General features: G+C 63.4%; 52 protein-coding genes and 1 tRNA gene (2 of these 53 only partly in view). 29 read left to right on the forward strand and 24 right to left on the reverse strand.

What is annotated here, in order from left to right:
• From pyrE to rpoZ, 3 genes are all read right to left on the reverse strand, one after another.
• Window positions 1–425: the 5' portion of an orotate phosphoribosyltransferase gene (gene pyrE, locus ABID26_RS02420; RefSeq protein WP_292301650.1), read on the reverse strand. The gene continues 154 nt to the left of window position 1, outside the view; only the first 425 of its 579 coding nucleotides appear in the window; its start codon is at window positions 423–425; the stop codon falls past the left edge of the window.
• Between the two features lie 68 nt (window positions 426–493).
• Complete coding sequence (locus ABID26_RS02425) at window positions 494–2722, reverse strand: RelA/SpoT family protein (RefSeq protein ID WP_126101223.1); 2229 nt, start codon at window positions 2720–2722, stop codon at window positions 494–496.
• Between the two features lie 171 nt (window positions 2723–2893).
• Window positions 2894–3295, reverse strand: coding sequence for a DNA-directed RNA polymerase subunit omega (gene rpoZ / locus ABID26_RS02430; RefSeq protein WP_040972027.1), 402 nt, complete (start codon window positions 3293–3295; stop codon window positions 2894–2896).
• A 301-nt stretch (window positions 3296–3596) separates the two neighbouring features.
• Here rpoZ and ABID26_RS02435 point away from each other — a divergent pair, with 301 nt between their 5' ends.
• Together ABID26_RS02435 and ABID26_RS02440 are read left to right on the forward strand one after the other, a co-directional pair.
• Window positions 3597–4178, forward strand: a complete 582-nt coding sequence (locus ABID26_RS02435) for a LabA-like NYN domain-containing protein (protein ID WP_126101224.1) — start codon at window positions 3597–3599, stop codon at window positions 4176–4178.
• Window positions 4175–4846 (forward strand): uracil-DNA glycosylase, encoded by a 672-nt coding sequence (locus ABID26_RS02440; protein WP_435528538.1) that lies wholly within the window; start codon window positions 4175–4177, stop codon window positions 4844–4846. The genes ABID26_RS02435 and ABID26_RS02440 overlap by 4 nt, the downstream gene beginning before the upstream one ends.
• A gap of 19 nt (window positions 4847–4865) precedes the next feature.
• On the opposite strand, the gene ABID26_RS02445 is transcribed toward ABID26_RS02440, so the two are convergent.
• A complete protein-coding gene (locus ABID26_RS02445) occupies window positions 4866–5339 on the reverse strand; it encodes an Lrp/AsnC family transcriptional regulator (RefSeq protein ID WP_126101226.1) in 474 nt (157 codons plus the stop codon).
• Window positions 5340–5489: 150 nt separating this feature from the next.
• Between ABID26_RS02445 and ABID26_RS02450 the strand changes: the two genes are divergently transcribed.
• Window positions 5490–6395 carry a DMT family transporter gene (locus ABID26_RS02450; protein WP_354413655.1) on the forward strand — a complete coding sequence of 302 codons (906 nt, stop codon included), beginning with the start codon at window positions 5490–5492 and terminating at the stop codon, window positions 6393–6395.
• Between the two features lie 44 nt (window positions 6396–6439).
• Here the strand turns inward: ABID26_RS02450 and ABID26_RS02455 are convergent, their stop codons facing one another.
• Genes ABID26_RS02455 through dapA form a run of 3 tightly spaced genes read right to left on the reverse strand, consistent with a single transcriptional unit; the run spans window position 6440 to window position 8604 of the window.
• Window positions 6440–7174, reverse strand: coding sequence for a glycoside hydrolase family 25 protein (locus ABID26_RS02455; RefSeq protein ID WP_245460037.1), 735 nt, complete (start codon window positions 7172–7174; stop codon window positions 6440–6442).
• Between the two features lie 43 nt (window positions 7175–7217).
• Window positions 7218–7697, reverse strand: coding sequence for an SsrA-binding protein SmpB (gene smpB / locus ABID26_RS02460; RefSeq protein ID WP_041002108.1), 480 nt, complete (start codon window positions 7695–7697; stop codon window positions 7218–7220).
• A gap of 25 nt (window positions 7698–7722) precedes the next feature.
• Entirely contained in the window at window positions 7723–8604 is an 882-nt protein-coding gene (gene dapA / locus ABID26_RS02465; protein ID WP_292301659.1) for a 4-hydroxy-tetrahydrodipicolinate synthase, read from the reverse strand.
• 301 nt (window positions 8605–8905) lie between these two features.
• Here dapA and ABID26_RS02470 point away from each other — a divergent pair, with 301 nt between their 5' ends.
• Window positions 8906–10948, forward strand: coding sequence for a lytic transglycosylase domain-containing protein (locus ABID26_RS02470; protein ID WP_292301661.1), 2043 nt, complete (start codon window positions 8906–8908; stop codon window positions 10946–10948).
• A 324-nt stretch (window positions 10949–11272) separates the two neighbouring features.
• Window positions 11273–12166 carry an alpha/beta fold hydrolase gene (locus ABID26_RS02475; protein WP_292301663.1) on the forward strand — a complete coding sequence of 298 codons (894 nt, stop codon included), beginning with the start codon at window positions 11273–11275 and terminating at the stop codon, window positions 12164–12166.
• A 256-nt stretch (window positions 12167–12422) separates the two neighbouring features.
• On the opposite strand, the gene ABID26_RS02480 is transcribed toward ABID26_RS02475, so the two are convergent.
• Together ABID26_RS02480 and ABID26_RS02485 are read right to left on the reverse strand one after the other, a co-directional pair.
• Window positions 12423–13496: a tyrosine-type recombinase/integrase gene (locus ABID26_RS02480; protein WP_292345072.1), complete on the reverse strand. Its 1074-nt coding sequence runs from the start codon at window positions 13494–13496 to the stop codon at window positions 12423–12425.
• Between the two features lie 243 nt (window positions 13497–13739).
• Window positions 13740–14933, reverse strand: a complete 1194-nt coding sequence (locus ABID26_RS02485) for a porin (protein WP_292345071.1) — start codon at window positions 14931–14933, stop codon at window positions 13740–13742.
• Between the two features lie 451 nt (window positions 14934–15384).
• Here ABID26_RS02485 and ABID26_RS02490 point away from each other — a divergent pair.
• The 3 genes from ABID26_RS02490 to ABID26_RS02500 all read left to right on the forward strand — a co-directional run bounded on the left by ABID26_RS02490 (window position 15385) and on the right by ABID26_RS02500 (window position 17233).
• A tRNA-Ser gene (locus tag ABID26_RS02490) sits at window positions 15385–15475 on the forward strand.
• A gap of 174 nt (window positions 15476–15649) precedes the next feature.
• The gene (locus ABID26_RS02495; protein ID WP_354413662.1) at window positions 15650–15838 is read left to right on the forward strand and encodes a GIY-YIG nuclease family protein; all 189 of its coding nucleotides are present in this window, start codon (window positions 15650–15652) and stop codon (window positions 15836–15838) included.
• A 216-nt stretch (window positions 15839–16054) separates the two neighbouring features.
• Window positions 16055–17233, forward strand: a complete 1179-nt coding sequence (locus ABID26_RS02500; RefSeq protein WP_292345070.1) for a porin — start codon at window positions 16055–16057, stop codon at window positions 17231–17233.
• 144 nt (window positions 17234–17377) lie between these two features.
• Here ABID26_RS02500 and ABID26_RS02505 read toward each other — a convergent pair whose 3' ends face one another.
• Window positions 17378–19060 carry a tetratricopeptide repeat-containing sulfotransferase family protein gene (locus ABID26_RS02505; protein WP_292345069.1) on the reverse strand — a complete coding sequence of 561 codons (1683 nt, stop codon included), beginning with the start codon at window positions 19058–19060 and terminating at the stop codon, window positions 17378–17380.
• Window positions 19061–19174: 114 nt separating this feature from the next.
• Between ABID26_RS02505 and ABID26_RS02510 the strand changes: the two genes are divergently transcribed.
• Window positions 19175–20290 (forward strand): pyridoxal phosphate-dependent aminotransferase, encoded by a 1116-nt coding sequence (locus tag ABID26_RS02510; RefSeq protein WP_292345068.1) that lies wholly within the window; start codon window positions 19175–19177, stop codon window positions 20288–20290.
• Window positions 20291–20498: 208 nt separating this feature from the next.
• Here ABID26_RS02510 and ABID26_RS02515 read toward each other — a convergent pair whose 3' ends face one another.
• Window positions 20499–20984, reverse strand: coding sequence for a MarR family winged helix-turn-helix transcriptional regulator (locus ABID26_RS02515; protein WP_292345067.1), 486 nt, complete (start codon window positions 20982–20984; stop codon window positions 20499–20501).
• 150 nt (window positions 20985–21134) lie between these two features.
• Here ABID26_RS02515 and ABID26_RS02520 point away from each other — a divergent pair, with 150 nt between their 5' ends.
• From ABID26_RS02520 to ABID26_RS02530, 3 genes are all read left to right on the forward strand, one after another.
• Window positions 21135–21416: an acylphosphatase gene (locus ABID26_RS02520; RefSeq protein WP_292345082.1), complete on the forward strand. Its 282-nt coding sequence runs from the start codon at window positions 21135–21137 to the stop codon at window positions 21414–21416.
• A 220-nt stretch (window positions 21417–21636) separates the two neighbouring features.
• Window positions 21637–22281: a TetR/AcrR family transcriptional regulator gene (locus tag ABID26_RS02525; protein ID WP_292343194.1), complete on the forward strand. Its 645-nt coding sequence runs from the start codon at window positions 21637–21639 to the stop codon at window positions 22279–22281.
• A 67-nt stretch (window positions 22282–22348) separates the two neighbouring features.
• A complete protein-coding gene (locus ABID26_RS02530) occupies window positions 22349–23512 on the forward strand; it encodes an isovaleryl-CoA dehydrogenase (protein ID WP_292343196.1) in 1164 nt (387 codons plus the stop codon).
• On the opposite strand, the gene ABID26_RS02535 is transcribed toward ABID26_RS02530, so the two are convergent.
• The gene (locus tag ABID26_RS02535; RefSeq protein ID WP_126101238.1) at window positions 23509–23877 is read right to left on the reverse strand and encodes a type II toxin-antitoxin system HicB family antitoxin; all 369 of its coding nucleotides are present in this window, start codon (window positions 23875–23877) and stop codon (window positions 23509–23511) included. The genes ABID26_RS02530 and ABID26_RS02535 overlap by 4 nt on opposite strands.
• A complete protein-coding gene (locus ABID26_RS02540; protein WP_126101239.1) occupies window positions 23874–24128 on the reverse strand; it encodes a type II toxin-antitoxin system HicA family toxin in 255 nt (84 codons plus the stop codon). Before ABID26_RS02540 ends, ABID26_RS02535 begins: the two co-directional genes overlap by 4 nt.
• Before the next feature lie 113 nt (window positions 24129–24241).
• Between ABID26_RS02540 and ABID26_RS02545 the strand changes: the two genes are divergently transcribed.
• From ABID26_RS02545 to ABID26_RS02560, 4 genes are all read left to right on the forward strand, one after another.
• Window positions 24242–25849, forward strand: a complete 1608-nt coding sequence (locus tag ABID26_RS02545; protein ID WP_292371569.1) for a carboxyl transferase domain-containing protein — start codon at window positions 24242–24244, stop codon at window positions 25847–25849.
• Between the two features lie 2 nt (window positions 25850–25851).
• Window positions 25852–26382: an O-acetyl-ADP-ribose deacetylase gene (locus ABID26_RS02550; protein WP_354413668.1), complete on the forward strand. Its 531-nt coding sequence runs from the start codon at window positions 25852–25854 to the stop codon at window positions 26380–26382.
• A 173-nt stretch (window positions 26383–26555) separates the two neighbouring features.
• Window positions 26556–26879, forward strand: a complete 324-nt coding sequence (locus ABID26_RS02555) for a hypothetical protein (RefSeq protein WP_435528539.1) — start codon at window positions 26556–26558, stop codon at window positions 26877–26879.
• 49 nt (window positions 26880–26928) lie between these two features.
• Window positions 26929–28890: an acetyl/propionyl/methylcrotonyl-CoA carboxylase subunit alpha gene (locus ABID26_RS02560; RefSeq protein ID WP_354413670.1), complete on the forward strand. Its 1962-nt coding sequence runs from the start codon at window positions 26929–26931 to the stop codon at window positions 28888–28890.
• Between the two features lie 154 nt (window positions 28891–29044).
• Here the strand turns inward: ABID26_RS02560 and ABID26_RS02565 are convergent, their stop codons facing one another.
• The gene (locus ABID26_RS02565; RefSeq protein WP_292371577.1) at window positions 29045–30166 is read right to left on the reverse strand and encodes an ABC transporter substrate-binding protein; all 1122 of its coding nucleotides are present in this window, start codon (window positions 30164–30166) and stop codon (window positions 29045–29047) included.
• Window positions 30167–30599: 433 nt separating this feature from the next.
• On the reverse strand, window positions 30600–30866 hold the full coding sequence (locus tag ABID26_RS02570; RefSeq protein ID WP_059189077.1) for an SEL1-like repeat protein: 267 nt from the start codon (window positions 30864–30866) through the stop codon (window positions 30600–30602).
• 438 nt (window positions 30867–31304) lie between these two features.
• Here ABID26_RS02570 and ABID26_RS02575 point away from each other — a divergent pair, with 438 nt between their 5' ends.
• The 6 genes from ABID26_RS02575 to ABID26_RS02600 all read left to right on the forward strand — a co-directional run bounded on the left by ABID26_RS02575 (window position 31305) and on the right by ABID26_RS02600 (window position 35548).
• Entirely contained in the window at window positions 31305–31646 is a 342-nt protein-coding gene (locus ABID26_RS02575) for a DUF2147 domain-containing protein (RefSeq protein WP_292301689.1), read from the forward strand.
• 206 nt (window positions 31647–31852) lie between these two features.
• A complete protein-coding gene (locus ABID26_RS02580) occupies window positions 31853–32005 on the forward strand; it encodes a hypothetical protein (protein WP_189350201.1) in 153 nt (50 codons plus the stop codon).
• 32 nt (window positions 32006–32037) lie between these two features.
• Window positions 32038–32232 (forward strand): hypothetical protein, encoded by a 195-nt coding sequence (locus ABID26_RS02585; protein ID WP_126101246.1) that lies wholly within the window; start codon window positions 32038–32040, stop codon window positions 32230–32232.
• Between the two features lie 127 nt (window positions 32233–32359).
• Entirely contained in the window at window positions 32360–33820 is a 1461-nt protein-coding gene (locus ABID26_RS02590; RefSeq protein WP_292301691.1) for an AMP nucleosidase, read from the forward strand.
• Between the two features lie 227 nt (window positions 33821–34047).
• Complete coding sequence (locus tag ABID26_RS02595; protein WP_292301714.1) at window positions 34048–35058, forward strand: endonuclease/exonuclease/phosphatase family protein; 1011 nt, start codon at window positions 34048–34050, stop codon at window positions 35056–35058.
• A gap of 67 nt (window positions 35059–35125) precedes the next feature.
• Window positions 35126–35548 (forward strand): hypothetical protein, encoded by a 423-nt coding sequence (locus ABID26_RS02600; RefSeq protein WP_292339265.1) that lies wholly within the window; start codon window positions 35126–35128, stop codon window positions 35546–35548.
• 31 nt (window positions 35549–35579) lie between these two features.
• On the opposite strand, the gene ABID26_RS02605 is transcribed toward ABID26_RS02600, so the two are convergent.
• A complete protein-coding gene (locus ABID26_RS02605; protein ID WP_292301695.1) occupies window positions 35580–36173 on the reverse strand; it encodes a DUF922 domain-containing Zn-dependent protease in 594 nt (197 codons plus the stop codon).
• Window positions 36174–36271: 98 nt separating this feature from the next.
• The gene (locus ABID26_RS02610; protein WP_292301697.1) at window positions 36272–37951 is read right to left on the reverse strand and encodes an electron transfer flavoprotein-ubiquinone oxidoreductase; all 1680 of its coding nucleotides are present in this window, start codon (window positions 37949–37951) and stop codon (window positions 36272–36274) included.
• A 252-nt stretch (window positions 37952–38203) separates the two neighbouring features.
• Between ABID26_RS02610 and ABID26_RS02615 the strand changes: the two genes are divergently transcribed.
• The 3 genes from ABID26_RS02615 (at window position 38204) to ABID26_RS02625 (ending at window position 41072) form a co-directional block, all read left to right on the forward strand.
• A complete protein-coding gene (locus ABID26_RS02615) occupies window positions 38204–38842 on the forward strand; it encodes a hypothetical protein (RefSeq protein ID WP_292301699.1) in 639 nt (212 codons plus the stop codon).
• A 253-nt stretch (window positions 38843–39095) separates the two neighbouring features.
• Window positions 39096–40025 carry a uracil-DNA glycosylase gene (locus tag ABID26_RS02620; protein ID WP_292301701.1) on the forward strand — a complete coding sequence of 310 codons (930 nt, stop codon included), beginning with the start codon at window positions 39096–39098 and terminating at the stop codon, window positions 40023–40025.
• A gap of 234 nt (window positions 40026–40259) precedes the next feature.
• Window positions 40260–41072, forward strand: a complete 813-nt coding sequence (locus ABID26_RS02625; protein ID WP_292301703.1) for a helix-turn-helix domain-containing protein — start codon at window positions 40260–40262, stop codon at window positions 41070–41072.
• 2 nt (window positions 41073–41074) lie between these two features.
• On the opposite strand, the gene ABID26_RS02630 is transcribed toward ABID26_RS02625, so the two are convergent.
• Window positions 41075–42022, reverse strand: a complete 948-nt coding sequence (locus tag ABID26_RS02630) for a DMT family transporter (protein ID WP_292301706.1) — start codon at window positions 42020–42022, stop codon at window positions 41075–41077.
• Between the two features lie 152 nt (window positions 42023–42174).
• On the opposite strand from ABID26_RS02630, the gene pepN reads away from it, so the two are divergent.
• From pepN to ABID26_RS02650, 4 genes are all read left to right on the forward strand, one after another.
• On the forward strand, window positions 42175–44820 hold the full coding sequence (gene pepN / locus ABID26_RS02635; RefSeq protein WP_292301708.1) for an aminopeptidase N: 2646 nt from the start codon (window positions 42175–42177) through the stop codon (window positions 44818–44820).
• A gap of 297 nt (window positions 44821–45117) precedes the next feature.
• Window positions 45118–47436: a PAS domain-containing sensor histidine kinase gene (locus ABID26_RS02640; protein WP_292298164.1), complete on the forward strand. Its 2319-nt coding sequence runs from the start codon at window positions 45118–45120 to the stop codon at window positions 47434–47436.
• 81 nt (window positions 47437–47517) lie between these two features.
• Window positions 47518–47778, forward strand: a complete 261-nt coding sequence (locus ABID26_RS02645) for a type II toxin-antitoxin system prevent-host-death family antitoxin (protein WP_292298163.1) — start codon at window positions 47518–47520, stop codon at window positions 47776–47778.
• Entirely contained in the window at window positions 47775–48212 is a 438-nt protein-coding gene (locus tag ABID26_RS02650) for a type II toxin-antitoxin system PemK/MazF family toxin (protein ID WP_292298162.1), read from the forward strand. Before ABID26_RS02645 ends, ABID26_RS02650 begins: the two co-directional genes overlap by 4 nt.
• Window positions 48213–48231: 19 nt before the next feature.
• Here the strand turns inward: ABID26_RS02650 and ABID26_RS02655 are convergent, their stop codons facing one another.
• From ABID26_RS02655 to ABID26_RS02680, 6 genes are all read right to left on the reverse strand, one after another.
• Window positions 48232–51192, reverse strand: coding sequence for a bifunctional [glutamine synthetase] adenylyltransferase/[glutamine synthetase]-adenylyl-L-tyrosine phosphorylase (locus ABID26_RS02655; protein WP_435528540.1), 2961 nt, complete (start codon window positions 51190–51192; stop codon window positions 48232–48234).
• Between the two features lie 11 nt (window positions 51193–51203).
• Window positions 51204–52673 carry a sensor histidine kinase gene (locus ABID26_RS02660; protein ID WP_292339275.1) on the reverse strand — a complete coding sequence of 490 codons (1470 nt, stop codon included), beginning with the start codon at window positions 52671–52673 and terminating at the stop codon, window positions 51204–51206.
• Between the two features lie 8 nt (window positions 52674–52681).
• Window positions 52682–53356, reverse strand: a complete 675-nt coding sequence (locus ABID26_RS02665) for a response regulator transcription factor (protein WP_292298159.1) — start codon at window positions 53354–53356, stop codon at window positions 52682–52684.
• Window positions 53357–53655: 299 nt separating this feature from the next.
• Window positions 53656–55200 (reverse strand): Do family serine endopeptidase, encoded by a 1545-nt coding sequence (locus ABID26_RS02670; RefSeq protein WP_354413680.1) that lies wholly within the window; start codon window positions 55198–55200, stop codon window positions 53656–53658.
• A gap of 347 nt (window positions 55201–55547) precedes the next feature.
• Window positions 55548–56012 carry a cytochrome c-type biogenesis protein gene (locus ABID26_RS02675; protein ID WP_354413682.1) on the reverse strand — a complete coding sequence of 155 codons (465 nt, stop codon included), beginning with the start codon at window positions 56010–56012 and terminating at the stop codon, window positions 55548–55550.
• Window positions 56009–56128 carry the 3' portion of a heme lyase CcmF/NrfE family subunit gene (locus ABID26_RS02680; RefSeq protein WP_354413684.1) on the reverse strand. Its footprint extends 1872 nt past the window's final position, so 120 of the gene's 1992 nt are visible here — the last part of the coding sequence; its start codon lies beyond the right edge, outside the window — the gene reads right to left on this strand; the stop codon is at window positions 56009–56011. The genes ABID26_RS02675 and ABID26_RS02680 overlap by 4 nt, the downstream gene beginning before the upstream one ends.

A 56128-nucleotide genomic window follows, 5' to 3' on the forward strand; every position in this document is an offset into this window, starting at 1 on the left:
GCCGCAACCACTTCGGCACCGAGCTCGCGCAGACAATCGATGGTCTCGCGGATCGACAGACCTGTTGTGACGATATCCTCGACGATGACGACGCGCGATCCCTTGGCGATCTCGAAGCGGCGGAGCCTGAACTCGCCGCCTTCCCGCTCGACCCAGATCGCCGGAATGCCGAGATGGCGCGAGGTCTCGTAGGCCGGGATCAGGCCGCCGATCGCCGGGCCGACGACGTAATCGATCCTGCCCGGCACACCTTTTCGGACCTTCTCGGCCAGCGCCTTGCACAGGCGCTCGGTCTTGTCGGCATGCATGAAGACGCGCGCCTTCTGCAGGAAAATCGGACTGCGCAGACCCGACGTCAGGATGAAATGACCTTCGAGAACCGCGCCGGCCTCGCGGAAAATGCCCAGCACTTCGTCAGTGTTCATTGTTCGCTCCATGCCCTCGGCGAATGGTGAATGGTAGTGGGAGCACCTTCTATTTCACTATTCACTATTCATCCATTCACGCGCCGCGCGTCGCTGACGCTCGAATTGTCCTTGAGCTGCGACAGCAGCCGATTGAGATGCTTGAGATCCCAGACTTCGAGATCGATCAGCATCTCGGTGAAATCGGGCGCGGTGCGCACCATCGACAGCGTGTGGATGTTGGCGTCGTTGGACGCGACGACCTGCGCTATGTCGGCGAGCGATCCGGGCGCATTGATGGCGGTGACCGAGATGCGGGCCGGGAAGCGCTCCTTGGTGCTCTCGTCGATGTCCCAGCGCACGTCGATCCAGCGCTCGGGCTGGTCGTCGAAGGCCTGCAGCGCCGGCGACTGGATTGGATAGATGGTGATGCCGGTCCCCGGCTGGATGATGCCGACGATGCGGTCGCCGGGCACCGCCCCTTCCGGCGCGAAGCGCACCGGCAGGTCGCCGCGCACGCCGCGGATGGGCACGGCGCCGTCGCGCTGCTGGTCCTTGCCCTTGCGCGCGGCGCGGCCAGGCATCTGGAACAGCATGCCGGCGGCGTTGCGGATCTTCGACCAGCCCTCCTCGCGCTGCTTGGGCGCCGCGACGGTGACGCGCTCGTCCTTATAGTCGGGGAACACCGCCTTCATGACGTCGGCGGATGCAAGCTCGCCGCGCCCGACGGAGGCCAGCACATCCTCGATGTCCTTGCGCGCCAGCCGGTGCAGCACCGGCTTCAGGCTCTCCTTGGCAAAGCTCTTGCCGGCGCGCTCGAAGGCGCGCTCCAGGATGCGGGCGCCGAGCCCCGAATATTGCTTACGGATGGCGTTCTTGGTGGCGCGGCGGATGGCGGCGCGCGCCTTGCCGGTGACGACGACCGATTCCCAGGCGGCGGGCGGCACCTGCGCCTTCGAGCGGATGATCTCGACCTCGTCGCCGTTCTTCAACTCCGTCATCAGCGGCATGATGCGGCCATTGACCTTGGCGCCGACGCAGGTGTCGCCGACATCGGTGTGGACGGCATAGGCGAAGTCGATTGGGGTGGCGCCGCGCGGCAATGCAATCAGCATGCCCTTGGGCGTGAAGCAGAACACCTGGTCCTGGAACAGCTCCAGCTTGGTGTTTTCGAGGAAATCCTCGGGGTTGTCGCCTTCGGCCAGCTGCTCGATGGTGCGGCGCAGCCAGGCATAAGCGTTGGTCTCCTTGGAGATCGCGTGCGCGGCGCCGTTCGCCTTGCCGCCCGTGTCCTTGTAGATCGAATGCGCGGCGACGCCGTATTCGGCGATCTTGTTCATCTCGCGGGTGCGGATCTGCAGTTCGACGCGCTGGCGTGACGGGCCGACGATGGTGGTGTGGATCGAGCGGTAGTCGTTCTGCTTCGGCGTCGAGATGTAGTCCTTGAAGCGGCCGGGCACCATCGACCAGGCGGTGTGGATGGCGCCGAGCGCGCGATAGCAATCCTCGACCGTATCGACGACGACGCGGAAGCCGAAGATGTCGGAGAGCTGCTCGAAGGAAAGCGCCTTGGCTTCCATCTTGCGAAACACCGACCACGGCTTCTTCTGCCGGCTTTTGACGCTGGCCTTGATCGCATGCTTTTCGAACAGGCCCGACAGCGCCTTCTCGATCTCGTCCAGCACGCCCTTGTTGCGCTCGAAGATTTCGGCGAGCCGCGCGGTGACCGCGCGATAGGCTTCCGGATTGATGTAGCGGAAGGCGATCTCTTCCAGTTCCTCGCGCATGCCTTGCATGCCCATGCGCCCGGCGAGCGGCGCATAGATGTCCATCGTCTCCTCGGCAATGCGCAGTCGCTTGGACTCGGGCATATGGTCGAGCGTGCGCATGTTGTGCAGGCGGTCGGCGAGCTTCACCAGTAGAACGCGAATGTCCTCGGAGATCGCCAGCAGCAGCTTGCGCAGGTTCTCGGCCTGCTCGGCCTTCTTGGAGACGAGGTCGAGCTTCTTCAGCTTGGTCAGGCCTTCGACCAGCTTGCCCATTTCGGGGCCGAACAGCTCGTCGATCTCGGCCCGGGTCGCGGTCGTGTCCTCGATCGTGTCGTGCAAAAGGGCGACGGCGATCGTCGCCTCGTCCATGTGCATTTCGGTGAGGATGGCGGCGACTTCCAGCGGATGCGAGAAATAGGGATCGCCCGAGGCACGCTTCTGATGGCCATGCTTCTGCATGGCGTAGACATAGGCCTTGTTGAGCAGCGCCTCGTTTACGTCTGGCTTGTAGCGCTGCACGCGCTCGACAAGCTCATACTGACGCATCATGGGCGGGATCTCGCGGTGCTGAAATGATTGATGCGCCGCACCGGCGTGCGACGCATCCCATAGATAGCCACGAAACTGACGATACGGAAGTGCCGGATGCTTGATCCAGGCGGCCTCCGGAGCTTTTCAGAATCCGCTCAACTATCGGCTGAGCGGAATTATCAAAAGCTCTTAGTAGTCGTCGCTCTTTTCCGGCGGCACCAGACCCTCGATGCCGGCGAGCAGGTCTTCCTCGCTCATCCTGTCGAAGGCGATGTTCTCTTCGGCATCGTCGGTGTCGGCAGCAGCGGTGGCGGCGCCGGTCTGGTCGGCAATCGCCTCGCCGTCGGCCTCCGGCTCGTCCACCTCGACATGCTTCTGCAGCGAATGGATCAGGTCTTCCTTGAGGTCGTCGGGCGACAGCGTCTCCTCGGCGATCTCGCGCAGCGCGATGACCGGGTTCTTGTCGTTGTCGCGAGGAACGGTGATCTGCGCGCCCTGGCTGATCTGGCGGGCACGGTGGCCGGCCAGCAGCACGAGCTCGAAACGGTTATCGACCTTGTCGATGCAATCTTCAACGGTTACGCGGGCCATGGACTGCCCCTTTCATGCGTGGATTTGATGGAAAACTGGCGGGCTCCATAACAAGGACGCCGCCGAAATACAAGCATTATGGCGGCAGCGACCAGCCACGACCCGCTTGCCCGGCTCAACAACCGGACATCGTCCCGCCGTTCACATAGTGCCGATCACAATTGCTTGCAATCCGCGTTCGCGCCCTTGGATATCCATAAATCTGGCGTTATCTCGAATGGGACGGCAAAGAGGGACCATTATCGGCCTGCCCGTCACGCGCATTTAGACGACAGCAATTTTCGAAAAGGGATGTTTTTCAATGTTCGATCCCCGTGAAAAGATCGCTCTTTTCATCGACGGCGCCAATCTCTACGCCACGTCGCGGGCGCTGGGCTTCGACATCGACTACCGCAAGCTTCTCGCGAGCTTCCAGAAGCGCGGCTATCTGCTCCGGGCTTACTACTACACCGCGCTGGTCGAGGATCAGGAATATTCCTCGATCCGGCCGCTGATCGACTGGCTGGACTATAACGGCTTCAAGGTGGTGACGAAGCCCGCCAAGGAGTTCACCGACTCGACCGGCCGGCGCAAGATAAAGGGCAATATGGACATCGAGCTCACCGTCGATGCGCTGGAGCTCGCCGACGTCGTCGACCACTATGTCATCTTCTCGGGCGACGGCGACTTCCGCACTTTGGTCGAGGCGCTGCAGCGACGCGGCCGCAAGGTATCGATCATCTCGACCATGGCCTCGCAGCCGCCGATGATCTCCGACGATTTGCGCCGCCAGGCCGACCATTTCATCGACCTGATGACATTGAAGAACGAGGTCGGCCGCGACCCGTCGGAACGCCCGGCTCGCCGGCCTGAGCCGGCTGAAGCCGACGAGGACGACTATTGAGAGCGGCGGCCTTGAGCGCCGCGGCTTCCCCCGAACCCGATCGCGATTGCCCGCTCTGCCCGCGGTTGCACGACTTCATCGCCGCCTGGCGCGAGCGCGAGCCGCGCTGGTTCAACGCGCCGGTGCCGACCTTCATGCCGCCGGAGGGCGAGGACTCGGTCAAGCTTCTCATCGTCGGCCTGGCGCCCGGCCTGCGCGGCGCCAACCGAACGGGGCGTCCGTTCACCGGCGACTATGCCGGCGACCTGCTCTACGGCACGCTGATCGCGCAAGGCCTGGCGCGGGGGGAATTCAAGGCAAGGCCGGATGACGGGTTGCAACTGGTCGGCACCGCGATCACCAATGCCGTGCGCTGCGTGCCGCCGGAGAACAAACCGGTCGGCGCCGAGATCGCCACCTGCCGCACCTTCCTCAAGCCGACCATCGCGCGCTTCCCCAATTTGCGCGCCATCCTGACGCTGGGCTCGATCGCGCATCAGTCGACGGTGCGGGCGCTGGGCGGGCGCGTCGCCGCCCTTCCGTTCCGCCATGGCGGGCGCCAGGAGGCCGGCGGCATCACGCTTTTTTCCAGCTATCACTGCTCGCGCTACAACACCAACACCGGCGTGCTGACGGAAGACATGTTCGTCAACGTGTTCAGGGAGATCGCGGCGTTCCTGCAAGGCTGACAAGACGGCCGGCCGGGTTTCATACCGGCAACAGCGCGTCGGGTTTTACGTCGCCGATCGAGGCATAGGTGTGTGTCTCCTTTACCCCCGGCAGCGGCAGGATGACCCGCTTCAGAAAATCCTGATAGGCGGCCATTTCCGAAATACGAGCCTTCACCAGATAGTCGAAGCCGCCGACGACCATGTGGCATTCCAGAACTTCGGGCGCCTTGCTCACGGCCTCGGCGAAGCGATCGAAAATATGAGGTGCCGTGTGATCGAGCCGCACCTCGATGAAAACAAGGGTGCCGCGGCCGATCTTTCGCGGATCGAGCACGGCCCTGACCGCGGTGATGAAGCCCTCCCGAAACAAACGCTTCACTCGCTGACTGGCGCCCGTCGGCGAGAGGCCGACTCGGGCAGCGAGATCGAGAGTCGTGCGGCGTCCGTCCTCCTGCAGCAGCCGAAGCAGGCTGCGGTCGATATTGTCGAGATCGCCTTCTTCAGAATTCACGCCAAGGATGCCTTTCCCCAGTGAATCTCACTTAGATACTGCGAAAGTAACGTATTTCATCGCTGTTTTCTAAGCAATAGCCTGTGCTTCACCAAGCTAGGCCGAGGCGGTTTCTGCTTCGTGCGGAGAGAGCGACAGGCAGATACGAAGATGGCATGGGACCGCAATACGAGGCTGGCCATCATCGCGGGCCTGGGTATGATCGGCATCTACGCCGTGCAATTCGTCGCCGCCCGCTTCAGTCTCAGGGACCATCTGACGTCAACCGATCTGGCAACCCTGCGTTTTGTCGGTGCCGGCATGATCCTGCTGCCGATCGCCTGTCGAAGCGGCATGGCGGCGATGCAGGCGTTGGGTTGCAAGCGCGCCCTGGCGCTTGCGGCACTGGCCGGATTGCCATACCCGATCATCATCAACTGGGGGCTGACCTATGCGCCTGCAGCGCATGGCGCGGCGCTCTGTCCGGCGTCGATTGTCTTCTTCTCGTTCTTGCTGTCGCAAATCGCGGCCACCGAGAAGGCCTCGCGCCAACGAACCATCGGCGTCGTCGTGATCATTGCTGGCCTGATGCTGTTCATTTCGCCAGCGCATGCAGGCATCGGCGTGGCGGACGTATTCTTCGGCGATCTCTTGTTCATCGGATCGGGTGCGATGTTTGCCAGCTACGCCGTGCTCGTGCGGCGATGGCGCGTCGATCCGGTGACGGCGACGGCAAGCGTCGTGCTTCTGTCATGCCTGCCGCTGCCGCTTGTCTACCTACTTGCGCCGACTGGCCTTCATGCAGCGTCGGCCACCGAAATCGCTATTCAGATCGTCATCCAAGGATTTCTGGCAGGTGCGGCTGCCATGTTTCTCTACACCTTTATCGTCCGGCAATTGGGATCGCAGACAGCATCGCTGTTCATGCCTTGCGTGCCGATCGTGACTGTCATCGTTGGGGCGGCGGTGCTCGGCGAAACGCCGACACGCGTCCAACTCACCGCCATCGCGATCATGGCAGCCGGCATGGCATTGTCAGCTTTGGCCAAACCCATGGCCAAAGCCGCCCTGCCGTGAGGCGCCGCGAGCGGCAAGCGATTGGGACAAATCCGTCCAGGCGATCACGGCGTTCCCGAAGAGGCAGACTGAGGCGCCGGGGCAAACAATTCGCTAAGCCTCGCAGGTCCGCCCTTCAACACATTCAGGTCGACATCGCCGTCGATGCCGTCGACCCGGCCGGTATCGAGGTATTGCCAATAGACCCAATCCTCCTCTTTCGGCGGCATCGCAATCGAGCGCAGCCAGCGCTGGCGAGGCGCGATACGAGCGGCATAGGTCGGCGCCGCCTCGTCGGTGATGTAGATGATGACCGGCTTGCCGTAAGCCGCCTCGACCGGGCCCAAAAATGCAAGCAGTTCCGCGCTCAGCTCGGCGGGCGAAGGTCGATCCGGACAATTGCCGTGGAACTCGATATCGACGACCGGCGGCAAAAGCGGCTCGCCGCGCGGCACGACCGAAAGGAAGTTCCTCGCCTGGTCGGCGCCCGGGCGGCAGAAGGTGAAGAAATGATAGGCGCCAACCGCGAGGCCTGCCGCGCGGGCCTGGCGCAAATTCTCGGCAAAGGCATCGTCGACATGGTCGCCGCCTTCTGTCGCCTTGATGATGGCGAAGGCGACATCGTCGGACGCAACGCGCCGCCAGTCGATATTGCCCTGGTGGTGGGAAACGTCGATGCCTCTGATGGGGAATTCGGCGCGATCCGGTGGGAAAGCGAGAAGCCGCAAAAGGCCTTCTGCCCAGATGGCAAGCGCCAGAAAGACGAAAGCCAGGGCCAGGACGATCAAGCGGTTCCTCAAGCCTTGGCCCCCTGCTCGCCTTGTCCGCATATTGCCGGCGGTTTTATCCACGCTCCTTCAGGAGCCGCCCCTTCTCGCGCGACCAGTCGCGCTGTTTTTCGGTCTCGCGCTTGTCGTGCAGCTTCTTGCCGCGGGCGATCGCCAGCAGCAGCTTGGCGCGGCCGCGATCGTTGAAATAGATTTTCAGCGGCACCAGCGTCATGCCTTCGCGTTCGACGCTTTGCGAAAGCTTGGCCATCTCGCGCTTGCTGACGAGCAGCTTGCGGCGCCGGCGCGGCTCATGGTTGAAGCGGTTGGCCTGGAGATATTCCGGCAGATAGGAATTGATCAGCCAGATCTCGCCGCCCTCGGCGGACGCATAGGATTCCTGGATGTTGGCTTGGCCCTGGCGTAGAGACTTGACCTCAGTGCCGGTCAGCACCAAGCCGGTCTCGATCGTGTCGAGCACCTCGTAGGAAAAGCGCGCCTTGCGGTTTTCGGCGACCGTCCTGTTGTTGGGGTCGGCTTTCTTGACTTGATTCATAATGCGGAGAGGTGGCGCCTCATCCCTAATTTATCAAGCCGGCGTGCTTCATCGCCTGATCGAGCTTCTCGGCGGTCGAAGCCTCGACCGTGACCAGCGGCGAGCGGACCACGTTCTCGACCTTGCCCAGCTTCGACAGCGCGTATTTGGCGCCAGACACGCCCGGCTCCATGAAGATCGCCTTGTGCAGCGGCAGGAGCCGGTCCTGCAGCTCGAGCGCCTTGGCGCTGTCGCCGGAGAGCGTCGCTTCCTGGAACTCGGCGCAAAGGCGCGGCGCGACATTCGAGGTCACCGAAATGCAGCCGACACCGCCATGGGCATTGAAGCCAAGCGCCGAGGCATCCTCGCCGGAGAGCTGGATAAAATCCTTGCCGCAGGTCATGCGCTGCTCGGAGACCCGCTCGACCTTGCCGGTCGCATCCTTGACGCCGGCGATGTTCTTGAAGTCATGGCGGAGTCTGCCCATCGTCTCCGGCGTCATGTCGATCACCGAACGCGGCGGGATGTTGTAGATGATGATCGGCAGCTTGGTCGCCCGTGCGACGGCGGCAAAGTGTTCGTAGAGGCCGCGCTGCGTCGGCTTGTTGTAATAGGGCGTGACGACCAGGGCGGCGTCAGCGCCTGCCTTTTCTGCGTATTGCACCAGGCCGACGGCTTCCTCGGTGTTGTTGGAGCCGGCCCCGGCCACCACCGGCACCCTGCCATTGGCCACCTCGATGCAGACCTTCACGACATGGCGGTGCTCGTCATGCGACAGCGTCGGCGACTCGCCGGTGGTGCCGACCGGAACCAGGCCCTTGGTGCCCTCGGCGATCTGCCATTCGACAAATGCCCGAAAGGCTTTCTCGTCGAAACGCCCGCTCTTTTCGAACGGTGTGACGAGCGCGGTCAGCGAGCCTCTCAGCATATTGTCCAAACTCCTGGAACTTTGTTGGCTATGCATGTCGTTGTCCCAAAACCGGTACCCACTTTTGGGCGACATGCATCTGCGGTTGTCGATCGGTATATTTGCGCGCCTTCTACCCGAAAGCGAAGCCGCGCACCATAGTCTCGACATGGTTCAGCGGCAAGCATCGCAATAATGCCAGCAGGGGGAATTCGAACGGCCTCCATAACCTTTTGTTTACGAGCCTTTGACGACCTGAGTTTAGGCTTCGGCACCGGACCTTCAGCGTCCCTGCCTGCCGACGAGGTGCCAGGATAGAATAATGCCGACGGGGCGGCCTCATCTCTTCGCGCTTCTCAGCGCGGTCGTCGCGCTGATGCCGGGGATGGCGATCGGCGGCAGCGTCGATGCGCGCGCGACGGCGGCGATCCCCGCTCCCGAAACGCCGCAGGTTCCGGGTCGGGTGGAGCCCTCCCCACCTTCGACCGGCATCTTGCAACTGAAGAGCGGCCTCGACGCGCTCGCCGCCAATGACATCGCCCGCGCGCGCAATGCACGCGACTCATTGCCCGCCACGTCGCTCGACCGGCACATCCTGGCCTGGGCGATCGCGCTCTATGGCGGCGACCAGGTGCCGAGCGGCGAGATCGCCGACGCGGCAAAAATGCTGCCTGGATGGCCGGGCACGATAGCGCTGCGCAAGAACAGCGAGCGCGCGCTCTATCGCGAGAACCCGACGCCGCAAGTGGTGGTGCAGGCCTTCGGCCGCAGCCAGCCGCTGACGCCGGAAGGCGTGATGATCCTTGCCCGTTCGCAGGTGGCGCTTGGCAATGCCGCGGCGGCGCGCGCGGTGCTGGTGCCTTTCTGGCGCACGGAGAACCTGGAAGCGAAGTACGAGGCCGCTTTCATCAAGGAGTTCGGCACGCTGATCCCCGCAGCCGACCACCGCTATCGGATGGAGCGCATGTTCTATGCCGATCGGCCGTCCTCGGCGCTGCGTGTCGCAGGCCTCGCCGGGGCGCAACAACTGGCGGACGCATGGGCAGCGGCCGACAAGGGCGACAAGAACGCGGCGAAGCTGCTCAAAGCCGTGCCGGCGGCGCAGCGCTCGGCCGGCTATTTCTTTGCCGAGGCCGAATATCTGCGCAAGCAGCAGAAGTTTGCGGATGCCGCGGCGATCGTGATGAAGGCGCCGACCGACCGCGACGCGCTGGTCGACCCTGACGCATGGTGGGTGGAGCGCCGCGTTCTTTCGCGCGAGCTGGTCGATCAGGGCGACATGAAGACCGCCTACAAAATTGTCTCCATGCATGCGGCCGAGAGCCCGGCCAGCGCCGCCGAAGCCGAGTTCCATGCCGGCTGGTATGCGTTGCGCGGCCTGAACGATCCGGCGACGGCCGCCGCGCATTTTTCGCGCATCGCCGACCTCGCCCAGGGGCCGGCGTCGCTGTCGCGCGCCTATTACTGGCTCGGCCGCGCCGCGGAAGTCGGCGGTCCGGGCAGCGCGAAGGATTACTTCACCCGCGCGGCCGCCTATGGCACGACCTTCTATGGCCAGCTCGCCGGCGAGCGCGTGGGCCTCAGGACCCTCAACATCGTCTACCCGAAGCCGAGCGCCGCCGACCGCCAGAGTTTTGAGGGCCGCGAGGCGGTGAGCGCAATCAAGCGGCTGCAGGAGGCAGGCTATGACCGCTATGCCGAAACGCTCTACCGCGACCTTGCGGGACAGCTGACCAGTCCAGGCGAGCTGGCGCTGCTGGCGATGCTTGCCGAAAAACAGGGCAACCATTTCATGGCGCTGAAGGTCGGCAAGATCGCAGCGGCGCGCGGCATCGATGTCGGCGCGCTGTCGCATCCGTTGGGCGTCATCCCCGATTCGGCCAACATCTCCGGTTCCGGCAAGGCGCTCGCCTACGCCATCGCTCGCCAGGAGAGCGAGTTCAACATCGGCGCGATTTCCAGCGCCGGCGCGCGCGGCCTTTTGCAACTGATGCCGGGCACTGCCAAGCAATTGGCGAAAAAGGCCGGCATGAGCTTTTCGCAAACGCGGCTGACGACCGATGCCGGCTACAACGCGACGCTGGGTTCCGCCTTCCTCGGCGAGCAGCTCGACCGCTTCAACGGCTCCTATGTGCTGACCTTCGCCGGCTACAATGCCGGCCCCAACCGCGCCGCCCAATGGATGGCGAAATACGGCGACCCGCGCGGCAAGGACGTCGACGCCGTCGTCGACTGGATTGAGCGGATTCCCTACACGGAAACAAGAAGTTACGTGCAGCGCGTGATGGAGAATTACGAGGTCTACAAGATGCGTATTTCAGGCAAGTACGACATCGTTGGAGATCTGGTGAACGGAAGGGGTTGAGGAAACGCCAGTGTGATTGCCTTTCTTGTGAAGGCAGGGCGCTCAACTGCGTTCGATCGAGTTCTGTCACACCCCCCTCTGTCCTGCCGGCCATCTCCCCCGCAAGGGGGGAGATCGGATATCGCTTCGGCTTTCGCCAATCTCCCGCGTCGCAGAAAGAGTGCCAAGGCCAAAACTGCCAATCTCCCCCCTTGCGGGGGAGATGTCCGGCAGGACAGAGGGGGTGCTGTCCCGCCAGCGTGTCTGAAGTGCCCTTCCCATGATTTGACCATTCCCGCCCTCGCCTGTAGCTGTCGGTCACCTCAGCGAGGAAGCAGTATTCCGATGGCGAGCAACGGCTTTTCCGACTTCTTCTATGCCGCGCCAGACGGCTTGAGGCTCCATGCCAGGATCTACGGTGAGGCCAACGCTGGCTGGCCGGTCGTCTGCCTGCCCGGCCTCACCCGCAACGCGCGCGACTTCCATGAGATCGCGCTCTACCTTTCAGGCAATGCGAAGGAACCGCGCAGGATCATCGCCTTCGACTATCGCGGACGCGGCCAATCCGACTACGATCCCGATATCGGTCACTATAATGTCGGCGTCGAAGCCGGCGACGTGCTCGCCGGCTTATCGGAACTCGGCATCGAAGAGGCTGCCTTCATCGGCACCTCGCGCGGCGGCCTGATCATCCACGTGCTCGGCGCGCTCAAGCCGGCCGTGCTGAGGGCGATCATCCTCAACGACATCGGCCCGGTGATCGAGGCGCAAGGCCTCGCCCATATCCGCTCCTACCTCGACCGCGCGCCGAAACCGAAGACATTCGCCGAGGCGATCGAAGCGCAGCGGCGGGTGCATGGCGCCGGCTTCCCTGCGCTTAACGACACAGACTGGGCGCGGATGGTGACCGCGATCTGCCGCGACACGGACGACGGCCTGGTGCCCGATTTCGATCCGGCGCTGGTCGATACGCTGGCCGGCGTCGACTTCACCAAGCCGCTGCCGGATCTGTGGCCGCAATTCGAGGCGCTTGCCGCCGTGCCGATGCTCGCGATTCGCGGCGACAATTCGAAGCTTCTGTCTGCGGCCACTCTCGAGGAGATGGAAAAGCGCCATCCCGGCATGGAGGCGATCACGGTGGTCGGCCAAGGCCATGCGCCCTTCCTGGAAACCGGCGAGTTGCCGGAAGAGATTGCTGGGTTTCTGGATAGGGCGGAGGGGCAGGTCAGAACAAAGTAAAACTCAGGACAAGAATTGGTTCAAGAGCGCCAAGACAGTATAGAAAAGCTCTGCGAAGCAAAGATAGTACTTCCAGCAACGACCCAATCGCTGGCTCCCCCTTCTCCCCTTGTGGGAGAAGGGGGAGCCGAAGGCGACGGATGAGGGGTGCTCCAGCTTGGCACTGACGGCACTCCGTCCAACACCCCTCATCCGTCTCGACGCTGCGCGCCGATCCACCTTCTCCCACAGGGGGAGAAGGAATGGCCCGGCGAAGCTATTTGCCCTTCGAGCTCTTGCGGCGCGCCTTGGCCGGTTCCGTTCCGCTCTGCTTCCGAGCAGTCTTGACGGGTGACGGCGCTGTCAACGGCGAAGCAAACACCGAGTTCTCCGCCGAATGCTGCGCCTCATCGGCGCGCGGCTTCTCCAGCACGACGACGCAGCCGTCGAGGTCGTTGGTGGCGAGATGCGCGTAACGCATGGTCATCGACAGCGTCTGGTGGCCGAGCCACATCTGCACGCGCCGGATATCTATGCCGCCCTGGACGAGACGCGAAGCGCAAGTGTGGCGCAGGATATGCGGCACCACCTGCTCGTCGGCGCCGAGACCGACCTCGGCCTTGGCCTCGTTCCAGATGGCGCGGTACTGCGCCTGGGTGAGCTTGGTGAACGGCCCCTTCGGCCGGCGACCTTCGGTCGTCGGCGGCAGCTTGATCACCTCCTTGACCCGTTCGGTCATCGGAATTGTGCGGCTGCGGCCGGATTTGGTGATCCAGAACGAGACGCGGTGTTCCTGGATGTCGTTCCAGATCAGCCCGAGCGCTTCGCCGAGACGGCAGCCGGTATCGACAAGGAAGACGGAAAGCCTGTAAGCATCCTCGCTGCGGCTCCTGAGGGCGGCGAACAGCCTTGCCTCTTCGTCCCTTTCGAGGAAACGAATCCGTCCCGCCCGCTCCTTCTGGCGGCGGAACTCGGGCAGGCTGTGGATATCTCCCATCTTATGAGCCTTGCGCAGCAGCTTGCTGAGTGCAGCCATCTTGCGATTGATGGTTGCGTTGCTGTTCCCGCGCTGGCGCAAGGTACCGATAAGATTGTCCAGGGTGTTCTGGTCAAAGATGCTGAAACGCTCTCCCAGAAGGATCTCGTCTATTTCACCGATGAAAGAGCTGACATTGTATTTATGCCGCCCATCATCCCAGAGTATATCCCGGTATGCTGCAAATAGTTCCCCGATCCTGTGCGATTTTACTTCCCGGATCTTGTTGTAGGTGTACCTAAACTTCGAATTCTGAGAAGAAAATACCGCAAAATGACCAGAGGGCTCCCCCTCTTGAATCGCTTCGTTCGACATTTTTAGCCACACCCCCTGTGGTTAAGCTTTCAGCCCTAACCGTTCGGAGATGTCCTTTCAAGAGTTTTCGAATCTTGCGGTCGACCTCATCCACCGACGGCGGATCCCACAAAGTCGCTTCACAGACCCGATCAGCTTACCGTTTCACCCCCATCCTTTCGTTTGCCTCGACCAATCGCGAAAACAAAAACGGCCCGGGCGTTGATACGCCCGGGCCGGATTTCAGATGTAGCAGTCCAGCCCTTAGAACGAGCGCTGGAAGCGGAGCATCCCGCCGATGGCGTCGTCGTCGCCAGCAGAAATACCGGTCCAGTTGTGATTCGAGCCAAGGGTATCGGGATCGCCGATTTTGCCTGCATTGACGTAGTCGACTTCGGCCGTGATCGTCAGGCCCGGGACAACATCGTAGGCGATGTTGGCGGCGATGCCGAGGTTCTCACCTTCGTCATACGAGACCTGAGCGTTGAACGAGGTCTTCTCGTTGAACTTGTAGGTGCCACCACCCCAGACTGCCCAGTTGCCATCCCACTGCTTGTAGAAGCCGCGACCGCCGGCCGGGAACGCGTAGGTCGGGTCCGTCAGGTTGTCATCGGTGCCGTAGCCGCCGATGATGAAGAGCGAGATCGCGTCGTTGACGTTCACATCCAAACGAACCTTGGTGGCGACTTCTTCATAGTTGCTGTCGTAGGCAACGACGCCGGTGATGGCGCCCCAGCCCTGCGTCCACTTCACACCGCCGACGACATGCGGAACGTAGCTGTCGATCGTGCCCACGCCGTAGTCACCGAACGTGCCGTCGCCCGCGCCTTCTTCGAGCGAGATCACGGCCGAGAAGCCGTTGCCAGCGTCGAAGTAGTACTGGATGACGTTGGTGTCGAAATCGCCGTAGGGAACGAGCGTATCCTGGATGACGTTGCCGGCGTAGCCGATGAACGTATTGAAGGCCGATTCGTCCTTACCGACGCGCAGGCCACCGAGCTGGATCCAAGCGAAGTTCAGCGAAACGGTGTCGCCGTTGCCGGCAGCATTGATGGCCCCGACCGCGCCCGCATCACGGTTGTTGTTCTGGAAGTTGAAGCGGGTCTCGGTGTAGGTCTTCAACGTGCCGAGCTCGGTTTCCTGGCCGGTCCAGGTCTTCAGCGCGAAACGGGCGTGCTTGAACCAGGTGTCGTTGCTGCCGCCGTCCTCAACGTCAGAGGTCGTCGCGCCGTCGAACGAGCCGACGTCGCCGGCGCCGATGTCGTAGCGGACATAGCCGCCGATGCGCAGGCAGGTTTCGGTGCCGGGGATGTAGAAGTAGCCCGAGCCGTACACGTCGCAGATCTTGACGTATTCAGCCGGTTCCGGCTCGGCGACGGTCACCGCGTCGGCGGCGCGGGCGCCGGAAACTGCGATCAGGGCCGCAGCTGAGCCGAGAAGAAGGCTCTTGATGTTCATTTTCTGACCTCCAGTCAAAAGTTAAAAAACGGGTCTGGGTATTTTTTGCTGAAGGACAGCGTTCCCTGCCCCATCCCCACTTACCGAAAAAGATGCGCACCGCGCCGCTCCTTCGAAACTGACCTTTACCCAGGCGGCGGCGTCGTTCAACCACGATCGTATCGGCGAAAGCCCTCTCCGGACGCTATCCCCGGGCGTTGTTGCACAAATGACACGATTTGGCCTCAGTCCGAAAGTTCTCATTAACCATTAAGGGTCGCGTGACCCGTGAATCCGGCCGAATCCGGCGATGGCTGGACAGAAATGCGGCGCGGAGGCGAGTCGTCGGCTCCAGTTACCGCCGCAGAATCGCCTCATGCGGAGCCGGGTCGGGTCGGTCTGCTGTTTTTTCAGCGATTCTGGCGCCGGCTTGTTGATTGTGGCGGCGCTTTTCTTTATCCAGCGGCGCGACGGAGAGGTGGCCGAGTGGTCGAAGGCGCTCCCCTGCTAAGGGAGTAGAGGTCAAAAGCTTCTCGTGGGTTCGAATCCCATCCTCTCCGCCATCCTGCTTCGCGCTGCGCGCTTCGCAGGACAAGCCCGGCGAATTCTTCTCAGCGCGAAGCAGGATGCCCTCCGAAGCCTTGGCGAAGGAGGGCTGCTCATGTTGTCAGGCTATGCGCCGCACAGCGTAAGCCTCGCGAATCCCTTGCAAACCAAGGATTGGCAGCATTCTCCGCATGAAGCAGGATGTCCCCGAAGTTTTTGGAGGCCGGTCCATGTGGTACGTGTATCTTCTGGAAAGCGAGAATTCGGAAGGCGAGCGCAATATCGGCGTGACGTCCGATCTGAAGCGGCGGATTGCCGATCGTAACTCCGGAAAATCCCGCCACACTTCCAAGTTCATGCCGTGGCGCATCGTGACCTAGGTGGCCTTCTCCAGCCAGGCTAAGGCAGTTTCATTCGAGCGTTATATCAAATCCGGATCCGGCCACGCGTTCGCCAACAGGCGTCTTTGGTGACATTTGGTCGAAGCAGGCCAAAGCTGGCTGCTTTCCGAAAAATCCAGTAATAACAATGCAATAATGTCGATCTGCACCGAGTTGGCACGACTCTTCTGTTCGATTCTGACTGGAGGTCAGAAAATGAACATCAAGAGCCTTCTTCTCGGCTCAGCTGCGGCCCTGATCGCAGTTTCCGGCGCCCGCGCCGCCGACGCGGTGACCGTCGCCGAGCCGGAACCGGCTGAATACGTCAAGATCTGCGACGTGTACGGCTCGGGCTACTTCTACATCCCCGGCACCGAAACCTGCCTGCGCATCGGCGGCTATGTCCGTTACGACATCGGCGTCGGCGACGTCGGTTCGTTCGACGGCGCGAAGTCCCACGACCATGAGGACGGCGACGAGCAGGATACGTTCTACAAGAACGCCCGCTTCACGCTGAAGACCTGGACCGGTCAGGAAACCGAGCTCGGCACGTTGAAGACCTACACCGAGACCCGCTTCAACTTCGGCAACCGCAACGGCTTCGGCGCCGTTAGCACCACCACAGATGCTGCCGGCACTGTGACCGTGCACCCGCTCGGCAATGCCGCCGGCAACAAGAACGTTTCGCTGAACTTCGCTTGGATCCAGCTCGGTGGCCTCCGCGTCGGTAAGGACGAATCGGCCTTCGATACGTTCATCGGCTACGCCGGCAACGTCATCCAGGATACGCTGGTTCCCTACGGCGACTTCGACACCAACGTCGTCCAGTACTACTTCGACGCTGGCAACGGCTTCTCCGCCGTCCTCTCGCTCGAAGAAGGCTCGGGCGTCGTCGGCACCATCGACAGCTACGTTCCGCATGTCGTCGGCGGCCTGAAGTACACGCAGGGCTGGGGCGCCATCACCGGCGTCGTCGCTTATGACGCCAACTACGAGGAAGTCGCCGGCAAGGTCCGCTTGGACGTGAATGCGACCGACGCGATCTCGCTGTTCATCATGGCCGGCTACGGCACCGACGACAACCTCAGCGACCCGACTTGGGCTATCCCGGCTGGCGGCCGCGGCTTCTACAAGCAGTGGAGCGGCAACTGGGCGGTGTGGGGCGGCGGCACCTACAAGTTCAACGAGAAGACCTCGTTCAACCTCCAGGTGTCTGCTGACGATGGCAAGAACGTTGGCGTCGCGGCGAACATCGCTTACGATATCGTCCCCGGCCTGACGGTCACAGCCGAAGTTGACTACCTCCACCTCGGTGACGACAGCGTCTCCAACTGGACCAATGCCGACAAGGAAAACAGCGTCGGCGGTCTCCTCCGCTTCCAGCGCTCGTTCTAATCAGCAGCGTCTGATTGAAATCGAACCCGGCGGGCGACCGCCGGGTTTTTTTGTGAATGGAATGGCTATTAGATCAAGCTGCTACGACAGCACTGAATATCTTACCGGCTATCGTCCGCCAGAAGTCGCCGACTGAACCTAAGGTCAGGTGTCGGCTAGATCTCCCAATGACTGGATCAGTGGTTGGATTTCGCTTTCGTAGTTCTTCCAACGCTTGACAGACGACTTGTAAATCGGCTGGCGAACCTGCCAACGGCTGAAGGTATTTACCGAACCGTCCCTGTCAAAAAAGCGCAGGCAGGCATCGTCCCAAGGCAGCCCGAGATAATCTATGAGACGGCGCGACTGTTCCTCTTGATCTTCAATCAGTGTCTCATACCGGTTTTCGAAGATGCGCCCCGGAAGAACCTTGTTCCAGTGCCGCATCAGGCGGTCATACTCCCGGTAGTAAAGTCCCAGCGTTCGAAGGTCAGCGCTATAACTGTGTGCTTCACTGAATTGCAGGACGAAGCATGAGATGCAATTGTCGATGGCATCGCGGCGGCAATGAATTATGCGCGCGTTGGGAAAGAGAACGCCTATCAGTCCGATCAACTCGAAATTGTGGGGCATCTTGTCGACGATTCGAAGCGCGTCAGGCGCTCGCTCACGTAGATAGGCAAGATGCTCTGCTGAAAGCGTCTTGGCCAGTTCGGGAGTAATCGTCGCGATCGATTTGCCGAGGTCTGTCTCAGAGTTGCCCTTGAGGCCGATCCCATCGGCCATTCGTCTGAGCTTGCTGAGCTCGCCGGCGCCATGAACATTGGGATGGCTGGCACAGATCTGCTCGGTCAGCGTCGTACCCGAGCGCGGCATCCCGACCACGAACACAGGCACCTCAGACGGATCGCCGTAAGCGGCCATTGACGCCACCAGTTCCGGTGTGAAGGTTTCGATCAGGGCATCGACAGAGCGACGGTAGTTTTCCAGATCGAATTTTTGGCCCGTGGCTTCATTCCCTTTCTTGAAGTGATCCATCGCCTCCTTGTAGCGACGGAGGTCGTTGAGCAGCTTCCCGGCCGCGTGATGGAGTGATGCCGCTCCCTCCGACCCATGGCCCAGGTCCCGAAGCTCGGTTAGGATTGCCGCAAGTTCTGGCGGCTCTTCCGTGAATTTGCGCGTCTGCACAAGTGCACTGTAAGCAGCCGGCACCGCGATGCGCCGATCTATTGCCTCTTTCAGATGAAACGCGGCTTCGTCCATACGACCGAGGCTTGCGAGCGCGCGAGGCAACCCCAACCGGGCCCCAGGATGATCTCGGTCGATCTTGAGCGCCTTTTCAAACAGCGGCAGCGCCATTTCTCCCTTATCAAACGCCTTATAAGCATCGCCCAGGGCGCAAAGCGCTTCCACCAGATCCGGCTTCAAGGCCAAGGCCTGCTGAAAATGCCTAATTGCCGGCGTAAATTCGCTGAGCTTCAGGTAGGTCTCACCGAGGCTAAGGTGATAGTAAGGATTTCGCGGCTCCTCCCCGACCGCCCGGGCGAAGTACCGCAAGGCCTTCTCGTTGTCGAATCCGATGCCGAGGGTTCCCAGGATATAAAAAGCCAACGGATGGTTTGGCGTTCTTGCCAGAACCTTGAGGCAGAGTTCCTCGGCCTCTGGCAATTGATCGGCTTTTTGAAACTCGAGCGCCTGCCGCAACAGCATGTCGTCGGCTTGCGCGCGAGACAGAGCCTTCGTGGGCTGGAGCCTTGGCAGTCCAGCCTTTGGCGGCTGCGGAACTTTAGCTGGCGCGGATTGGGTTTTGAGGTGCTTTGCCCAGGCGGGCGGCAATCGGTTGCTCATCCTGTCTCGCTAGCAAAACGGGCCCCGAGAATCCAGTCTTGAACGCTCTTTCGCAACTTGCACCCACCCTTCGCTCACGCTAGCAAGAAGCCTCCTCTCAACCGAGCCCATACCATGCGCCAGCGCCCTCCCCTTACGCCGATCGTCGGCGCGCTTCCCACCACGGTACCGTTCGTCGGGCCGGAGGCGCAGGAGCGCGAGCGCGGCCGGCCTTTCCGCGCCCGCATCGGCGCCAATGAAAGCAGTTTCGGGCCCTCGCCGCGCGTCATCGCCCGCATGGAGAGCGTCGCGCGCGACCAATGGATGTATTGCGACCCGGACAATTTCGACCTCAAGGTCGCGGCTGCCGCACATCACGGTGTCGACGTGGAAAACGTGGTCGTGGGCGAAGGCATAGACGGCCTGCTCGGCCTCGTCGCGCGCATGTATGTCGCGCCGGGCGACGCGGTGGTGACCTCGCTCGGCGCCTATCCCACCTTCAACTTCCACATCGCCGGCGTCGGCGGCCGGCTGGTGACCGTCCCTTACGCTGATGACAAGGAGGACCTCGACGGTTTGGTTGCCGCTGTCGCCAGGGAAAAGGCGCCGCTCGTCTATCTCTCCAATCCCGACAATCCGATGGGAAGCTGGTGGGAGGCGCCGGACGTTATCCGCTTCATCGAGGCGCTGCCGGAAACCACCATGCTGGTGCTGGACGAAGCTTATGGCGAATTGGGACCGGCCTCGGCGCTGCCGCCGATCGATGTGGCGCGGCCGAACGTGGTGCGCATGCGCACCTTCTCCAAGGCCTACGGGCTTGCCGGCATTCGCTGTGGTTACGCGGTGGCAGAACGGGAAGTGATCCGCGACTTCGAGAAGATCCGCAACCACTATGGCGTCAGCCGCATGGCGCAGATCGCCGGCGTCGAGGCGCTGGCCGACCAGGACTATCTGAATTCGGTGGTGGCGCGCGTGGCGGCCGGGCGCCGGCGCATCGCGGCCATCGCCGAGGAAAACGGCCTGAAGCCGCTGCCCTCGGCGACCAATTTCGTCACCATAGACTGCGGCCGCGACGGCGCCTTCGCGCTGAAGGTGATGCAGGCGCTGCTCTCGCGCGACGTTTTCATCCGCAAGCCGATGGCACCCAGGCTCGACCGCTGCATCCGGGTCAGCGTCGGCCTCGATCACGAGCTCGACATCTTCGCCGAGGAATTGCCCGCCGCGCTGGCCGCGGCGCGAGGGGGGAATTGACCGGGCCGTTCCGGCTTCTGCGGAAGCGCCTCTGCTTCGTCATCCTAAAGCGCGTCGCGATCCTTCAGATTCGCTCCGTGCGCTTTAGGTTTTTGATTTTACGCATGTCTTTGTCCCGAAACCGGTCCCACTTTCGGGAGACATGCTTTAGGGCGCAGCAAGGAGCGAAGCGACGCAGCGCAGACCCCAGGATGACGACGTTGAGGCTTCAGCTTGTGGTTTCCAGCAGGCGGGTCACGCGGCTCAGCGCGTCCGAAAGCTCGATGACTTCCTTGTCGTCGAGTTTGACAATCAGACGGGCAAGGTCGCGATTCGTCGCCGCCTCGAGATCTGCGAGCGCCGCTTTGCCCCGCATGGTCAGCGAAAGCACGAGCAGCCCGTTCTCCGGGCCATTGCGCATTTCAGCCAGCCCCATGGCGGTGAATTTCCGAAGCACCCTCATGAGATAGGCGGGGGCGAGGCGCAGTTCGCCGGCCAATTCGGACGCGATCGGCGCGAGATCGATATCAAACATGCGCGCCAGAAAGCCGGCCTTACCCCAGGCAGGTCGGGGCCTGCGGCCAAGCTCGAACAGCACGCGGGCCTCGGTCAGTGTGTAAGGGCTCTGTACCAAGCTCTCATCGAGCAGCCCGACCAGGCCGGTATAGAATCGGTTGAAGCGGCGGATCTCATCGACCAAGGTTTCGTGCGGCATGCAGACCTTCTCCCACATTGCACCCCCGATGATTTCCCCATCAATTGACTGAGTCAATTATTTAATTGACGGAGTCGTCTAACTCCCAGCGCCCGTTGCATTTGATCTATGCCGCTCCAGATTGATGAAGGGGAGATTCTGGAGCGGACGATGCATGATGTGCGAAGAGCCGTTCGGGCGCGCGTTTTCGGCACGGTGCAAGGCGTGAGTTACCGGGTGTGGGCACGCCGCGAAGCCGAGCGTCTTGGCGTGACGGGTTGGGTGCGCAACGAGGGCGACGGCTCGGTCACGGCGCTCATCGCCGGCACCGACACTGCGGTCGACGCCATGATCGACCGCCTTTGGCAAGGACCGCGGGGCGCGCTGGTCTCGGCGGTCGAGACCGAGGAAGTCGCAGAAGACGCGCCCGCCGATTTCAGCATTGTTGCTTAGGCCAGGTAATCTTCCCCCTTTAGGGGGAGATGGCCGGCAGGCCAGAGGTCGCCGCGCGTAGGTCTCCGGCGTCGCTTCTTGTCGCGCAGGGCGTTGGCGCTCTATGCGCAGCGACCCCCTCTGTCGCCTTTGGCGACATCTCCCCCTCGGGGGGGGAAGATTAGTCTCTTGAATTAATTGAACGTTCGTTTTATTAATACTTCCGTCGATCGAGGCACGTATGGCACGCACCACAGGCTCCGACGGAGAAAAGACCGAGGCGGCTGTCCGCGAGGCGGCGGTCAGCCTGATCGCGCGCCTCGGTTACGAGGCGATGTCGATGCGCCAGTTGGGGGCGGAAGTCGGCGTGCAGGCCGCGGCGCTCTACCGCTATTTCCCGACCAAGGAAGATCTGCTGTTCACCCTGATGCGCGAGCATATGGAGGGCCTTCTGGAAGCCTGGGATACGGCACGCCCGGCAACGGTCGATCCGGCGGCGCGGCTCGCCGCCTATGTCCGGAACCACATCGCCTTCCATATCGAACGGCGCCATGCCACCCATGTCTCGAATATGGAATTGCGCAGCCTCTCGCATGAGCGGCTGACGCAGATCCTCAAGCTGCGCACGGCCTATGAGAAGGAGCTGCGCTCGATCCTGCGCGACGGCGCGGAAGCCGGTATCTTCGAGATCGACGATGTCGGGCTCACCGCCATGGCGCTGATCCAGATGATGACCGGGGTCATCGTCTGGTTCCGGCCGGGCGAGCGGCTGTCGATCGCCGAAGTCACCACGACATATCTTTCAATGACAATGCGGCTGGTCGGCGCGAAGATCGACGCCTACCGCGCCGCGCGTCCACGCGCAAAGGACGCTGTAGCACTTTGAATTTTGCGCATGGTTCCTTTCCGAAAATCGAAGTCGATTTTCGGGGTCATGCGCAGGGAGGAACGCCATGTACACGAATACGCTGAACTTCGGACTCGATGCCGACGTCGAGGCGCTGCGCGACACCGTGCGGCGCTTCGCGCAGGACAGGATCGCGCCAATCGCGGCCGAGATCGACCGTTCCAACGAATTCCCGGCGCATCTGTGGGCGGAGCTGGGCGCGCTCGGCCTGCTCGGCATCACCGCCGATCCGGATTTCGGCGGCAGCGGCATGGGCTATCTCGCCCATGTCGTGGCGATGGAGGAGATTTCGCGCGCGTCGGCCTCGGTCGGCCTGTCCTACGGCGCGCATTCCAACCTCTGCGTCAACCAGATCAACCGCTGGGCAACGTCGGCGCAAAAGGAAAAATACCTGCCGACGCTGTGCAGCGGCGAGACGGTCGGCGCGCTGGCGATGTCGGAACCCGGCGCCGGCTCGGATGTGGTGTCGCTGCGCCTGCGCGCCGAAAAGCGAAACGACCGTTACGTGCTCAACGGTTCGAAAATGTGGATCACCAACGGCCCCGATGCCGGAACGCTCGTCGTCTATGCCAAGACCGACCCGGAGCGCCATTCGCGCGGGATCACCGCTTTCATCGTCGAAAAAACTTTTGCCGGCTTTTCGGTGGCGCAAAAACTCGACAAGCTCGGCATGCGCGGCTCCAACACCGGCGAACTCGTCTTCGAGAATGTCGAGGTGCCGTTCGAGAATGTGCTGCATGAGGAAGGGCGCGGCGTCGAAGTGCTGATGTCGGGCCTCGACTATGAGCGCGCCGTGCTCTCCGGCGGGCCGATCGGGCTGATGGCCGCCTGTCTAGACGTGGCGGTGCCTTACGTGCACGAGCGCAAGCAGTTCGGCCAGGCGATCGGCGAGTTCCAGCTGGTGCAAGGCAAGCTGGCCGACATGTATGCGACGATGAATGCCGCGCGCGCCTATGTCTACGCCGTGGCCGCCGCCTGCGACCGCGGCGAGACCACCCGCAAGGACGCCGCCGGCTGCGTGCTCTTCGCGGCCGAGAAGGCGACGCAGATGGCCCTCGACGCCATCCAGCTCCTCGGCGGCAACGGCTACATCAACGACTATCCGACCGGACGGCTGCTGCGCGACGCCAAGCTCTACGAGATCGGCGCCGGCACCAGCGAAATCCGCCGCTGGCTGATCGGGCGGGAGATTATGGCGGAGGGAGTTTAGTGCGCTCGGGTTCGGACCTTTGTCGATCCTTCGTCGACGCGCTTTCGCGCGACTTCGGCGAGCGTGTCCGAAATCCACTGATTGATGGACTTGCCGTCGTTCGATGCTGCTTTGCTCAAAAGGGCATGAATTTCAGGCGTCGTGCGAAGAGCGAGTTTGCCAGAATAGGGTTTCTGAGGCTCAACGCCGCGTTCCTTGCAGAAAGCAAGATAATCGTCGACGCTGTCGTGGAAAGCCTGAGCCAGCTCCTCCGCCGAATGACCTTCGAAATGGACTGTGTCCCGTATTCCATGCACAATTCCATGGAAAGCGGCGTCATCTTCTTCGTACCAAATCTCTGCGACATATCCCTTGTATGGCTTCATGGCTTGATACCTGCTTCGGTCAAAAAACGTCTGACTGCCTTGACTGCACCTTTGTCGGTATCCGGGCTTGGATGTGGTCGATGGAAGACGGCGCGATTTCTTCCGATCTCGACAAGCACACGTGAACCGTTTCCTTCGGAAAGCTCCGCACCAAGGGCTATTAAGAGCGCTTCGATTTCTCGCCATTTGATCGACCCGCTGACGGGGTTTGCAAAAATGGCTTCCAGGGTTTGCCTGTGTTTGCCGCGCATGATGACCTCCATGGAAAATGACCCGACAACAACTGTCGGAGCCGCCGTTGGCGGTCGCACGTCATGCGCGACGAGAATTGATACTAAAATATGATATCATCTGAGGTTCGTCAATGCCCGTCCTGACGTCGCAGATCTCCCCCGCCTCCGACACCTTCCGCGCCAATGCCGAGCGCATGCGGGCGCTGGTCGCCGACATTTCCGAAAAGGCGGCCGGCATCGAGCGCGGCGGCTCGGACGAGGCGCGCGAACGTCATATCTCACGCGGCAAGCTGTTGCCGCGTGAAAGGCTGGCGCAACTGCTCGACACCGGCTCGCCCTTCCTCGAGGTCGGTCAATTCGCGGCGTGGTCGATGTATGGCGAGGACATTCCGTCCGCAGGCATCATCACCGGCATAGGGCGCGTCGAGGGCACTGAGGTGATGGTCGTCGTCAACGACGCCACGGTGAAGGGCGGCACTTATTACCCACTGACGGTGAAGAAGCACCTGCGCGCGCAGGAGATCGCGCTACAGAACAATCTCCCTTGCGTCTATCTGGTCGACAGCGGCGGCGCCAATCTGCCCAACCAGGACGAGGTGTTTCCCGACCGCGAGCATTTCGGCCGCATCTTCTACAACCAGGCCAACATGTCGGCGGCGGGCATCCCGCAGATCGCCTGCGTCATGGGCTCCTGCACGGCGGGCGGCGCCTATGTGCCGGCAATGTCGGACGAGACGATCATGGTGCGCAACCAGGCGACCATCTTCCTCGGCGGCCCGCCGCTGGTGAAGGCCGCCACCGGCGAGGATGTCAGCGCCGAGGAGCTCGGCGGCGCCGATGTCCACACCAGGCTTTCCGGTGTCGCCGATCACTACGCCATGGATGACGAGCACGCTCTCGCGATTTGCCGGCGCATCATCAGGAACTTGAATCGGACGAAGGCCGTAGGCCTCAATCTGCAGAAACCTGTACCGCCGCTTCACGACCCGCATGAACTTTACGGCATCGTGCCGACGGATTTGCGCCAGCCTTATGATGTGCGCGAGGTGATCGCGCGTCTCGTCGACGGCTCGGAGTTCGACGAGTTCAAGCAGAACTACGGCACCACCTTGATCACCGGCTTTGCCCATCTGCACGGCATGCCGGTCGGCATCCTCGGCAACAATGGCGTGCTCTTCTCGGAAAGCGCGCTGAAGGGCGCGCATTTCATCGAGCTCTGCTGCCAGCGCGGCATTCCGCTGATCTTCCTGCAGAACATCACCGGCTTCATGGTCGGACGAAAATACGAGGCCGGCGGCATCGCCAAGGACGGCGCCAAGCTGGTCACGGCGGTCGCCACGGCACGCGTGCCCAAGCTTACGGTGATCATCGGCGGCTCGTTCGGCGCCGGCAATTACGGCATGTGCGGCCGCGCCTATTCGCCCCGTTTCTTGTGGATGTGGCCGAACGCGCGCATCTCGGTGATGGGCGGTGAGCAGGCGGCTACCGTGCTCGCCATGGTCAAGCGCGAAGGCATCGAGCGCAAGGGCGGGCAATGGAGCGCCGAGGAGGAAGCGAAGTTCCGCAAGCCGATCCTGATGAAATACGAGCACGAGGGCCACCCGCTCTATTCCTCGGCAAGGCTCTGGGACGACGGCATCATCGATCCGGCCAAGACGCGCGAGGTGCTGGCGCTCAGCCTTTCGGCCGCGCTCAATGCGGGGGTCGAGGAGACGAAATTCGGCGTGTTCAGGATGTGACGATGAGCGACAACGGCGACAGGATCCGCATCCACACCGGCGACATCACCAGGCTCGCGGTCGATGCCATCGTCAATGCCGCCAATTCCTCGCTGCTCGGCGGTGGCGGCGTCGACGGCGCCATCCACCGCGCCGCCGGCCCGGAGCTGGTCGCCGAATGCCGGACGCTGAACGGCTGCAAGACCGGCGATGCCAAGCTGACCAAAGGCTATCGCCTGCCGGCGCGCTACGTCATCCACACGGTCGGGCCGGTCTGGCAGGGCGGTGGCAAGGGCGAGGCCGAGTTGCTTGCCTCCTGCTATCGCCGCTCGCTCGAAATCGCCCGCGACCATGACTGTCGGACGATCGCCTTTCCGGCGGTTTCGACCGGCATTTATCGCTATCCGAAGGACGAGGCGACAAGGATTGCCGTCGGCACCGTAAGCGACTTCCTGAAACAAAACACATTGCCCAAGGCCGTTACGTTCTGCTGCTTCGACGAGCCGACGGCGGAACTATACCGGCGGGCCGTTGCTGCTCTTTGGGAAGGCTGAACTTATGGATCAACAGATTCCTCAGTGCAGGCAAAGGCGGATTATGTCCGGATGGCTAGCACCGGTGAAAAATATTCGTTACTGCTCATCCTGCATTTTTAAACGGGGATGGGGTCAAAATGGGATTGAAATATTCACGGAAGGCGGTCGCTTCGATACTTGCAGGATTGCTTATGCTCGCCGTGCCTGGTGCCGGCTCGGCGGAATCGCTGGCGGGCAAGATAGGCGACAAGCGGTTTGCCCCGACTCTCTCGCTCGATCCGAAGGAAGCCTGCTACAAATCCTACCTCGCCTATATCGCGGCGAGTGGTCATTCAGCCTACGCCACGACGTTCTATTCGCGCGTCGTCGATCTGCACATTTTCTGCAGCGTAAAGCTGAACGCGCCGTCGCAGAAGGCCGCGGAGGATATTGCGTTGCGTACCTGCCAGACCGGCTTCGCCAGGTGGAAGGTCAAGACCGCGAGCGGCGGCTGTGCGATAGCGGCGTCGAAGTAGGCCGGCGCATCTCGGACTGGCGCCGCCCGAAGACAAAACGGGAGGCTCCATGTTCGGCAAGATCCTGATCGCCAATCGCGGCGAGATCGTCTGTCGCGTCATCCGCACCGCGCGCAAGTTGGGCGTGCGGACCGTCGCCGTCTATTCGGATGCCGACGTCCGCGCCTTGCATGTCGAGATGGCCGACGAGGCGGTGCATATCGGCCCCTCACCCGTTGGCGAAAGCTATCTGCGCGGCGACAGGATCATTGCCGCGGCACTTGCCACCAGCGCGCAAGCGATCCATCCCGGCTACGGATTCCTGTCTGAAAACCCCGACTTCGTCGACCAGGTGACGGCGGCCGGTCTCGTCTTCATCGGCCCGTCCGCCGCCTCGATCCGCGCCATGGGGCTGAAGGACGCCGCCAAGCGGCTGATGGAAAAGGCCGGCGTGCCGGTGGTGCCAGGCTATCATGGCGAAGCGCAAGAAATCGTGCTGCTCGCCTCCAAGGCGCGCGAGGTCGGCTACCCCGTTCTGATCAAGGCGCGCGCCGGCGGCGGCGGCAAGGGCATGCGGCGCGTCGACCATCCGGACGATTTCTCCGAAGCGCTGTCCGGAGCGCGTCGCGAGGCCAAGGCCGCCTTTGGCGACGACCGCGTGCTTGTGGAAAAATACGTCGACAAGCCGCGCCATATCGAAGTCCAGGTGTTCGGCGACAATTTCGGCAATGCCGTGCATCTTTACGAACGCGACTGCTCGGCGCAGCGCCGCCACCAGAAGGTGATCGAGGAGGTGCCCGCGCCCGGCATGACACCGGCGCTGCGCAAGGCGATGACCGAAGCGGCGGTGAAGGCGGCCAAGGCCATCAATTATTCGGGCGCCGGCACGATCGAATTCATTGCCGACGCTTCCGGGGGGCTCAAGCCCGACCGCTTCTGGTTCATGGAAATGAACACGCGGCTGCAGGTCGAGCATCCCGTCACCGAGATGGTCACCGGCGTCGATCTGGTCGAGTGGCAGCTGCGTGTCGCCTCCGGCGAGAAACTGCCGAAGACACAGGGCGAGATTGCGCTTGCCGGCCATGCCTTCGAGGCGCGCATCTATGCCGAGGACGCGGCCAAGGGATTCCTGCCGGCGACGGGCATGCTGCATCATCTCCAATTCCCCGACGCACCGCCCCAAGGCGCCGCCATGCGCATCGAAACCGGCGTGCGGGCCGGCGATGCGATCTCGCCCTTCTACGACCCGATGATCGCCAAGCTGGTGGTGCACGCCAAGGACAGGACCACGGCGCTTGGCGCGCTGCACGACGCTCTCGCCCGCACGGAAGTTGCCGGCTCGACGGTCAACATGGCCTTCCTTGCGGCACTCGCCGCCGACGCCGATTTCGCGGCGGGCGACGTCGACACCGGCCTGATCGGCCGGCATCAGGACGCTCTTGTCGCTGTTGCCGCGCCAAGCGACGAGGCAATCGCGGCGGCGGCGCTGGCGGCGACCGACGCCGGCGCGCCGGGTCGGGCCGCCGATCCGTGGTCCTCGCTCGCCGGTTATGCGCATTTCCACACGCTGGCGCGCCGCACCCGGCTGCGTTTCGGTGAGGAGAACATACTGGCGCGGGTCTCGGCGCGGCCGGACGGCCGCTTCCAGGTGGCGCTGGAAGCGCCGCATGACGCGATCAACTCGCATGATCTCAGAAATTTGCTGCGCACCGCCCGCTGGCCGGGCCATGTCACCGTGTTCGAAGGCGCGGTCGGCTATACGTTCGCCGTTCCCGATCCGCTCGCCAAGGCGGATGAGGCTGCAGCCGCCACGGGAAGCCTGCGCGCGCCCATGCCGGGGCTGGTCAAGCTGGTGCGCGCGGCAGCGGGCGATGCCGTCATCAAGGGCCAGCCGCTTTTGATCCTCGAGGCGATGAAGATGGAGCACACCATCGCCGCGCCGCATGACGGGGTGATCGCCGAGATCGCGACCGAAGGCGCGCAGGTGAGCGACGGCACGGTGCTGGTGCGGTTCGAGGACGGCCAGGGCTAGAGCAGTTCACCGTTTCACGGAAACGGCGAACTGCTCTAACTATTTGTTTCTACGCAATTCCGGACGGAAAACCGCTACACACTTTTCCTGGAATTTGCTCTAACGAAAATGGCCGGGACAAGCCCGGCCATTTCCAATTGTCCAGCAGAACCGATTACGGCTTGATCGGCGCGTATTTGCCGTCGTGCCACTGGTTGATGTCGTAGCTGGCGTTCTTCAGGTCGCCCTTCTCGTCGAAGATGACGTCGCCGACCACGGTGCTGATCGGCTTGCCATCCTTCAGCGCCTCGGCGACCTTGGCCGGATCGTCGCTGCCGGCGCGCTTGACGCCTTCGGCCACCGCCTGGATCACGGCATAGGAGAACAGCGTGAAGCCTTCCGGGGTGAAGCCGCCGGCTTTGATCTTGGCGACGGCATCCTTCGCTTCGGGCTTCGACTGCGGGTCCGACGGGAAGACGAACATGGTGCCTTCACCGGCCGGGCCGGCGACCTGCCAGAATTCCGGCGAGGCGATCGAGTCCGGCATGATCAGCTGGAACTTGACGTTCTGCTCGGCCGCCTGACGCAGGATCAGGCCCGCCTCCGGATGATAGCCGCCGAAATAGACCACGTCGGCCTTGAGTTCCTTCAGCTTGGTGACCAGAGCCGAATAGTCCTTCTCGCCGGCATTGATGCCTTCATAGTCGACCTCCTTGAGGCCGCCGGCATTCATCGTCGCCTTCACGGCATCGGCAACACCCTGACCGTAGGCGCTCTTGTCGTGCAGGACCACAACGTTCTTGCCGGCGTACTTCTTGGCGATCCACGGACCGATGAAAGCGCCTTGCGCGTCGTCCCGCGTGTAGAGGCGCATGATCGTCGGCCAGCCGGACTTCGCCGCCGCGTCGGTCAGCACCGGGTTGGACGAGGCCGGCGTCATCATCAGCGTGCCGGCTTCAGCGTAGACCGCCGAGGCCGGAATGCTCGAGCCCGAGCAAGCGTGGCCGTCGACGAACTTGACGCCGTTGGCAACGATGCGGTTGGCGACCGACACCGCCTGCTTCGGATCACACTGGTCGTCCTCGATGTCGAGCTTGATCTGCGAGCCGTTGACGCCGCCCGCCGCGTTGATGGCGTCGGCCGCGGCCTGCGCGCCCTGCTTGAACTGGTCGCCGATGGTGGCGAGCTGACCGGTCATCGGGCCGACCACCGAAATGGTAATGTCGTCGGCGAAAGCAACCGATGCGCTCATCATCAGGCCCAATGCGGCCGCGCTCAAAATACCCAATCTTTTCATGACAATATGGACTCCTCCACTTGCGCGCGGCCGCCCGGCCGCGCTTGTTCCACAGAGCCGGGACAATTTCACCCTTCGCCGGAACTGTCGAGAGGACAATGCATACCGCTTTGGTTCATTTCGGCGAGCATTTCTTGGGCCACGCACGCAGCTACCGCTGGGGAAAAATGCACATGCAAAAGCCGCGCCGGCCTTGTCCCGGCCGGTCGCGGCTTTTGCAGTCGAGCTTCCCCGGCGCCCCGCGCCTGAACCCGCTCGCTTCCCTGTTCCTTGTTGGACCACGATCTTTTCTGAAAACCGGATTCCACTTTTCAGGATCGTGATCTTGTGCGCAGCTGGGCATTGTTTGCCTGCCACGTTCTTGCTCTTTTTTGACCGACCGTCTTTATCGCGGCCTTGTCCCTGAAGACTTCCAAGCGCCAGGCGCGCAAGATCAGTGCATCGTCATCCATTCGCGCGCTTCACGCAGCGCCTTGGCGATATCAGCCTTCGACATCGTGGCGGAGAGTTCCGAGCGCAGTTCGGCGGCGCGGGACGAACCCTTGATCGCGGCGATGTTGAACCATTTGTGGGCGGCAACGACGTCGGTCTCGCAATCGCGGCCGGTCGCATACATCATGCCCAGTTCGAAAAGAATGTCGGCCTGGGCAGTTGCCCCCATGGCGCCGAAGCCGGCTTCAAGCATTTCAAAACGTGCCATTTCAATCCCCTGTCTGGCTCCCGAGAGCTGCCTCCTTCTGCCCCTTGATGTCCCTTGGGCGGGCCGCTCTTTCGATGCTTTCGAGGATGAAGCCTGGCCTTGAATCCGTCGTTAAATGGCGTGCTTAATTTGAAGAAAACAAAGATAAAACAAGAGGTAAACGCGAAAAACTGTTAAGCATAGGAACCCAGCAATTCAGCCGATTTGCGCTAAATTCGACGAAAATTTCGGGCGCTTGAATCAAGACTTCGCTAACCACGGAAACCGAAGCCTTTTCCGCCGATCGTTCATTTTCAGTGAGCCGCGCCGCCAAAATCCTCGCAACCTTCCGTGGCGGCACCGCTTTCGTTTTGGCGGCGACTGGATTAGCTTACGTTTGCGTAAAGGGACGGAGAGGCGGAGCGAGTCCCGCCGGAACCTGTAGGGAGGAGGACAGATATGTTTCGAAAAGTGAGCCTGGCCCTGGCGGCCACCTTGATCGTGGCCAGCGCCGCATGGGCCGACCCGATCGAGGGCAATTGGAAGACGCAAGCCGGCTCGACGGCGGCGATCGCCGGTAGCGACACGTTCTCGATCACGCTGAAGTCCGGTAAGTATTCCGGCAAGACGATCGGCTCCTTCAAGGCGGCCGGCGACAACAAGTATACCGGCACCATAACCGACCCGGAAACCGACAAGACCTATTCCGGCAAGGCGACGCTGTCCGGCGCCTCGCTCAAGATGAGCGGCTGCGTGCTGGGCGGCCTGATCTGCAAAAGCCAGACCTGGCACAAGCTCTGATCGCTGTTCAAATGACGATGTGAAACGGGGCCCGTGCGGCCCCGTTTTGTTTTCGAGCCTGTTCCGAGGGCGCGTTGTCGGGCGCGGCAATTGCCGGCGCCTGGCCGGCCAGCGCGTATCAATCAATTTGAACGGTAGATGAATACCGGTCTCAGAACCGGTTCAGAGGCATTCGGGCATTCTCCTCGCCATTGAAGGAGAGAGAAATGCTTGTCCGCCGCTTCACCATCGTCTGCCTGCTGATGAGCCTGTTCGGCATGGTCTTCGCCATCCTGGTGGCCGAAGCCGGCCGTCCCGCCCGTTCATCGGGGATGGCCGATACCTGCCGCCTGGACTGCATGAACCATTTCGACCGCTGAAACGACCAATACTCGAAACCGGAACGACCACCATGAACCGCATCACCACCAGCGCAATGAAGACCCTTCGGCTCCTGCCGCGGGCGATGCTCATCCTGATGCTGCTTGCCGCCCCGGTGCTGGCGGTGCCGATGATGCGCGCCGACACCGGCTCGATCATCGAGGCGCCGACGCCGAAGAAGGCAGGCATCGGCTTCGTGCTGCTGGTGAGCCTGCAGCGCGGCTGACACGATCGAAGAAAAATACGCCGCAGGGCAAGCTTCGCACCCGCCTCCCCCTCCCAAGCGCTGTTCCAAATCCCTATATTGGGCCATGGAAAAGCGAATCTACCCCCAAGCCATCGAATCGGTCGTCATGCCGGAGCCTTTCGGCAGGCAGAGCTTCGACGACGCCAAGAAGGCGGTCGCGGCGTTGCAGATGCTCTACGACCGCAACACCAAATTCCTGCGCGATTCCTTCGCCAAGCTCGCCGCCGGCGGCGACGAGAGCAAGCGCTACCGCGCCTTCTATCCGCAGATCGGCGTCACCACGACCTCGTTCACCCAGATCGACTCGCGCCAGGCCTACGGCCATATGCCGACGCCCGGGCATTTCGCCACCACGATCACCCAGCCGCAGCTGTTCGAGAACTATCTCGTCGAACAGCTTCGGCTCATCATGCGCAATCACGGCGTGCAGGTGACAGTGTCGGAATCGACAACGCCGATCCCGCTGCATTTCGCCTTCCTGGAAGGCACCTATGTCGACGGCACGGCTGCCGAGCGCATCAAGCGGCCGATCCGCGACCTGTTCGACGTGCCGGACCTCGACGGTACCGACGACCAGATCGCCAACGGGACCTTTGAGGTGGCGTTCGGCGAGCCGAGGCCGCTGGCGCCGTTCACCGCGCAGCGCATCGATTATTCGCTGCACCGCATGACGCACTACACGGCGACCAGTCCGCAGCATTTCCAGAATTTCGTGCTGTTCACCAACTACCAGTTCTACATCGACGAGTTCGTGGCGCGGGCCCGCGACCTGATGGAGAAAGGCGGTGGCGGCTATACCGAATTCGTCGAGCCGGGCAATCTGGTGACAAAGGCCAGGGCCGGCGCAGCGACCGAAGGCACACCGCCGCAACGCCTACCGCAGATGCCGGCCTATCACCTGAAGAAGCCGGGCCATGGCGGCATCACCATGGTCAATATCGGCATCGGCCCTTCCAACGCCAAGACCATCACCGACCATATCGCGGTGCTTCGGCCGCATGCGTGGGTGATGCTCGGCCACTGCGCCGGGCTGCGCAACACGCAGGCGCTGGGCGACTATGTGCTGGCGCATGCCTATGTGCGCGAGGACCACGTGCTGGACGACGACCTGCCGGTCTGGGTGCCGATCCCGCCGCTGGCCGAGATCCAGGTGGCGCTGCAAGAAGCGGTGGCCGAGGTAACCGGGCTTTCGGGTTACGACCTCAAGCGCATCATGCGCACCGGCACCGTCGCCACCATCGACAACCGCAACTGGGAACTGCGCGACCAGCGCGGCCCGGTGCAACGCCTGTCGCAGTCCCGGGCGATTGCGCTCGACATGGAATCGGCGACGATCGCCGCCAACGGCTTCCGCTTCCGCGTGCCCTACGGCACGCTGCTGTGCGTTTCCGACAAGCCGCTGCATGGCGAATTGAAGCTGCCCGGCATGGCGACCGAGTTCTATAAACGCCAGGTGGCGCAGCACCTCACCATCGGCATCAGGGCGATGGAGAAGCTGGCCGAAATGCCGATGGAGCGGCTGCATTCGCGCAAGCTCAGAAGTTTTTCAGAAACGGCCTTCCAGTAGCCGCCACGACTGCCAGGGCCCTATCTGGTTTTTGCGCAATTCCGGACGGAAACCGCCACGCACTTTTCCTGGAATTGCTTCAACGAGGCAATTCGTCGTCTTGCTCGGGCCGCAATTTGGCCGATAAGCAGGCAGAGCGAGATGAGGTCTTATCTTGCTCCAAACAGATTGCCGGCGGCATTCGGCAGACCAAGACCGAGATGACAACAGGCGGCGCGCACTCGAACATGACGGCTGGGGTGGCATTCCTGGCGATGATCGCACTCTCGGCCGCGCTGCTGGCCGGGTTCTTCGGCGCGCTGCATCCGGCCCTCGATTCCTTCTCGCATTTCCGCATTCATCTCAGCGTGCTTACGGCGCTGCTGGCGATACCGCTGCTTGGAGGCTCCTACCGGCTACAGGCGGCAGCGGTGCTGCTCTTTGCCATTGCCTGCTTCGCCACGACGACAAGCGCGCTGCCCAGGCTGTGGCCGCAGCAGGCGGTCGCCAGACCCGCCGATCGCATCGTCTACACCCTGCTGCAGATGAATTTGCGCTTCGACAATCCGACGCCGAAGAAGGTGCTGTCGCTGATCGGCCGGACCAATCCCGATGTGATCACCCTCGACGAGGTGTCGGGGATGTGGACGACCGAGCTTGGCTATATCACCGGCGCCTATCCCTACCGCATCCTCTGCCCCTACCCCAACGGCGTATTCGGCGTCGCGCTGCTGTCGCGACGGCCCTTTGCCGCCGGCACCGCGCCGCATTGCGAGCCGCGCGGCGCGATGGCGACCGCGACGATCGATTTCGGCGGAACCGGCGTCGACGTCGCAGCAATCCATTTGAGCTGGCCCTGGCCGCTCGAGCAGTACTGGCAGATCGGCGAGCTGGCGGAGCCGCTCGCCGCGCTCGGCGAAACCGCGATCATGGCCGGCGACTGTAACGCCGTGCCCTGGAGCGCGGCGGTGCGGCGCGTCGCTTCGCTTGGCAAGCTGACGGTGATGCCGTCGGCCGGGCCGACCTGGATCCACCGGAAGCTGCCCGATTTCCTGCGGCGCTTTGCCGGCCTGCCGATCGACCAGGTGTTCAGCAAGGGCGCGGTGACGATCCATTCGGCGACGCGGCTGGAAGACACCGGCTCGGACCATCTGGGGGTGCTGGTCGAGTTCTCGCTGCGGCCCGACGACAGGGAGCCCAAGGACGAGCACGAGACGGCGCTGGCGTCGAGTGGCTCATCTACCGGTCCACGCGGCTGAACTGGCTTCGCGCTGGTTCTCCAGGACGATAACCTGGCATTACTTGCGCGGCTGCTCGAAATTGTCCATGAATCGAAATGGAACAACTGGGGGTGGCACTATGGCAAAAATGAAACCAATGAATTGGCTTGGCGTGTCTTCGATGGCGATCTTTCTGCTGGCATCGATTGCACCGTCGCATGCCGAATCCTATTCGAACCTGCAGACCGGCGGGTACAAGACAAGCAAGCTGACGCGCGGCGCATCAGGCGCGCTGGGCTGGATCGTTTCCAACAGCGAGAAGAAATTCTTCTGCCGGATGCGCGTCGGAGCTGCCTATGTCGGCAAGACCGGCATGGTAGGCTTCACCTCCTCAGGCCGGCAAATCTCAGTGAACCGGAAAGTGTATGAGCAGCGCGTTGGGTTCGATCCGACCTTGCCGCAGCTCTCGGATCTGAAGGCCGGGAGGCCCAATGCGCGCGACGTCGGTGCCTGCGCCCCTGCGAAATAGCCTGCGATCCGGTTGAAAGGCGCCTCTGGGCCTATTTCCCCATCAAAGCCGCGATCAGATGCTCGACATGGCCGCCGTCGCGGTGCTCGCGGGCATCGAAGGCATTCTGCCTGGCTTCGTATTCGGCATAGGTGGCCTGGATGCGTTGGCGCGCCTCGCGGCGCGTCTTGTAGCAGTAAGGATCGTCCGCGACCTTGAGACCGACAATCGACCGCTCGGTGGCGCGCATCATTTGCCTGGCGATGCGGCCATGGGTTTCCTCATGGGCGCGCACGCCGGTGAAGAAGCGGTTCCAGCGCTTCTTCAGCGCCGGCGTCGCCGGCGAAGCGACGCGCGGAAAGGTGTAGAAGAGATTGAGCGTGCCGTTTGCCCGCTTGAGCCGGCACGAGCCTTTGTCCTGGATGACGCCGAGCTCCCAGTCGACTGTGTAGGCAGTCTGGGCGATGGCATGCGTCATGAAGCCGTGCTTGGGGCCTTTGCCGTCCATGGCCTCGATGAGCGCCGCGCCGGAATTGCCCGCAATGTCGTAGCTGCGCGTCTGGACCAGCACCCTGGTGCCGGCCGAGGCCTGCGGCGCACACAGCGCGCCGATGGCGGCAAGGCATGTCAGAACTGCCAAGCGCATGGCCGTCTCCTCCCTATCCTTGAGGAAAGGAAACACAAGCCGGCTGCGGTTTCAACGGCCTTGAGGTTGCGCCGTCGCAACCTATTCCGCACGCAACGCTACATACCCTGATAGACTGGCCCTTCGCCGCCTTGTGGCGGCACCCAGTTGATGTTCCGGTTCGGGTCCTTGATGTCGCAGGTCTTGCAGTGGACGCAGTTCTGCGCGTTGATGACGAAGCGCACGTCCTTGGCGGACGGATCGGCGGCGGCATTGCCATCCTTGTCGACCCATTCATATACGGCGGCCGGGCAGTAGCGGGTCGAGGGGCCGGCGAAGACGTCGTGCTCGGAGCGCTGTTGCAGGCCCATGTCGCCGACGATGAGATGCACAGGCTCGTTTTCCTCGTGGTTGGTGTTGGACAAAAACACCGAGGAGAGCCGGTCGAAGGTCAGCACGCCATCCGGCTTCGGATAGGCGATCTTCTGATGCTTGGAGGCCGGCTCGAGCGTCGCATAGTCGGCCTTGCCGTGCTTCAGCGTGCCGAAGGGCGAGAAGCCGAACAGCGTGTTCAGCCACATGTCGAGACCACCGATGCCGACGCCGACGATGGTGCCGAAGCGCGACCACAACGGCTTGACGTTGCGCACTTTCTTCAGGTCCTTGCCGATGTCGCTGCCGCGCCAGGCTCCCTCATAGGAGGTCAACTCATCGTTGGCCCTGCCGGCAGCGATGGCGTTCGCGACATGCTCGGCCGCCAGCATGCCGGACAGCACCGCATTGTGCGAGCCCTTGATGCGCGGCACGTTGACGAAGCCGGCGGCGCAGCCCATCAGCACGCCGCCCGGGAACGAAAGCTTCGGCACCGACTGCCAGCCGCCTTCGGTGATGGCGCGGGCGCCATAGCCAATGCGCTTGGCGCCCTCGAAGGTGCCTTTGATCGCCGGATGCGTCTTGAAGCGCTGGAACTCCTCGAAGGGCGAGAGCCAGGGGTTCTTGTAGTTGAGGTGGACGACGAAGCCGACCGCCACCTGGTTGTCCTCCAGATGGTAGAGGAAGGAGCCGCCGCCGGTCTTCATGTCGAGCGGCCAGCCGAAGGAATGCTGCACCAGCCCCGGCTTGTGGTTCTCCGGCTTGACCTGCCAGAGTTCCTTGAGGCCGATGCCGTACTTGCCGGGCTCGCGGCCTTCGGAAAGTTTGTATTTGGCGATCAGCTGCTTGGCCAAAGAGCCGCGCGCGCCTTCGCCGATCAGCACATACTTGCCCATCAGCGCCATTCCCGGCGCATAGGCCGGGCCGTGCGTGCCGTCCTTCTCGACGCCCATGTCGCCGGTGATGACGCCGGTGACGGCACCCGCCTCGTTGTAGACGAGGTTCACCGCGGCGAAGCCTGGATAGATCTCGACGCCGAGCGCCTCGGCCTTGGTCGCCAGCCAGCGGCAGACATTGCCGAGCGAGACGATATAGTTGCCGTGGTTGTTCATCAGCGGCGGCATCAGGAAGTTGGGCAGGCGGAACGAGCCGGCGGGGCCAAGCACCAGGAAATGATCGTCGGTGACCGGCGTCTTGAACGGATGGTCCCCCTCCTCGCGCCATCCCGGCAGAAGACGGTCGATGCCGATCGGGTCGACGACGGCGCCGGACAGGATGTGGGCGCCGACCTCGCCGCCCTTTTCCAGCACGACGACGGAAAGCTCGGGGTTGAGCTGCTTCAGACGGATCGCCGCGGCAAGGCCGGCCGGACCGGCGCCGACGATCACCACGTCGAATTCCATGCTCTCGCGTTCGATCTCGCTCATGTGCCCCTCGCTGGCTCGCCATGTTTTCGCATTCTGCTGGCTCACGCGCTGCATAGCGCATCAATTCGCGACGCGAAACCGGTGCTATCGTGACAAAGCCGATTTCGACAAAAAGTCGCGGTTTTCAGGCTATGCGAGCCCGTTCGATCAGGCCAGGCAAAGCATCCGACAGGGCCAGCCGATTGGATTGGGAGCCACCGGGCGCATGTTTTTAATTGTTCGATGGCTTGCTTATCGGCAATACTTCACCCCATGCGCACTCCCAAGCCATCCGGCTTTCCATTGAAGCGCTTACTCTTCACGCCCGGCGGGCTTTGCCGCGCGGTTCTTCCGCTCCTCTTCCTGAGCGTTCCGGCGCAAGCCGATCCGCAGAAGGTATGGGTGGCCGGCGCCTATTCCTTTTCCGACGAACTTGGCGGCTTCCGCATTACCGGCGCTTCCGGGATCGGCACCAAGGACGACCCACTGGTCATCACCGAGGAGCTGAATTCGGCGACGCCGGTGACGCTGACCATTCGAGCCACCAGGCCGATCGAGGCTTTTGGCAAGGCGGGCGATGTCGCCAACGGCATCATGTACATGCGCATCGACGTGCTGAACAACAGCGCGCTCCCCTGGGTGGAATTCCAGTTCGAGCTGCAAGAGATCCTCGACCAGCCGAGCGTGTTCGGCGACGGCCTGTCCTTCGACCAGCGCAACAAGACGCCGGACAATATCTGGTCGAGCAACTTCGCCGATTTTGATCGCGCCTTCGAACCTTACGACCGGCTGCTGTTCAGGAACGGCAAGGTCGACCCGCTGAAGACAGCGACCTTCGATTTCCTCATCACCGACTACACGCCGCGCTGGACGTTTTATCTGGTGCAGGATCCGCGCATACCGACGGGGTGATCTGGATAAATGGTGCGCCCCTTGGAGATTGGCGAAATCGTCGGAACGCGTAATCTCCGCCCTCGAGGGGGAGATGGCCGGCAGGCCAGAAGGGGTCCTCGCGCGTAAAGCGCCAACCCGCCCTGCCGCCCCCTTGGCGTCGCGTCCGGTCGAACCGACCCCCTCTGTCGCCTTCGGCGACATCTCCCCGTCAAGGGGGGAGATTGCTGTCACGGCGGTTGCAAATCATCGCCGCGCGGACGATGGTGGCGCCATGACTGCCGCCTCCCCCAACAACCCGATCGATATCGCCGAGCTGTTGGCCTTCTATGCCAGCGCCGGCGTCGACGAGCCGCTCGAGGACACGCCCGTCAACCGGTTCGCGGAGGCCCGGCCAAAGCAGACCGAGCGCGCACCGGCGCAGGCCGCACCCGTCCGTGAAAGCAGGCCTCCGGAAAGACATGCATCTCAGCCAAGTCTCGGCTCGGGCCGGGTACCGGAGCGGCCGGCGCCTCCGCCCGGATTGGACGCGAGCCATGTGCCCGATGCGCCGGCGCGCACGATGCCGGCAACTGCCGCGGTGCCCGACGAGGGACAGGTGCTGCTCGCGCGGCAACTCGCGGCAAGCGCTGCGACGCTCGATGAATTGCGCCAGCACATGGCTGCCTTCGACGGCTGCAACCTCAAATTCACCGCCAAGAACCTGGTCTTCGCCGACGGCAATCCGAACGCCGACCTGATGCTGGTCGGCGAGGCGCCGGGCCGCGACGAAGACCTCGAGGGCCTGCCATTCGTCGGCCGCTCCGGCCGTCTGCTCGACCGGATGCTCTCGGCAATCGGTCTCGACCGGACCTCGGCCTATATCGCCAACGTCATCCCATGGCGGCCGCCGGGCAACCGCACGCCGACGCCGCACGAGACCGAGATCTGCCGCCCCTTCATCGAAAGGCAGATCGAGCTGGTCAATCCGAAGGTGCTGGTCAATCTCGGCGGACCGTCGGCCAAGACGCTGCTCAACACCACCGAGGGGATCCTGCGGCTGCGCGGCAACTGGCGCGTCCACACCACAGCGTCGGGCATCGTCATTCCCGCCATGCCGACGCTGCACCCGGCCTATCTGCTTCGGACGCCGGCGCATAAAAAGCTGGCCTGGCGGGATTTTCTCGAGGTGAAGGCGAAGCTGAGGGAGTTGGCGATTGGCTGATCTCCCCCCTCGAGGGGGAGATGCCGCCGAAGGCGACAGAGGGGGTCGCCTCGCGTGGAGCGCCGGCGCCATTTAGCGTCGAGGCGGTTGAGGCGACCCCCTCTGGCCTGCCGGCCATCTCCCCCCTCAAGGAGGAGATTCCTGCGTCACCGCTTTCGCCAATCTCCTACGAGGGTGCTACCTATAACCTCCCAGGTAATTGAAACGGGACGCCTCTCGCCCTACTCATCCCCCATGACCACATCCGAAATCTCCGCCGGCAGCCTGATCCGCGAATGGCGCACGCGCCGGCGCATGAGCCAGCTCGACCTCGCCATGGAGGCCGATATCTCGCAGCGGCATCTCTCCTTCGTCGAAAGCGGCCGCGCCCAGCCGTCGCGCGAGATGGTGCTGCATCTTGCCGAGCAGCTCTCTATTCCGCTGCGCCAGCGCAATCAGCTCCTGTTGGCCGCCGGCTTCGCGCCGAGCTTCAGCGAAAGGCCTCTGACCGATGCGACGCTGGCGCCGGCGCTTGCCGCGGTCGAGACGGTGCTTCGAGGCCACGAACCCTTCCCTGCGCTTGCGGTCGATCGGCACTGGAACCTGGTTTCCGCCAACGCCGCAATCGGCCCGTTCCTGGCCGACGTTTCCGAGCCGTCGCTGCTCAAACCGCCGGTCAATGTGCTCAGGCTCAGCCTGCATCCCGGCGGCGTCGCGCCGCGCATCGTCAACCTGGCGGAATGGCGGGCGCATCTGCTCGACCGCCTCAAGCACCAGAACGACGCCAGCGGCGACCCGGTGCTGATCGAGCTGGAACGCGAGCTGCGTGGCTATCCGTCCGGCCTGAAGAGCAGCCGGCCGGCGCCGGTCGAGCCGAGCGGCATCGTGCATCCGCTCAGGCTCGCGCATGGCGACGCTGTGCTTTCCTTCATCAGCACGATCACGGTGTTCGGCACACCGCTCGACGTTACACTGTCGGAACTGGCGATCGAATCCTTCTTCCCGGCCGATGAGCAGACCCGGACGGTTCTGGTGCGGCTGGCGAAGGAGCGGGCGGCCGCTTCGTAGACTTACCCCTGCGGCGGCGTGGCCCGCCTCGTCCGCGTGCGCTCCAGGCCCAGTTGCCGTTCGCGCCAGATGATGAAGATGCCGGCGGCCACCACGATGACGCCGCCTACAAGCGTGTTGAACGACGTCACGTCGCCGAAGACGAAATAGCCGACGACGACGCCGAGGATCATCGAGGTGTATTCGAAAGGCGCCACGACGGAAGCCTCCGCGTGGCGGTAGGCAGCCGTCATCAGGATCTGGCCGAGCCCGCCGCAGAAGCCGGCCACGACAAGCAGCGCGGCTTGCATCGGTGTCAGCGCCTGCCAGCCGAAAGGTAAAGTGAACAGCGCCAGCACGCTCGCCGTCGAGGAGAACCACAGCACGATGGTCGCCGTCTTCTCGGTCTGCACGAGATTGCGCACCAGAAGCATCGCGACGGCCGAGATCGCCGCTGCGATCAGCGCAGCCATGACGCCCAGCACTTCCTGGTCGTCGAGCGCCTCGTCGGAATTCAACAGCGTCAGTTCCGGCCAGGAGACGATGAGCACGCCGACGAGACCGACGGCGACCGCGCTCCAGCGATAGACGCGGATCGTCTCGCCGAGGAAAACGGAGGAGAACACCACGACCAGCAGCGGCTGGGCGTAGTTCAGCGTGATCGCCTCCGGCAGCGGCAGCCTGGTCAGCGCGAAGAAGCCGAGCCCCATGGCGCCGACGCCGACGATGCCGCGCGCTATGTGGTTGAACGGCCGTTTCGTCGTGAAGGCCGTGGCCAGCTGCCCCTTGAAGGCCAGGAAAGCGACGATCGGGAAGATGGCGAAGAACGAGCGGAAGAAGACGATCTGCCCGGCGGGCACGTCGCCGGCCGCCTTGATGCTGGTCTGCATGCTGACGAAGACCGCCACGGAGACGATCTTCAGCGCAATGCCGCGCAGCGTGTCGTGGCCGACGGCGTGATCGACGGTCATCTTGCCTCGTGACGATGGTCGGAAACGAAGCCCAGAAATAGACCCCTGCGCAGTTTTGTCGAGTGACCGTTTCGTGTAAAGAGCGCGAACTTCAAAATTCTTAGGCCAGCAACAGCCGCTGTCCGCTTAAAATCGACAGGAAAACCAACGGAATGCGCACCGATACCGGCCATGTCTTCAAACTCGAAGACTACCGTCCCAGCGACTATCTCATTCCGAAGACCAGCCTCGATTTCCGCCTGTCACCGGATGCCACGCGCGTCACTGCCTTGCTCACCGTCGAGCGGCGCGGAGGCGTCGCCACATCCGCGCCGCTGGTGCTCGACGGCGACGGCTTGACGCTGCTCGGCGTTGCCATCGACGGGCATGCGCTCGCGCCAGCCGACTACCTGGCGACGCCGGACCAACTGACCATCCCGAAGCCGCCGGCGGCGCCGCGCTTCGAGCTGCGTCTCGAGACCGAGATCGCGCCATCCAGCAACGAGGCGCTGATGGGCCTCTATCGCTCCAGCAACGTCTATTGCACGCAATGTGAGGCCGAAGGCTTTCGCCGCATCACCTATTTCCTCGACCGGCCGGACATCCTCTCCGTCTACACCGTGCGCATCGAGGCGCCCCACAACGAGGCGCCGCTTTTGCTTTCCAACGGCAACCCGGTTGAAAGCGGCGTGTTCGCCGATGGCCGGCACTTCGCCGTCTGGCACGATCCTTTCCCGAAACCTTCCTATCTCTTCGCGCTGGTGGCGGGCGCGCTCGGCAAGGTGGCGGGCAGCTTCACCACCCTATCCGGCCGCGAGGTCGAGCTCGGCATCTTTGTCGAGCCCGGCAAGGAGCGGCTCGCCGGCTACGCCATGGATGCGCTGAAGCGCTCGATGAAGTGGGACGAGGAAGCCTTCGGCCGCGAGTACGACCTCGACGTCTTCAACATCGTCGCCGTCTCCGACTTCAACATGGGCGCGATGGAGAACAAGGGCCTCAACATCTTCAACGACAAATATGTGCTGGCCGACGAGGAGACCGCGACCGACGCCGATTTCGCCAATATCGAAGCGATCATCGCGCATGAATATTTCCACAATTGGACCGGCAACAGAATCACTTGCCGCGACTGGTTCCAGCTTTGCCTGAAGGAAGGGCTGACGGTTTACCGCGACCACGAATTCTCCGCCGACCAGCGCTCGCGCGCGGTGAAACGCATCGCCGAGGTGCGCACGCTGCGCGCGCACCAATTCCCCGAGGACCAGGGGCCGCTGGCGCATCCGGTCAGGCCGCGCCGCTACCGCGAGATCAACAACTTCTATACGGCGACCGTCTACGAGAAAGGCTCGGAAGTGGTGCGCATGATCCGCACCATCTTGGGCCCGGAGGTTTTCCGCGCCGGCATGGACCTCTATTTCGAGCGGCATGACGGCGAGGCGGCGACGATCGAAGACTTCCTCAAGGTGTTCGAGGACGTCTCGGGGCGCGACCTCGCGCAGTTCGCGCTTTGGTACCACCAGGCCGGCACGCCGAACCTGACGGTCAGTTCCTCCTACAATGCCGCGGCCAAGGCGTTCACGCTGGAGATCGAGCAGTCGGTGCCGCCGACGCCGTCGGAAAGCCGCAAGCGGCTGATGCATATTCCGCTGGCCTTCGGTCTGGTCGGCGCCGGCGGCAAGCCCATAGCCTGGACAACGGTCGAAGGTGCGACGGTCGAGGACGGCGTCATCCACATCCGCAAGCGTCGGCATACGGTGCGCTTCTCAGGCGTCAGCGAGCGGCCTTCGGTGTCGCTCAACCGCGGCTTCTCGGCGCCGATCACGCTCTCGGTGCAGCAGAAGGCCGACGACCAGCTCTTCCTCGCAAGCCATGACAGCGACTCCTTCGCGCGCTGGCAGGCGTTCAACACGCTACTCACCGACGTGCTGATCGCGGCCTTCCGCCAGGTGCTTGGCGGCAAGCAGCCTGCCTTTACGGTGAAGCTTGCCGAGCTAGCGGGCAGGATTGCCGGCGACGAGGCGCTCGAGCCGGCCTATCGCGCCTTGGCGCTGTCGCTGCCGAGCGAAGCCGACATTGCCCGCGAGATCGGCAAAGGGATCGACCCCGACGCCATCTTCGGCGCGCGCGAGGCGCTGGCGCTGGCGATAGCTGCGGCAAACCGCGAGTCCTTCGAAGCGCTTTATCTGGGCCTCGCCGATAACGGCCCATTCACCCCGGACGCAGCGAGCGCCGGACGGAGGGCGCTGCGCAACATCCTGCTCGATTATCTGTCGCTGCTGCCGGAAGGCGCGGCGCTCGCGGCAACACATTTCCACTCGGCCACCAACATGACCGACCGCGCGGCGGCGCTCACGGTTCTCGCGCATCGCCACGCCGGCTCTCGCCAAGCGCAGGAAGCGCTCGCCGGCTTCGAAGCGCGCTATCGCGGCGATGCGCTGGTGCTCGACAAATGGTTCCTGATCCAGGCCGGCGTGCCCGGGCCACAGACCGTCGACAAGGTGCGCGCGCTGATGCAGCACCCCGCATTCTCGATCGCCAACCCGAACCGGGTGCGCTCGCTGATCGGCACCTTCTCCAGTGCCAACCAGACCGGCTTCCACGGCGCCGACGGCCAGGGCTACCGCTTCTTCGCCGAGACGGTGCTGGAAGTCGAGAAGCGCAACCCCCAGGTGGCGGCAAGGCTGGCGACGGCGCTCAGGTCCTGGCGCTCGCTGGAGCCGGTCCGGCAGGACAAGGCAAGGCAGGCGCTGCTGCAGATTGCGAATGCCGAGAACCTGTCGGCCGATCTGCGGGATATCGTGGAACGGACGCTGGCGTAGCGCCTCTCCTTCTCCCCTTGTGGGAGAAGGTGTCGCCGAAGGCGACGGATGAGGGGTGCTCCAGGGAACGCCAGCGTTTCACTCCGCTGGAACACCCCTCATCCGTCTCGGCGCTACCGCGCCGATCCACCTTCTCCCACAAGGGGAGAAGGAAAAAGCGACGAATTTCAATCAACTTTTAATCTTTTTTGCGCGCGCCTCTGGACAAGGCGAATCACCTTTGATTCCTTACTGACGATTCGGGCGTGCGGCGTAGCCGGATCGTCAAGTATGCGGCAAAATCGGGGAGTGCCATTTATGGCCAAGACGGACGCGTGGGGCGCGCCCGGAGGGAAGGCTTTTGCGCGTCGCGAGGCAAGGGGCGACGGGCTTTCCGGCAACGCGCGTCTGATCGCGGAGCCCGCCTACCAGCGGCTGCTGGCGGCGGAGCCCTTGCTGCGCCGCTCGATACCGGCGCTGATTATCGTCTTCCTGATCGTCATCGCAGCACTTCGTTTCCTGTCGCTGGTGAACGACCGCGACGAGGTTGAACGTGACGCCAAGGCGCTGCTGGCCTTAGCCGCTGGCCAGATAGCGCAGTCGATCGCCGCCGACCCGAACGCAGCCGGCGCCAATGCGATGGATCTTCTCGAGAACACCAGCCGCCAGGCCGCCATGGGCAGCAGCCATGTGCTGGCCATCACCGACGGCGCCTTCAAGATCATCGCCGTGTCGCCATTGTCGACGGGCTGGCAGGGGCGTTCGCTGGACGGCCTGGTGCTCGGCGGCCAGCCGCTGTTCATGTTCGGCGACCGCGCCGGCGTTATGGATGTCAGCATCGGCGGGAAGGATTGGTTTGCTGCCGTCAGTTTCACAGGCGACCGCAAGAACGCCGCGGCGGTGCTGGTTCCCAAGGAGGCGGTGTTCGAGAGCTGGCGCAAGACGGTCTCGCTCAATGTCACCCTGTTCGTGCTGACGGCCGGCGTGCTGATCGTCATCCTCTATGCCTATTTCGGCCAGGCGGCGCGCGCCCAGGCAGCCGACCGCATCTATCTCGAAGCACATCAGCGCATCGACATGGCGCTGGTGCGCGGCCGCTGCGGGCTGTGGGATTGGGACATGGTGCGCGGCAAGATGTACTGGTCGCGCTCGATGTACGACATGCTGGGCTACGAGCCCTGCGATACGATGCTGTCGTTCGGCGAGGTCGACGAGATCATCCATCCCGACGACGGCGATCTCTTCGAGCTCGCCAACCGCATCGTCGAACGCGAGATCGACCATATCGACCAGGTGTTCCGCATGCGCCATGCCGACGGGCAGTGGGTGTGGATGCGCGCCCGCGCCCAGGTGATCGACCCGGAGGCACCGGAGATCCAGCTGATCGGCATCGCCGTCGATGTCACCGAGCAGCGCCACCTGGCGCTGCGCTCGGAAGCGGCGGACATGCGGCTCAGGACCGCGATCGAGAACATCAACGAGTCCTTCGTGCTGTGGGATGCCGCCGAGCGGCTGATCATGTGCAATTCCAAATTCCAGAAGGACAACGGGCTCTCTGACCGCGACGTGGTGCCGGGCGCGACCCGCGACATGCTGGAGGAGCGCATGCTCGCCTTCGCCTCGGAGCGCAGGCTCGCCAATGCCAACGGTCCGCATGGCGGCGTCACGCTGGAGCGCCAGCTTGCCGACGGCCGCTGGCTCCAGGTTAACGAGCTCAGAACCCGCGACGGCGGCATCGTCTCGGTCGGCTCCGACATCACCCAGATCAAGCTGCACCAGGAAAAGCTGGTCGACAGCGAGCGGCGCCTGATGGCGACGATCCACGACCTCAGCCTTGCGCGGCGCGCCGAGGAAGAACGCGCCAAGGAACTGGTCGAACTCAACCGCAAATACATGAAGGAGACGGAGCGCGCCGAGGCGGCCAACCGGGCGAAGTCCGAATTCCTCGCCAACATGTCGCATGAATTGCGCACGCCGCTCAACGCCATCATCGGCTTTTCCGAGCTGATGGAACAGCGCCTGTTCGGACCGCTCGGCTCGCCGCGCTACGAGGAATATGCCGCCGATATCAACGGCAGCGGCAAATATCTGCTCGGCGTCATCAACGACATACTCGACATGTCGAAGATCGAGGCCGGCCAGTTCTCGATGGAGAGCGAGGAGATCGACCTCTGCCCGCTGATCAAGGAGACGGTTCGCGTCATCTCGCTGCAGGCGGCGGAAAAGTCGATCACGGTGGAGACGCGCATCGCCGACTCGATGCGGCTCTTTGCCGACCGGCGCGCGATCAAGCAGATCGCCATCAATCTCCTCTCCAACGCGGTGAAGTTCACTGGACAGGGCGGCAGGATCACGGTCCGGGCGCGCAGCGCCTCGGGCGCGCTGGTTCTCACCATCGAGGACAATGGCTGCGGTATCCCGAAGCAGGCGCTGAGCAAGCTCGGGCGACCGTTCGAGCAGGTGCAGAACCAGTTCTCCAAGAACCATACAGGCTCGGGCCTCGGGCTGGCGATTTCACGCTCGCTCGCGGAGTTGCAGGGCGGCGCGCTGAAGATCCGCTCGACCGAAGGCGTCGGCACCATCGTGTCGGTGCGCATCCCGCTGAAGAAGTCGCCGCCCGTGAAAGCAGCGGCCTGAGCGATCGAGGCCGTTCCAACTCGACCTCCGTCTTGAAAAAGTTATCTATTTTATCTATTTTGGATAAAGAGGTGACTGTCCATGCGCGTAACATCAACGGAATTCCAACAAAATGTCGGACGTTTTCAGGATGCCGCTCAGCGGGCGCCGGTTGCGATAACGAAGAATGGCCGGACCCACACCGTCCTCCTCTCGGCGGCAATGTTCGAAGTGCTGGTCAAGGGACGGGTCGCCCGCCCCGTCGAGGAGCTTGACGACGAGACGCTGAGAGCTATCGCCGCAAGCGCGGTACCATCCCAGTTCGATGAGCTGGATGAAATGCTCAAAGACTGGACACCGTGAGCCTGCCCAAGCCTGTTCCCGGCCTGGTGATTTCCTATTCCTACCTCTGGTCGGACGAACACAAAACAGGCGTTGAAGAGGGTCGCAAGAACCGGCCCTGCGCCATTGTCGCCGCGCGTAGGATCGTGGAAGGGCACGAGATCGTGACGGTGGTTCCGATCACGCATTCCGCTCCGGCCGATCCTCGCGATGCCATCGAGATGCCCGCGGCTCTCAAAGCTCACCTTGGGCTTGACGACACGCCGTCATGGGTCGTGGTGAGCGAAACCAACGATTTCCTCTGGCCGGGTCCCGACCTCAGACCCATCCCGGGACGCAGCTCCTCCCGCTTCCACTATGGCATGCTGCCGCCACGCTTCTACGCCTACCTGCGTGATCGGCTCCTGCAAGCGCATGCGCGCCGCAGGCTCCGCCGTGTTCAACGCACCGAATAATCGCGCGACTTCACGGCTCCTAGCGCGCCGGCGCTCCCGCACGAAGCAGAAGGTCGAAATCGTTGCGGACCTTCCGCGACGTCTCCTTGAGATGCGCCTCCAACACACCGAAATCCGGAAGGTCGGTGACCGCCAGAAGCAGATCCGAAAGCCCCGGCGGGACATCGTCGCGCTGAAACTCACCGGTGAGGCAAAGCCTGATCATCTGGGTCAATGCCATATAGAGCCGCCAGGCCTCGCAAAGTTCCTGCCTGACATCGGCTGTCGCGAATTGCGGCGCCAGCCGCGCCAGCACATCCGCCGTCGCGGTCACCCGACGGCCGGGCTCGATATTGCCGGTGATGACGGCGACCTGGGCGATGAACTCGAGGTCGATGAGGCCGCCCGGGATCAGCTTGATGTCCCAGAGGTCGCGCGGCGGCTTCTCCTTCTCGATCAGCGCCCGCATCTCCGATGCTTCCGCCTTCACCTTGGCGCCGTCGCGCGGCTGGGCGAGCACCGCCGCGACATCCCCTTCGACTTCGGCGCAGAGTTCGGCATCGCCGCCGATCGCCCGGGCTCTGGCCAGCGCCATGTGCTCCCAGGTCCAGGCGTCCTGGCGCTGATATTTCTTGAACGCGTCGACATGGGTGGCGACCGGCCCCTTGTTGCCAGAGGGGCGCAAGCGGAGGTCGAGCTCGTAAAGTACGCCTTCGGCCGTGGGCGCCGAGACGGCGGCGATCAACCGCTGTGTCATTCGGGTGTAGTAATGCGACGGCGCCAGCGGTTTCTCGCCGTCGGACTCCTCCGCGTCCGCGTCGTGGTCGTAGAGCAGGATGAGGTCGACGTCGGATCCCGCTGTGAGCTCGCGGCTGCCGAGCTTGCCCATGCCGAGCAGCGCCACCCTGGCCCCGGCAATCCTGCCATGGCGCAGCGCGAACTCGGCAGTCACCGCTTGAAGCGCCGCCTCGATGGTGAGATCCGCGAGGTCGGAGAAGGCGCGGCCGGCGCGCGCGGGATCGATCGAGCCGGCCAGCAGGCGCACGCCGATCAGGAATTTCTGCTCGGAGGCGAAGATGCGCAGCCGGTCGAGCACATCCTCATAGGCGCGGTCGCCCTCGATGAAGGCCGCAAGCCGCGCCGAAAGATAGGCGCGATCCGGCAGTTCGGTAAGCAGCGCAGGATCGAGCAGGCCGTCGAAGACATGCGGGCGGCGCGTGATGATGGCGGCGAGCCGCGGCGCGCCACCCATGATCGTCGCCATCAGCTTGAGCAGCGCAGGGTTCGACTGCAGCAGCGAGAACAGCTGAATGCCGGCCGGCAGGCCGGCAAGGAACTCGTCGAAGCGCATCAGCGCTTCGTCGGCACGGCGCGTCTGGCCGAAGGCTTTCAAGAGCGCCGGAGTCAGCTCCGTCAGCCGCTCGCGCGCTTCGGCCGACTGGGTGACGCGGTAGCGGCCGAAATGCCAGCCGCGGATGACGCGGCAGATGTCGCTCGGGCGTTGGAAGCCGAGGCCATGCAAGGTCCGCAGCGTGTCGGGGTCGTCGACATCGCCGGTGAAGACCAGGTTGCCGATGCCGGCCGACAGTTCGGGCGCCGTCTCGAACAAGGCCGCATAGTGACGCTCGACCTGCTGCAGCGAAGCGCGGAAGGTTTTCGCGAATTCCGCCTCGTCCGCAAAATCGAGCATCAGCGCGATGCGCTCCAGCTCCTCGTCATCCTCCGGCAGAATATGCGTCTGCTCGTCGGCCACCATCTGGATGGCGTGCTCGACACGGCGCAGGAACCAGTATTGCCGGGTGAGCGCGTCGCGCGCATCGGCGGTGATCCAGCCGCGCGCGGCGAGCGCGCCAAGCATCGGCACCGTCTCGCGGCCGCGCAATTCCGGGAAGCGGCCGCCGGCAATGAGCTGCTGGGTCTGGACGAAGAACTCGATCTCGCGGATGCCGCCCCGGCCGAGCTTGACGTTGTGACCCTTGACCGCGATCTCGCCATGGCCCTTGTGGGCGTGGATCTGGCGCTTGATCGAATGGACGTCGGCGATCGCGGCATAGTCCATGTATTTGCGCCAGACATAGGGCTGCAATTCCTTGAGGAAGGCGGCCCCCGCGGCAAGGTCGCCCGCAACCGGCCGCGCCTTGATCATTGCGGCGCGCTCCCAGTTCTGGCCGCGCGCTTCGTAGTAGCGAAGCGCTGCCTCGACCGGGATCGCCAGCGGCGTCGAGCCGGGATCGGGACGGAGCCTCAGATCGGTGCGGAAGACATAGCCGTGCTCGGTGCGGTCCTGCAGGATACGCACGAGGCGGCGGGTGAGGCGCGAGAACAGCTCCGTCGCGTCGAGCGGATCGGTGACAGCCGGCGCCTCCGGATCGAAGAAGACGACGAGGTCGATGTCGGAGGAGAAATTCAGCTCATGCGCGCCGAGCTTACCCATGCCGAGCAGGATCCAGCCCGAGCCGTGCGCAGGGGATTTGGGATCGGGCAGCTTGAGCTTGCCCTGCCCGTGCGCGTCGAGCAGCAGAAAATCGACGGCGGCGCGCGTTGAGGCATCGGCAAGGTCGCTGAGGCGGCGCACCGTCAGCGCGGTTTCGGCCTCGCCGGAAAGGTCGGCGAGCGCGATCAGGAAATGCGCCTCGGCCTTGAATTGCCTGAGCGCCATCATCAGGCTCGTTTCCGAAACAGTCTCGGCCCGCGCCGCGAGATCGATCGCCTCGCCGATGTCGCTGAGCCGCGCTTCGATCGTCTGGTCGAACAGCACGTCGAGAATGGCCGGCCGGCGGCGGGCCATATCGCGCAGGAACGGCGACAGGTCGAAGATGGCGGCGAGCAGATCCTGCAGCGGCCCCTTGCCCGCGAGGAATGCGGCGAGACGCGCAAGGCCGTCTTCCTCTGCTGCGTCCGCGACCTCGGACAATTCCCGCCGGACATGGTCGCCATCCAGCGGGCGAAGCGCCAGCGTCGGGCGAAGTTGCCATCCGGTTTCGATCTTTTTCTTTGCCATCCTCGCCGCCATCAATGCGTGTCCCGTGACGGGAAACTCATGACTACGGACAATCCGGGATTGGCGGGCAGAAGATCAAGTCTGCCGTTGTGGAAAGTCATGATCGCCTTGGCGAGGCTGAGGCCGAGGCCCGAGCCCGGCTGCGAGCGGCTCTTTTCCAGCCGCACGAAGCGCTCGGTGGCTCTCGCGCGGTCGGCATCGTCGGGAATGCCGTGGCCGTTGTCGGAAACGGCGAGCTTGAACTCGCCGCCGGCATGCTCCAGCGTGACGCGCACTTTCGGGCTCTCGGCCGCGCCGGTCGAGTATTTGATCGCGTTGTCGACGATGTTCGACAGCGCCTGTCCGATCAGCTCGCGGTTGCCGTTTATGGTGATGGCTTCCGGCACCGTGGCTTCCAGCACAACGCCCGCCTCCTCCGCTACCGGCTCGTAGAGCTCGACGACATCGCTCACCGTGGCGGCGAGGTCGACCGGGCCGGCCGTCTCGGAGGAATAACCTGCCTCCAGCCGCGAGATCATCAGGATGGCGTTGAACGTCTTGATGAGCTGGTCGGATTCGGCAATCGTGCCCTCCAGCGCCTGGCGGTAGTCGGTCGTCTTGTGCTTGCCGGCAAGTGTGGCCTCGGCGCGGTTGCGCAGCCTGGTCAGCGGCGTCTTCAGGTCATGGGCGATGTTGTCGGAGACCTGCTTCAGCCCCTCGTTCAGCATGGCGATGCGGGCGAGCATGGTGTTGAGGTTTTCCGACAGGCGGTCGAATTCGTCGCCGGCGCCGGTCACCGGCAGGCGTCCGCCGAGGTCGCCGCCCATGATGCGGCGGCTCGCCTCCGAGACGCTGTCGATGCGCTTCAGCGCCGCGCGCCCGACGAAGAACCAGATCAAGAGCCCGCCGAGCCCCATCATGCCCAGGGCCAGCATCAGCGAGCGGCGGATGACGGCGCGGAAGCGCTCGGGCTCGCCGAGGTCGCGGCCGACCAGCATGATCATCTGGTTGGGCAGTCTCAGCACCAGCGCGATTGCGTTGTGGCCCTTCTCGCCCTCGGATTGCGCGCCGCTTGTACCGGTCGAAGGCGCGGTCTGGTCTCCGCTGCGCAAGCGGTCGAGCTCGCCCTCGCCGAAGCGCTGGTAGGAAAAGGGCTCGGTGGTCCAACCCTCGGTCTCGATGACCCCAGGCTCCAGGCTCTGCACGTTGCCGGTCAGGATCTGGCCGTTGGCGTCGGCGATCAGATAGAGGTTGGCGCCGGGCTGGCGGGAACGGGCCTCGACGACGCGCACCAGCACCGGCAGACCACCACGCTGGTAGGCGCGAGCCAGGCCCAGCACCTCGTCGTTGATGGTCTCCTGGGTCTGCGCCGTCAGCATGCGCGCCGACAGCGACGTCATGTAGAAGACCAGCAGCACGGCGCAGAGCGCGAAAAGCAGAAGATAAAGCGCCGAAAGCCGGGCCGCCGTCGTCCTCATGATGGCCGGCAGGGAAAGAGCCATCTTGCTCCCTAGCCGCCCTTCAGCATGTAGCCGGCGCCGCGGATCGTGTGCAGGATCGGCTTGTCGAAGCCTTTTTCGATCTTGCCGCGCAGACGCGAGACGTGGACGTCGATGACGTTGGTCTGCGGATCGAAATGATAGTCCCAGACATTCTCGAGCAGCATGGTGCGCGTCACCACCTGGCCGGCATGGCGCATCAGATATTCGAGCAGGCGGAACTCGCGCGGCTGCAGCGTGATCTCGCGGCCGGCGCGCTTCACCGAATGCGACAGTCGGTCGAGCTCGAGATCGCCGACGCGGTAGACGGTCTCGGACTCCCGTGCGCCGGCGCGGCGGTTGAGCACCTCTACGCGGGCGAGCAATTCGGAAAACGCATAGGGCTTGGTCAGATAATCGTCACCGCCGGCGCGCAACCCGGTGACGCGGTCGTCGACCTCGCCCAGCGCCGACAGGATCAGCACCGGCGTGGTGTTGCCGCGCGAGCGGAGCGCGGCGATCACCGAAAGCCCATCGCGGCGTGGCATCATGCGGTCGACTACCATCACGTCATAGTCGCCGGCGTCGGCAAGCGCGAAACCGGTCTCGCCGTCGCCGGCGACATGGGTGGTATGGCCCGCCTCGGCGAAGGCCTTCTTAAGATAGTCCGCTGCCTCGCGATCGTCTTCCATGACGAGAATCTTCATGGAGCCGTTATACGCGATTTCACTGGAAGATTGAGGGGCAGCCATTGCTTTGGTCTTTCAGTTAAAGCGGCAGCGGGTGATGGGAACCCGCTGCCGCCAGGAGCGAAACACGGTGACTGACTGGCGTGCTCGGCCCCATGCTTTCCCCGTGGCGGCTCGGGGGTGTTGAAACCGCCACAAGGAAAAGTCGCTGAGCAATTCCAGGAAAAGCGTGAAATGGTTTTCCGTCCGGAATTGCGTCTAAACAAAGAGATGGAGCGGTTCTGCGTTTCCGTGAAACGATGAACCGCCCTGTCAGATCAGCCCTTGCCAACCGGCAGCGCAACGAAGCGGTTGCTATCGTCGCGGGTGATCTGCATCAGCACGGCCTTGCGGCCTGCCTTGGTGGCGTCGGTCATCGCCTTGGAGACGTCGTCGGTGGTGTTCACCTCGTTCGAATTGATCGAGGTGATGACGTCGCCGGGCTGGATGCCGCGGTCGGCCGCATCGCTGTCCGGGTCGACGTCGGTGACCACCAGGCCCTTGCCGTTTTCCGACTTGGTGACGGTGAGGCCCAGATCGGCCAGCGTATCGGGCTTGGCGGGGGCGGCCTGCTTATTGTTGTCGTCGTTCGAGGCCTGCTTGTCGCTCGAAGGCAAGGTGCCCAGGTCGACCTTGACCGTCTCGTTCTTGCCGTTGCGCCAGACGGTGACGTCGACCGACTTGCCCGGCGCATAGGCGCCGATCACGCGGGCGAGTTCCTTCGGCGAAGCGACGTCCTTGCCGTCGACCTGGGTGATGACGTCACCAGCAGTGATGCCGGCCTTCTTGCCCGGACCGGCATCCTGGGCGCTCGAAACCAGCGCGCCCTTGTCCGATTTCAGGCCGAGCGACTCGGCGATGTCGGAGGTGACCGGCTGAATCTCGACGCCGAGCCAACCGCGCTGGACGGAACCGTTCTTCATCAGGTCTTCCACGACCTGCCTGGCGGTCGAGGCCGGGATGTCGAAGGCGATGCCGACGCTGCCGCCCGACGGCGAGAAGATGGCCGTGTTGATGCCGATCACCTGGCCGTTGAGGTTGAAGGTCGGGCCGCCCGAATTGCCGCGGTTGACCGAGGCGTCGATCTGGATGAAGTCGTCATAGGGGCCGGCGCCGATGTCGCGGCCGCGGGCCGAGACGATGCCCGCGGTGACAGTGCCGCCGAGGCCGAACGGATTGCCGACGGCCACCACCCAGTCGCCGATGCGGATCTTGGAGTCGTCGGCGAAGTCGACATAGGTGAACTTGCCGCCGCCATCGACCTTCAGCACGGCGAGGTCGGTGCGCGGATCGGTGCCGATCAGCTTGGCGTCGAGTTCCTTGCCGTCATTGGTGACGACGGTGAAGTCCGAACCTTCCGAGACGACGTGATTGTTGGTGACGAGATAGCCGTCTTCGGAAATGAAGAAGCCCGAGCCTTGAGCGACCGGACGCGGCTCGCCATTGCCTTGGTTGCGGTGGTTGAAGCGGGGCATGCCGAACTGGCCGCCCTGATCGCCGAAGCCGCGGAACTCCTTGAAGAAACGGCGCAGCTGCGGATTGTCGGGGAGGTTGTCGAAGCCGTTCTGATCGTCGGAGCCGTCATCGGCCGTCGGCTGGATCTTGGCCTTGACCTTGACGCTGACGACCGCCGGCGAGACGTGCTCGACGACATCGGCGAAGCTCGGCACCTGCGGGGCCTCGACGCGCACGGCATCGGCCAGCACTGGGGCGGTGCCGGTTGCGAGCATGGCCGCGCCTGCCGTGCCGACGACAGCCAGGGAAGCGACGGCCGCCATCAGGCGCTTGCGGGTGCGGGAATATGAATTGGAGGCAATATTCATGGGTTTCGTATCCTCTTTCGAAGGGATGCGCTCAGGCGAAGCATCCTCGGGCAAGAGGATTAGAGAGCGGCACATTACGGCGCCATTTCCGGTACATGAAAATTTTGTAATGTTGGCGGAGTTCGTCATTCCAGGGCGAAGCAGGAGCGAAGCTCCGTCGCGGAGACCCTGGAATCCATGCCGTGACCTTCGTCGAGGACACAGCGGAACAGAACTCTGCACCGTTCGCGGCGCGTCAGCGTAACGGCATGGATTCTATGGTCTACGCGCGTCGCTTCGCTCCTTGCTCCGCCATAGAATGACGACCCGCGAACGGCTACCGCCAATTATCGACGTCGACGACGGAACTAATCGCTAAGCATCTTGTCCAGCGCCGCCTTTTCCTCGGCGCTGAGGGCGCTGTCCGGCGCGGGGCGGCGCGAACGGACGCTGAACACGATGAAGATGCCGCCGGCCAGAAGCAGCAGCGCCGGCGTGCCCCATAAAAGCGCGTTGCGCAGGCTGAAGCGCGGCTTCAACAGCACGAACTCGCCATAGCGCGAAACGATGTAGTCCATGACCTGCTGGTCGGTGTCGCCGGCGACGAGGCGCTGGCGCACCAGGACGCGCAGGTCGCGCGCCAGGTCGGCGTCGGACTCGTCGATCGACTGGTTCTGGCAGACCATGCAGCGCAGGCCTTCGGAGAGCGCTCGCGCCCTCGCCTCCAGCGCCGGATCGGACAGCACCTCGTCGGGCTTCACCGCCTGTGCCGTTCCGGCGAAGAGCAGAGCCAGCAGCAGGATCAGGGGGCCAAGCGAAAACTTCGCTTTCATGTCGGGCTCGTAGATACGGCAGCGGCGGCCGTCTTGCGGCGCCTGGCAGGCGCGCCGACGCGCAGGCGGCGGTCGAGCAGCGACATGGCCGCGCCCGCCATCATCACCAGGCCGCC

This window comes from Mesorhizobium shonense, assembly GCF_040545255.1.
GTDB lineage: Bacteria > Pseudomonadota > Alphaproteobacteria > Rhizobiales > Rhizobiaceae > Mesorhizobium > Mesorhizobium shonense.

Excerpts from the sequence above, each read along its gene's own strand:
- ABID26_RS02550 (WP_354413668.1), top strand. The coding sequence starts at position 25,852 with ATGAGCGACAACGGCGACAGGATCCGCATCCACACCGGCGACATCACC.
- ABID26_RS02525 (WP_292343194.1), top strand. The coding sequence starts at position 21,637 with ATGGCACGCACCACAGGCTCCGACGGAGAAAAGACCGAGGCGGCTGTC.
- ABID26_RS02610 (WP_292301697.1), bottom strand. The coding sequence starts at position 37,951 with ATGAGCGAGATCGAACGCGAGAGCATGGAATTCGACGTGGTGATCGTC.
- ABID26_RS02510 (WP_292345068.1), top strand. The coding sequence starts at position 19,175 with ATGCGCCAGCGCCCTCCCCTTACGCCGATCGTCGGCGCGCTTCCCACC.
- ABID26_RS02655 (WP_435528540.1), bottom strand. The coding sequence starts at position 51,192 with ATGGCAAAGAAAAAGATCGAAACCGGATGGCAACTTCGCCCGACGCTG.
- ABID26_RS02660 (WP_292339275.1), bottom strand. The coding sequence starts at position 52,673 with ATGGCTCTTTCCCTGCCGGCCATCATGAGGACGACGGCGGCCCGGCTT.
- ABID26_RS02470 (WP_292301661.1), top strand. The coding sequence starts at position 8,906 with ATGCCGACGGGGCGGCCTCATCTCTTCGCGCTTCTCAGCGCGGTCGTC.
- ABID26_RS02565 (WP_292371577.1), bottom strand. The coding sequence starts at position 30,166 with ATGAAAAGATTGGGTATTTTGAGCGCGGCCGCATTGGGCCTGATGATG.
- ABID26_RS02625 (WP_292301703.1), top strand. The coding sequence starts at position 40,260 with ATGACCACATCCGAAATCTCCGCCGGCAGCCTGATCCGCGAATGGCGC.
- ABID26_RS02595 (WP_292301714.1), top strand. The coding sequence starts at position 34,048 with ATGACGGCTGGGGTGGCATTCCTGGCGATGATCGCACTCTCGGCCGCG.
- ABID26_RS02675 (WP_354413682.1), bottom strand. The coding sequence starts at position 56,012 with ATGAAAGCGAAGTTTTCGCTTGGCCCCCTGATCCTGCTGCTGGCTCTG.
- ABID26_RS02580 (WP_189350201.1), top strand. The coding sequence starts at position 31,853 with ATGCTTGTCCGCCGCTTCACCATCGTCTGCCTGCTGATGAGCCTGTTC.
- ABID26_RS02645 (WP_292298163.1), top strand. The coding sequence starts at position 47,518 with ATGCGCGTAACATCAACGGAATTCCAACAAAATGTCGGACGTTTTCAG.
- ABID26_RS02640 (WP_292298164.1), top strand. The coding sequence starts at position 45,118 with ATGGCCAAGACGGACGCGTGGGGCGCGCCCGGAGGGAAGGCTTTTGCG.
- ABID26_RS02450 (WP_354413655.1), top strand. The coding sequence starts at position 5,490 with ATGGCATGGGACCGCAATACGAGGCTGGCCATCATCGCGGGCCTGGGT.
- ABID26_RS02555 (WP_435528539.1), top strand. The coding sequence starts at position 26,556 with ATGCTCGCCGTGCCTGGTGCCGGCTCGGCGGAATCGCTGGCGGGCAAG.
- ABID26_RS02620 (WP_292301701.1), top strand. The coding sequence starts at position 39,096 with ATGACTGCCGCCTCCCCCAACAACCCGATCGATATCGCCGAGCTGTTG.
- ABID26_RS02485 (WP_292345071.1), bottom strand. The coding sequence starts at position 14,933 with ATGAACATCAAGAGCCTTCTTCTCGGCTCAGCTGCGGCCCTGATCGCA.
- ABID26_RS02570 (WP_059189077.1), bottom strand. The coding sequence starts at position 30,866 with ATGGCACGTTTTGAAATGCTTGAAGCCGGCTTCGGCGCCATGGGGGCA.
- ABID26_RS02615 (WP_292301699.1), top strand. The coding sequence starts at position 38,204 with ATGCGCACTCCCAAGCCATCCGGCTTTCCATTGAAGCGCTTACTCTTC.
- ABID26_RS02545 (WP_292371569.1), top strand. The coding sequence starts at position 24,242 with ATGCCCGTCCTGACGTCGCAGATCTCCCCCGCCTCCGACACCTTCCGC.
- ABID26_RS02585 (WP_126101246.1), top strand. The coding sequence starts at position 32,038 with ATGAACCGCATCACCACCAGCGCAATGAAGACCCTTCGGCTCCTGCCG.
- ABID26_RS02665 (WP_292298159.1), bottom strand. The coding sequence starts at position 53,356 with ATGAAGATTCTCGTCATGGAAGACGATCGCGAGGCAGCGGACTATCTT.
- ABID26_RS02535 (WP_126101238.1), bottom strand. The coding sequence starts at position 23,877 with ATGAAGCCATACAAGGGATATGTCGCAGAGATTTGGTACGAAGAAGAT.
- smpB (WP_041002108.1), bottom strand. The coding sequence starts at position 7,697 with ATGAATCAAGTCAAGAAAGCCGACCCCAACAACAGGACGGTCGCCGAA.
- ABID26_RS02435 (WP_126101224.1), top strand. The coding sequence starts at position 3,597 with ATGTTCGATCCCCGTGAAAAGATCGCTCTTTTCATCGACGGCGCCAAT.
- rpoZ (WP_040972027.1), bottom strand. The coding sequence starts at position 3,295 with ATGGCCCGCGTAACCGTTGAAGATTGCATCGACAAGGTCGATAACCGT.
- ABID26_RS02605 (WP_292301695.1), bottom strand. The coding sequence starts at position 36,173 with ATGCGCTTGGCAGTTCTGACATGCCTTGCCGCCATCGGCGCGCTGTGT.
- ABID26_RS02515 (WP_292345067.1), bottom strand. The coding sequence starts at position 20,984 with ATGCCGCACGAAACCTTGGTCGATGAGATCCGCCGCTTCAACCGATTC.
- ABID26_RS02505 (WP_292345069.1), bottom strand. The coding sequence starts at position 19,060 with ATGAGCAACCGATTGCCGCCCGCCTGGGCAAAGCACCTCAAAACCCAA.
- ABID26_RS02495 (WP_354413662.1), top strand. The coding sequence starts at position 15,650 with ATGAAGCAGGATGTCCCCGAAGTTTTTGGAGGCCGGTCCATGTGGTAC.
- ABID26_RS02520 (WP_292345082.1), top strand. The coding sequence starts at position 21,135 with ATGCATGATGTGCGAAGAGCCGTTCGGGCGCGCGTTTTCGGCACGGTG.
- ABID26_RS02600 (WP_292339265.1), top strand. The coding sequence starts at position 35,126 with ATGAATCGAAATGGAACAACTGGGGGTGGCACTATGGCAAAAATGAAA.
- ABID26_RS02575 (WP_292301689.1), top strand. The coding sequence starts at position 31,305 with ATGTTTCGAAAAGTGAGCCTGGCCCTGGCGGCCACCTTGATCGTGGCC.
- pepN (WP_292301708.1), top strand. The coding sequence starts at position 42,175 with ATGCGCACCGATACCGGCCATGTCTTCAAACTCGAAGACTACCGTCCC.
- dapA (WP_292301659.1), bottom strand. The coding sequence starts at position 8,604 with ATGCTGAGAGGCTCGCTGACCGCGCTCGTCACACCGTTCGAAAAGAGC.
- ABID26_RS02530 (WP_292343196.1), top strand. The coding sequence starts at position 22,349 with ATGTACACGAATACGCTGAACTTCGGACTCGATGCCGACGTCGAGGCG.
- ABID26_RS02630 (WP_292301706.1), bottom strand. The coding sequence starts at position 42,022 with ATGACCGTCGATCACGCCGTCGGCCACGACACGCTGCGCGGCATTGCG.
- ABID26_RS02540 (WP_126101239.1), bottom strand. The coding sequence starts at position 24,128 with ATGCGCGGCAAACACAGGCAAACCCTGGAAGCCATTTTTGCAAACCCC.
- ABID26_RS02590 (WP_292301691.1), top strand. The coding sequence starts at position 32,360 with ATGCCGGAGCCTTTCGGCAGGCAGAGCTTCGACGACGCCAAGAAGGCG.
- ABID26_RS02425 (WP_126101223.1), bottom strand. The coding sequence starts at position 2,722 with ATGATGCGTCAGTATGAGCTTGTCGAGCGCGTGCAGCGCTACAAGCCA.
- ABID26_RS02500 (WP_292345070.1), top strand. The coding sequence starts at position 16,055 with ATGAACATCAAGAGCCTTCTTCTCGGCTCAGCTGCGGCCCTGATCGCA.
- ABID26_RS02670 (WP_354413680.1), bottom strand. The coding sequence starts at position 55,200 with ATGAATATTGCCTCCAATTCATATTCCCGCACCCGCAAGCGCCTGATG.
- ABID26_RS02480 (WP_292345072.1), bottom strand. The coding sequence starts at position 13,496 with ATGTCGAACGAAGCGATTCAAGAGGGGGAGCCCTCTGGTCATTTTGCG.
- ABID26_RS02560 (WP_354413670.1), top strand. The coding sequence starts at position 26,929 with ATGTTCGGCAAGATCCTGATCGCCAATCGCGGCGAGATCGTCTGTCGC.
- ABID26_RS02475 (WP_292301663.1), top strand. The coding sequence starts at position 11,273 with ATGGCGAGCAACGGCTTTTCCGACTTCTTCTATGCCGCGCCAGACGGC.